This is a genomic window from Streptomyces sp. NPDC102279 (assembly GCF_044766365.1).
In the GTDB taxonomy this organism is placed as follows: domain Bacteria; phylum Actinomycetota; class Actinomycetes; order Streptomycetales; family Streptomycetaceae; genus Streptomyces.
On record NZ_JBIWLU010000001.1, the window covers coordinates 570,709 to 628,379 of the forward strand.

At 72.4% G+C, this 57,671-nt stretch carries 36 protein-coding genes, 1 pseudogene and 1 riboswitch (2 of these 38 only partly in view); of the genes and pseudogenes, 22 read left to right on the plus strand and 15 right to left on the minus strand.

From position 1 onward, the window contains the following. From ACIRQH_RS02460 to ACIRQH_RS02485, 6 genes are all read right to left on the minus strand, one after another. Positions 1–271 carry the 5' end (the start) of a TauD/TfdA dioxygenase family protein gene (locus ACIRQH_RS02460; RefSeq protein WP_388865433.1) on the minus strand. The gene continues 602 nt to the left of window position 1, outside the view, so only the first 271 of its 873 coding nucleotides appear in the window; its start codon is at positions 269–271; the stop codon falls past the left edge of the window. A gap of 82 nt (positions 272–353) precedes the next feature. Further along, a complete protein-coding gene (locus tag ACIRQH_RS02465; protein WP_404223768.1) occupies positions 354–1,052 on the minus strand; it encodes a hypothetical protein in 699 nt (232 codons plus the stop codon). After that, complete coding sequence (locus ACIRQH_RS02470) at positions 997–2,067, minus strand: GSCFA domain-containing protein (RefSeq protein WP_404223770.1); 1,071 nt, start codon at positions 2,065–2,067, stop codon at positions 997–999. Before ACIRQH_RS02470 ends, ACIRQH_RS02465 begins: the two co-directional genes overlap by 56 nt. A 26-nt stretch (positions 2,068–2,093) precedes the next feature. Further along, complete coding sequence (locus tag ACIRQH_RS02475) at positions 2,094–11,576, minus strand: amino acid adenylation domain-containing protein (protein WP_404223772.1); 9,483 nt, start codon at positions 11,574–11,576, stop codon at positions 2,094–2,096. After that, positions 11,573–15,640 (minus strand): amino acid adenylation domain-containing protein, encoded by a 4,068-nt coding sequence (locus ACIRQH_RS02480; RefSeq protein WP_404223774.1) that lies wholly within the window; start codon positions 15,638–15,640, stop codon positions 11,573–11,575. Before ACIRQH_RS02480 ends, ACIRQH_RS02475 begins: the two co-directional genes overlap by 4 nt. 736 nt (positions 15,641–16,376) lie before the next feature. Further along, positions 16,377–19,424: a glycosyl hydrolase gene (locus ACIRQH_RS02485; protein ID WP_404223776.1), complete on the minus strand. Its 3,048-nt coding sequence runs from the start codon at positions 19,422–19,424 to the stop codon at positions 16,377–16,379. 1,022 nt (positions 19,425–20,446) lie between these two features. Here ACIRQH_RS02485 and ACIRQH_RS02490 point away from each other — a divergent pair. From ACIRQH_RS02490 to ACIRQH_RS02515, 6 genes are all read left to right on the plus strand, one after another. Beyond that, positions 20,447–21,736 carry an ABC transporter substrate-binding protein gene (locus ACIRQH_RS02490; protein WP_404223778.1) on the plus strand — a complete coding sequence of 430 codons (1,290 nt, stop codon included), beginning with the start codon at positions 20,447–20,449 and terminating at the stop codon, positions 21,734–21,736. A 52-nt stretch (positions 21,737–21,788) separates the two neighbouring features. Further along, positions 21,789–22,730, plus strand: coding sequence for a sugar ABC transporter permease (locus ACIRQH_RS02495; protein WP_358817473.1), 942 nt, complete (start codon positions 21,789–21,791; stop codon positions 22,728–22,730). 16 nt (positions 22,731–22,746) lie between these two features. Then, positions 22,747–23,574 (plus strand): carbohydrate ABC transporter permease, encoded by an 828-nt coding sequence (locus ACIRQH_RS02500; RefSeq protein WP_355876269.1) that lies wholly within the window; start codon positions 22,747–22,749, stop codon positions 23,572–23,574. Then, the gene (locus tag ACIRQH_RS02505) at positions 23,571–24,617 is read left to right on the plus strand and encodes a LacI family DNA-binding transcriptional regulator (RefSeq protein ID WP_358817474.1); all 1,047 of its coding nucleotides are present in this window, start codon (positions 23,571–23,573) and stop codon (positions 24,615–24,617) included. The genes ACIRQH_RS02500 and ACIRQH_RS02505 overlap by 4 nt, the downstream gene beginning before the upstream one ends. Before the next feature lie 71 nt (positions 24,618–24,688). Next, on the plus strand, positions 24,689–26,623 hold the full coding sequence (locus tag ACIRQH_RS02510; RefSeq protein ID WP_404223782.1) for a cellulase family glycosylhydrolase: 1,935 nt from the start codon (positions 24,689–24,691) through the stop codon (positions 26,621–26,623). After that, complete coding sequence (locus ACIRQH_RS02515; RefSeq protein ID WP_404223784.1) at positions 26,620–29,004, plus strand: glycoside hydrolase family 3 N-terminal domain-containing protein; 2,385 nt, start codon at positions 26,620–26,622, stop codon at positions 29,002–29,004. Before ACIRQH_RS02510 ends, ACIRQH_RS02515 begins: the two co-directional genes overlap by 4 nt. 49 nt (positions 29,005–29,053) lie before the next feature. On the opposite strand, the gene ACIRQH_RS02520 is transcribed toward ACIRQH_RS02515, so the two are convergent. Further along, positions 29,054–31,099 (minus strand): BTAD domain-containing putative transcriptional regulator, encoded by a 2,046-nt coding sequence (locus tag ACIRQH_RS02520; protein ID WP_404223786.1) that lies wholly within the window; start codon positions 31,097–31,099, stop codon positions 29,054–29,056. Positions 31,100–31,317: 218 nt separating this feature from the next. On the opposite strand from ACIRQH_RS02520, the gene ACIRQH_RS02525 reads away from it, so the two are divergent. Next, complete coding sequence (locus tag ACIRQH_RS02525; RefSeq protein WP_388865415.1) at positions 31,318–32,199, plus strand: alpha/beta fold hydrolase; 882 nt, start codon at positions 31,318–31,320, stop codon at positions 32,197–32,199. A 24-nt stretch (positions 32,200–32,223) separates the two neighbouring features. Here the strand turns inward: ACIRQH_RS02525 and ACIRQH_RS02530 are convergent, their stop codons facing one another. Both ACIRQH_RS02530 and ACIRQH_RS02535 read right to left on the minus strand, forming a co-directional pair. Continuing rightward, positions 32,224–32,724: an NUDIX domain-containing protein gene (locus ACIRQH_RS02530; RefSeq protein WP_358817479.1), complete on the minus strand. Its 501-nt coding sequence runs from the start codon at positions 32,722–32,724 to the stop codon at positions 32,224–32,226. Positions 32,725–32,888: 164 nt separating this feature from the next. After that, positions 32,889–33,194, minus strand: a pseudogene (locus ACIRQH_RS02535) (hypothetical protein); the annotation flags it as partial. A 150-nt stretch (positions 33,195–33,344) separates the two neighbouring features. Between ACIRQH_RS02535 and ACIRQH_RS02540 the strand changes: the two are divergent. The 3 genes from ACIRQH_RS02540 to meaB are packed head-to-tail and all read left to right on the plus strand — an operon-like array spanning position 33,345 to position 38,316. Next, the gene (locus ACIRQH_RS02540) at positions 33,345–35,153 is read left to right on the plus strand and encodes a methylmalonyl-CoA mutase family protein (RefSeq protein ID WP_404223789.1); all 1,809 of its coding nucleotides are present in this window, start codon (positions 33,345–33,347) and stop codon (positions 35,151–35,153) included. Next, positions 35,153–37,324: a methylmalonyl-CoA mutase gene (gene scpA, locus ACIRQH_RS02545; RefSeq protein ID WP_388932141.1), complete on the plus strand. Its 2,172-nt coding sequence runs from the start codon at positions 35,153–35,155 to the stop codon at positions 37,322–37,324. Before ACIRQH_RS02540 ends, scpA begins: the two co-directional genes overlap by 1 nt. Further along, the gene (meaB, locus tag ACIRQH_RS02550) at positions 37,321–38,316 is read left to right on the plus strand and encodes a methylmalonyl Co-A mutase-associated GTPase MeaB (RefSeq protein WP_404223791.1); all 996 of its coding nucleotides are present in this window, start codon (positions 37,321–37,323) and stop codon (positions 38,314–38,316) included. The genes scpA and meaB overlap by 4 nt, the downstream gene beginning before the upstream one ends. Positions 38,317–38,362: 46 nt before the next feature. Here the strand turns inward: meaB and ACIRQH_RS02555 are convergent, their stop codons facing one another. The 6 genes from ACIRQH_RS02555 to ACIRQH_RS02580 form a co-directional block, all read right to left on the minus strand. After that, positions 38,363–41,419 (minus strand): PAS domain S-box protein, encoded by a 3,057-nt coding sequence (locus ACIRQH_RS02555; RefSeq protein WP_404223793.1) that lies wholly within the window; start codon positions 41,417–41,419, stop codon positions 38,363–38,365. Between the two features lie 521 nt (positions 41,420–41,940). Then, complete coding sequence (locus tag ACIRQH_RS02560) at positions 41,941–42,699, minus strand: CbtA family protein (protein WP_404223795.1); 759 nt, start codon at positions 42,697–42,699, stop codon at positions 41,941–41,943. A 21-nt stretch (positions 42,700–42,720) separates the two neighbouring features. Beyond that, positions 42,721–42,942: a CbtB-domain containing protein gene (locus ACIRQH_RS02565; RefSeq protein WP_355879669.1), complete on the minus strand. Its 222-nt coding sequence runs from the start codon at positions 42,940–42,942 to the stop codon at positions 42,721–42,723. A 40-nt stretch (positions 42,943–42,982) separates the two neighbouring features. Further along, positions 42,983–43,129, minus strand: a riboswitch (cobalamin riboswitch). 108 nt (positions 43,130–43,237) lie between these two features. Further along, on the minus strand, positions 43,238–44,338 hold the full coding sequence (locus ACIRQH_RS02570) for an enoyl-CoA hydratase/isomerase family protein (protein ID WP_404223798.1): 1,101 nt from the start codon (positions 44,336–44,338) through the stop codon (positions 43,238–43,240). A 352-nt stretch (positions 44,339–44,690) separates the two neighbouring features. Further along, positions 44,691–44,873, minus strand: a complete 183-nt coding sequence (locus ACIRQH_RS02575) for a hypothetical protein (protein WP_404223800.1) — start codon at positions 44,871–44,873, stop codon at positions 44,691–44,693. A gap of 85 nt (positions 44,874–44,958) precedes the next feature. After that, the gene (locus ACIRQH_RS02580; RefSeq protein ID WP_404223803.1) at positions 44,959–45,468 is read right to left on the minus strand and encodes a cupin domain-containing protein; all 510 of its coding nucleotides are present in this window, start codon (positions 45,466–45,468) and stop codon (positions 44,959–44,961) included. A gap of 139 nt (positions 45,469–45,607) precedes the next feature. On the opposite strand from ACIRQH_RS02580, the gene ACIRQH_RS02585 reads away from it, so the two are divergent. The 12 genes from ACIRQH_RS02585 to ACIRQH_RS02640 all read left to right on the plus strand — a co-directional run. After that, positions 45,608–46,042: an Rrf2 family transcriptional regulator gene (locus ACIRQH_RS02585; RefSeq protein ID WP_356435797.1), complete on the plus strand. Its 435-nt coding sequence runs from the start codon at positions 45,608–45,610 to the stop codon at positions 46,040–46,042. Beyond that, entirely contained in the window at positions 46,039–46,977 is a 939-nt protein-coding gene (locus ACIRQH_RS02590) for a DsbA family protein (RefSeq protein ID WP_404223805.1), read from the plus strand. Before ACIRQH_RS02585 ends, ACIRQH_RS02590 begins: the two co-directional genes overlap by 4 nt. A 491-nt stretch (positions 46,978–47,468) precedes the next feature. Then, entirely contained in the window at positions 47,469–49,043 is a 1,575-nt protein-coding gene (locus ACIRQH_RS02595; RefSeq protein WP_404223808.1) for an ABC transporter substrate-binding protein, read from the plus strand. A gap of 31 nt (positions 49,044–49,074) precedes the next feature. Next, positions 49,075–50,103 carry an ABC transporter permease gene (locus tag ACIRQH_RS02600; protein WP_358822507.1) on the plus strand — a complete coding sequence of 343 codons (1,029 nt, stop codon included), beginning with the start codon at positions 49,075–49,077 and terminating at the stop codon, positions 50,101–50,103. Between the two features lie 2 nt (positions 50,104–50,105). Then, positions 50,106–50,996 carry an ABC transporter permease gene (locus ACIRQH_RS02605; protein WP_388865389.1) on the plus strand — a complete coding sequence of 297 codons (891 nt, stop codon included), beginning with the start codon at positions 50,106–50,108 and terminating at the stop codon, positions 50,994–50,996. Then, the gene (locus ACIRQH_RS02610) at positions 50,993–51,886 is read left to right on the plus strand and encodes an ABC transporter ATP-binding protein (protein ID WP_404223811.1); all 894 of its coding nucleotides are present in this window, start codon (positions 50,993–50,995) and stop codon (positions 51,884–51,886) included. The genes ACIRQH_RS02605 and ACIRQH_RS02610 overlap by 4 nt, the downstream gene beginning before the upstream one ends. Beyond that, a complete protein-coding gene (locus ACIRQH_RS02615) occupies positions 51,883–52,767 on the plus strand; it encodes an ABC transporter ATP-binding protein (protein ID WP_404223814.1) in 885 nt (294 codons plus the stop codon). The genes ACIRQH_RS02610 and ACIRQH_RS02615 overlap by 4 nt, the downstream gene beginning before the upstream one ends. Before the next feature lie 35 nt (positions 52,768–52,802). Continuing rightward, positions 52,803–54,143: an NtaA/DmoA family FMN-dependent monooxygenase gene (locus ACIRQH_RS02620; protein WP_404223816.1), complete on the plus strand. Its 1,341-nt coding sequence runs from the start codon at positions 52,803–52,805 to the stop codon at positions 54,141–54,143. A gap of 126 nt (positions 54,144–54,269) precedes the next feature. Next, complete coding sequence (locus ACIRQH_RS02625) at positions 54,270–55,304, plus strand: LLM class flavin-dependent oxidoreductase (protein WP_388865383.1); 1,035 nt, start codon at positions 54,270–54,272, stop codon at positions 55,302–55,304. A 1-nt stretch (position 55,305) separates the two neighbouring features. Further along, entirely contained in the window at positions 55,306–56,082 is a 777-nt protein-coding gene (locus tag ACIRQH_RS02630) for an alpha/beta hydrolase (RefSeq protein WP_404223818.1), read from the plus strand. A 49-nt stretch (positions 56,083–56,131) separates the two neighbouring features. Then, positions 56,132–56,689: an NADPH-dependent FMN reductase gene (gene ssuE / locus ACIRQH_RS02635; RefSeq protein ID WP_358822514.1), complete on the plus strand. Its 558-nt coding sequence runs from the start codon at positions 56,132–56,134 to the stop codon at positions 56,687–56,689. Between the two features lie 436 nt (positions 56,690–57,125). Further along, positions 57,126–57,671, plus strand: the start of a protein-coding gene (locus ACIRQH_RS02640; RefSeq protein ID WP_388932170.1) for a bifunctional o-acetylhomoserine/o-acetylserine sulfhydrylase. It continues 813 nt past the right edge of the window; only the first 546 of its 1,359 coding nucleotides appear in the window; it begins with the start codon at positions 57,126–57,128; the stop codon falls past the right edge of the window.

Sequence of the window (57,671 nt, forward strand, 5' to 3'; positions counted from 1 at the left end):
GAAGCGCGACCGGGTGGAGTTCGCCGAAGAGGGCGGCGAAGCGCTTGTGCTGTTCGGTGGTGAGGTCCTGGTCGCGGAAGACGAGGACGTGATGGTCGAGGAACGCGGAGCGGATCTCCTTCTCCTGCTGCGGCGTGAGTTCCTCGCTCAGGTCGACACCGGACACCTCGGCTCCGATGAGCGGAGTGATCGTGTCGACGGTGATCGTCCCGTAGGGCTCGGCGGGGCGGGTGGTGATCCGCTCGACGGCTTCCAGTGCGTACGGGTCCATGGTGTCCTCGCTGGTGGTAGGGGGTGGGAGGAGAGCGGTGCGCGATGGGGAACAGTGGGGGGGAAAGGAACAGGGAGAGGAGTCACAGGCCCCGGTCGAGCAGTGCGGCGACGATCAGGCGGCCGAAGGCGAGGCTGCCGTGGATGGTGTCGTCGGGTTCGCAGAAGGGGGCGCGTTGCAGGCCGTCGGTGGCGGTGACGTGGGCACGGAGATCGACGGTCTCGATGCCGCGGGCGCGTAGTTCTTCGTGGAGGACGTCCTGTGCCGCGAAGAAGACCTGGGGATCCGCCATGCCGGGGACGCGTTGCGGGGGAAGCAGGGCGAGCGTGCGAGGTCCGAGGGCGGCGGCACGGTCGTAGAACGCCAACGCACCGCCGGCTGTGGCGCGCACGAGGTCGCCGAAGTGCGCGCTCGTGAGGAACCCGGGCGTGTAGGCGCCTCGGGCGTCACGGTGTACGGACCAGTTGGCCGCCGTGGCGACGGTGTGGACGCCCAGGCCGAAGGTGCACACCAGCGGCACGGTGAGCCGTCCGAGTGCCGGGGTGTCGAGCGTGTCGAGGAACCCCCGGTACAGGCGTTCGGCCTCCGGGTCGCGGAAGGTGATGTCGTCCTCGCCCCGCCGGTCGAAGAACGGTCCGAGGAAGTCCCGTCCGGAACCGATCGGGCCGCCGGCGAAGGGCAGGCCGGCCTCGCGCGCCGCCCGGCCGACGGCTCCGGCGTGGGAGTCACCGAGCAGGAGGAACCGCGCCCGGTCCGTAGTAGTCGAGTACGGCGTCGTCACACCATTGCTCCTCTCCACCGTGGCTGGACGGGACCGGGGTGTCGGCGGGGCTGTCACCGGACGGCCGCCCGGCGGTTCCCGCGAAGAAGTGGCGCATCACGAAGGCGACCCCGTCGGGGGTGACCGTGCGCAGGTTGGGCCCGTAGAACATCGCGCGGTAGGGGAATCCGGTGACGATCTCGTACGAGGGGAAGTAGTCGACGTCCTCGTGCTCGTCGGCGAGTTGACCGGCCGCGGACCGCAGGACGGACTTGGAGTGGATGGTGGCGACCAGGGCGTGTCGTCCCGTGGCGGTCGCGGTGAGCGGGACCGGCGACACCGTGAGGAGCGTCCGGAGGCGGGAGTTGACGCTTCGCGCCATGTCCAGCGCGGCTCTCAGGTCGTCGGTCACCTCGGCGACCGTGTGGTTGCGCAGGACGTGCCGGGCGGGGTCGAAGGTCCCGCCGACGGTCCCGGGGCACATCGGCAGGACGGTGTTGTGCCCGGTGTCCCACCAGGCCTCGGTGAGGCCGAGCGTGAAGACGAGGACGCGGGCCCTCGTCAGCGCGGTACGGATCGCGGCGAGGGTCACCGAGCGGCCGGCGAGGGCTTCCTCCGGAGAGGTGAACCCGCCCGGCTGAACTGTCGGACGGTAGGGGTCGATCAGGCCCTTCCCGGACGTCCACCATTCCTCTGGGGGCTTCTCCTCCTCCAGCGCCCAGGCGATCCACTGGCGCAGGGCGGCGGCCGTGTAGATGTTGCCGGTGCGGAAGGAGAACCGGCGGTAGCCCCGTTGCTCGCGCTCGGCCGGAGTCAGTCCGGGAGGCGGGAGTTCGGCGTCGTACCAGTGCATGCCCTCGGCGAGCAGCGCGGGACCGATGTGCCGGGCGAAGCAGGAGCCGGCGGTCACCACCGGATCATCCTGCCCGATGGGGAACTTGGGGCTCCAGAGGTCGGCGATGTCCAGGGGGTCGGGTTCCGCGACGGCGGTTCGCCAGAACGAGCGGGCCGGCAGTCGGATGTACGGGTGTGCCACGGGGTGGGTCTCCTCGGCTGCCGGGGTCACGAACGGGCGGCGGGGGCGCGGTGGTCGGGGACGCCGGGCGTGGGGCCGGGTACCGGAGCGGGAGCGGTGAGATCGCCCGCGATCGCCTCGGCCACCGCCCGCACGTGGGGGTCGGCGACGAGTTCGTAGTGCGTGACGGGGACGTGGTGGGTTCGGAACGCGGCGGGCAGACGGGTCTGCCACTCGGAGGCGGTCGACGGCGCCGCCATCGCCACCGGCAGTTCCCCGGCGGGCTGTTGGGCGAGCCACAGCGAGCCGGGTGTCCTCGTCAGGCGGGGCAGGCGGTGCGCGTGCAGGGCGGCGAGGTTCGCCCGGCAGCACCGGGCGAGCCGTTCGGCGTAGGCCCTGCCCTGCTCGGTGAGGGCGTGGTCGGGGCGGTTGCCGCGGAGTTCGAGGGCGAACACGGCCGCCACCTGTTCCTCGTCGGCCGCCGGATGCGCGGTCGGATCGGGGGACGGTGGATCGAGCAGGTAGAGGGCCTCGACGGCCTCACCGGCGTCCTCCGCGAGAGCCGCCATGGTGAGCGCGGTCCACGCCCCGAACGACCAGCCCGCCAGTCGCAGTCGGTGGCCCGCCGCGGGGAACTCCCGTCGGACGGCGGCGAGGTACTGCCCTGCGCGTTGGGTGAGGGACCACTCGGGCACGTCCGGCATGGACAGTGCCGGGTCGGCGATCAGGCAGACCGTGAGGTGGTCGGGCAGGGCGGAGACGAGGGCACGGTACGCCTGGATGTCACCCCCGACGGGGTGGACGAGGCAGAGCACGTCCGGTCCCGTTCCGTGCTGCCAGACGTCGACAACGACCGCCTGGATACGCGGTGTCGGCCGGTCGGCCGTGAGGTGGCCCAGGATCTCGTTCAGAGTGACCCGGTGTGTGAGCCGGGACAGATCCAGGTCGGTGCCGTAGAGCCGCTTCACCTCGTCCAGGAGTTCCAGCAGGGTCAGGGAGTCGGCGCCGAGGTCGTACAGCGGGGTGGCCGCGTCCAGGGTGTCCAGGCCGAGCAGGGAACGGGTCGCCTCCCGCAGCTCGGCGGCCGGGTCGCCGTCCGGGGACTCGGCTCGGGTGTGGGTGATCGGGGTGCCGGGCTCGGGCCGCGCGTCCGCGACGGTCACGGGGGTGGGGTCGGGCGCGGCCTCGTAGAAGCGGACGGCTTCGGCCATGTCCGTCGTGCAGACGAGGAGTTGGGGGAGCTGTAGCTCCATCGCACGGTCGAACACCTCCGCGCCCTCCCCCGGGGTGAGCGCGACGTCGAGATGCGCGCGGTGGCGTGCGTCCCGCACCCGGGCGGTGTGCGCCATGCCGACCTCACGCCAGGCGTCCCAGGCGACGGCGGTTCGTGCGGTGCCGTCCTCGCCGCTCGCGTGGTGGGCGAAGCCGTCGAGGAGGGCGTTGGCACCGGCGTAGTCGAACTGTCCGATGCCCCCGAACTCGGCTGCCATGGAGGAGCAGTAGACGACGGTGCCGGGCCGGTGCGTGGCGATGAGCCGCTCGGTCAGCAGGGCGCCGCGGAGTTTGGCCGCGATGCCCCCGTGCGCGGCTGACGTGTCCCGGCGCACGAGAAGCGTGCCGTGGGCGGTGCCCGCCGCGTGGATGACGCCGGTCAGCCCGTCGAGGTGGGGGCCGAGTCGGGTGGCGATGTCGTCCAGGGACTCCTGGGCGAGGTCCGCTCGCACACAGGTGACGCGGTCCCGCCAGGCCGCGAGCGGCACGGGCGGCTCGCCGGTGCGCGACAGGAGCACGACGCGCGTGTCCGGTTCCCGCAGGATGCGTGCGGCGAGCGTGGTGCCGATACCCCCGGTGCCCCCGAGGATGAGGTGAGTGCCGGGCTCCGGCCGCGTCGGGGATCCGTGCGCCGGCCGGCCATCGTCGGGCGTCCCGGTCACGGGCCGGCGTGCCGGCTGCCACCAGTGGCCGTCGCGCAGCGCGAGCCGGGGCCCGGTGCCCGTGGGGTCGTCGAGGAGGGCGGTCAGCCGGTCCGCCCAGTGGACGGGCTCGGCGTCCGGCAGGTCCACCCACCGCACGGTCAGGCCGAGTTCCTGGCGGGGCACTTCGCTCGCCGCCGCGGTCAGGGCGAGTTCGGGCCGCGTGACGGGGCCCGTCACGGGCTGGGCGGCGTGGGTCAGCACCCACGGCCGGGGGCGTACGTCAGGGGGGACGCCGGCCAGTGCCGTGCACAGGGCCGCGACGGTGTCCAGGCACGCTCGGACGGCGGCGTCGACGGTGGACTCGTCGACCGGACCGCGCACGGCGAGGGGCAGCGTGTGCAGCCAGTCGGTCTGCTCGCCGGGCCCGAGGTCCAAGTCAGCCAGGATCCGTCCGAGTTGCGCTGCGTCGCAGGGATCGGCACGGTACGTGTCCGGGCCGAGGCGGGCGAAGCCCGGTCCCGCCTCGACGCGTACCACGCGTGCTCCGCCCTGGCCCGGAGCTGCCCAGGCCGTCCACTCCGTCGTCGCGTCACCGACCACGACCACGGTGCGTCCGGCGGCGGGAGCGGGCCCGGTGCGGGCGCGGCGCAGGCGGACCCAGTGGATCTGGTGCAGCCACCGGTCGGCCGGCAGCCGTCGTGGGAACCGCGGCTCCCCGGGGCCGGCGGAGCGACGGAGGTCGTAGTCGGCGAGGTCGAAGGACGGCGGCGGGAAGTCCCAGGGGGCGGGGACGGGGCGCTCCCGCCAGTTCACGGGACGTCCCGCGCGCCAGGCGTGCGCCAGTTCGTCCGGCGCCGCCCGGTGGGCGTCCACGTGCTCGGCCCCGGTCTGTGTGACGGCGACGGGCTCCAGGGTGCGCAGCCAGGCGACGGCCGCGTGCGCGTCGGGGAGCAGGCGGGCCGCTCGGTGGCCGAGCGCGGGGCGTCCGGTGCGCAGATGGCGTACCACCTGTTCGTACCGGTCGGGGTGGGCGGTCAGGTGGTCGGCCGTGCGGCGGGCGTCCGCCCGGAGTGCTGACGCACTGTGCGCGGACAGCGCCAGGAGCGGTACGAACGGATGCCCCTCGGGGGCGTCGGCCGGGACGGGCTCGGCATCCCCGGACGCTGTCCTCGCCACGCCGGATCCGGGTGCAAGGGGCCCCGCGTGAGGCGGAGTTACGGATTCCCGCGCGCCTGCGTCGATCCGGACGAGCTCCGACGCGTCCGTGAGGTCGTCGGTCCCGGACCGGTCGCCCCAGTCCGTGAGACCCCCTGCCTCGACGGGCGTGGGCTCCTCGACGAGGACGTGGGCGTTGGTCCCGCCGATGCCGAAGCTGCTGACGGCGGCGAGGCGCGGCCCGGTCGGCCGCCAGGGCTCCGCGGTCACCGGGACGCGGAAGGCAGCGGCGTCGATCTCGGGGTTGAGCCGGTCGAAGTCGGCAGTCGGGGGGATCGTCGCGTGGTGCACGGCGAGGACCGCCCGGACAAGGCCGGTCACGCCGGCGGCGGCGCCCAGGTGACCGATCTGGCTCTTCACCGACGACACGGCGATCCGGTGGCCCCGCGGCACGTCGTACGCGTCCTGGAGAGCGCCCGCCTCGACGGGGTCACCGAGGCGGGTGCCCGTGCCGTGGGCCTCCACGTAGCCGACGTCAATGCCCCGGCGTCCCGCGCGGCGCAGTGCGGTCCGGACGGCCGCGCGCTGGCCGGCCAGGGACGGCGCGCTGTAACCCAGTTTGTCGGCGCCGTCGTTGTTCACGGCGGAGCCGGTGACGAGGGCGTAGACGGTGTCGCCGTCGCGGCGGGCCAGGCTCAGCGGTTTGAGGACGACGACCGCCGCCCCGCTGCCGCCGACGGTCCCGCCCGCGTCGGCGCTGAAGGCCCGGCAGTGGCCGTCCGGGGAGAAGATGTGCTGGGGACGGTAGGTGTAGCCGTCGGTGAGTTCGGTGTCGACCAGCACTCCGCCGGCGAGCATGGTCTCGGCGTCGCCCTGGCGGAGCAGCTGGGCGGCGAGGTGGACGCCGACCAGGGAGCTGGAGCAGGCCGTCTGCACGCTGAACGCGGGCCCGGTCAGGCCGAGATGGTAGGCGGCCTTGGTCGCGAGGAAGTCCTTCTCGTGGTGCAGGGCGAGCCGGAAGCTGTCGGGGAGGTCGTCGGGCCCGGCTTCGCGGATCAGGCGCTGGAAGTAAGTGTTCTCGCCGCAGGCCGCGATCAGTCCGACCTGTCGCTCGGCCGGGTCGGCGATGCCCGCGTGGGCGAGTGCCTCCACGCAGACCATCAGCATCAGGCGCTGTTGCGGGTCCATCAGACGTGCTTCGTGCGGGCTGATGGTGAACCGTGCGGGGTCGAAGGCCAGCGGCCGGTCGGACTGGCTGCGTGCGCCGACCCGGCCGTCGGGGGCCGCGAAGTGTTCCACGCCGCGTCGGCCGGAGGTGACCAGGTCCCAGAAGGCGGCGAGGTCGGGCGCGCCGGGCAGCCGCACGGCCATGCCGACGACGGCCACGGGCTCCACGGACGGGTCCGTATCGGCGGTCCCGCGGGCGCGCCCGGCTCGTGGTCCGGCGTCGGTGGCGTCCTGGGACGGGGCCTCGGAGCCGGGTGTCGCGGCGGTGACGGGCGGCGGACCGCCGGGAAGGGGTGTTCCGGCCGCGTTCGCGGGCGCGGAGGACGGGGCGGGACGCGTGAGGGCCGCGGCCAGGGACCTGAGGGTGACGTGCTCGAACAGGTCGGCCATGCGGAAGGACGACCCGGCCTCCGTGGTGCAGTGGAGGTGGAACCGCATGAGGTCGAGGCTGGTGGCGCCCGCGTCGAAGTAGTGCTGGTCCGGCGCGGGCCGCTTTCCGGTGACGGTGAAGAACAGCTCGGTGAGCCGCGCCTCCAGGGGCGACAGCGAACCGTCCGGCGCGCCGGTGGCGCCCAGGTCGACTCCGTCGACGGTGAGGGCGGCGGCCCGGTCGAGCTTGCCGCTGGGGGTCCGGGGCAGCGCGGGCAGTCGGCGGACGCGCCCCAACCGGACGTGGGCGGGCAGCAGTTCACCGAGGTGCCGGTCGAGGTCGGCCGGGTCGGGGTCGGGGCCGCGGCACTCCAGGCAGGCGACGAGCCGGCCGTGCTCGGCGACGGCGACCGCGTTCGTGACGTCGGGGTACTGGAGCAACGCGGCCTCGACCTGGCCGAGTTCGAGCCGGTGGCCGCTGAGTTTGATCTGGCTGTCCTCGCGCCCGGCGTAGTGCAGCAGGCCTTGGGCGTCGAAGCGGGCCAGGTCGCCGGTGCGGTAGAGGGTGCCGCCGTCGGGGCCGGTGGTGAAGCGGTCGCGGTCGAGTCCGGGATCGCCGAGGTAGCAGGGAGCGGCCATGGGGCCGCCGACGAGGAGACGGCCCGTGGCGCCGGGCGGGACGGGGTGGTCCTCCGCGTCGACGACGTGCAGTTCGGCGTGGGCGACGGGGCGGCCGATGGCGGGCCTGGACGGCCACGCGGCAGGGTCGCCGCTCAGGCACAGGCCGCTGACCACGTGGGTCTCGGTGGGACCGTAGTGGTTGAACAGGCGGGCGTCGTCGAGCCCGGCGAACCACCGGCGGATGGCGCCGGTGCAGACCAGTTGCTCCCCCGCGGTGACGACCTCGCGCAGCCGAGCGGGGAACCGCCCGCTGCGGACGGCGTGTTCGGCGAGGAGTTGCAGCGCCACGTAGGGCAGGAAGAGGCGCTCCACCCCGTCGGCGTCGAGCCGCTCCAGCAGGGTGGTGAGGTCCTGCCGCCAGGCGGGTTCCACCAGGCGGAGCAGGCCGCCGGTGCAGAGGGTCGTGAAGATCTCCTGGAAGGAGACGTCGAAGGACAGCATGGAGAACTGCTGGGTGACGGCGGGTCCCGCGGGGCCCGCCTCGCGCTGCTGCCAGGCGATGAGGTTGCACAAGGTCCGGTCGGGGACCTGGACGCCCTTGGGGACACCGGTGGAGCCGGAGGTGAACAGGGTGTAGAGCGGCCGTATCGCCGGGCGGGGGGCGGTGTCGGGTCCGGCGGGTGGCAGGTCGGCGAGGACGAGCGGATGCCGGGACAGTCCTTCCGGGGCGACGGCGTCCAAGGCCGGCGCGGTGTCCGGGGCGTGCAGGACACAGAGGGGGCGGGCCTGGCGCAGGACGTGCCGGAGCAGCGCGGGCGGGTAGGCCGGGTCGAGGGGTACGACCGTCAGGTTGAGGCGGGCGCAGGCGAGCAGGGCGACGACATGCTCGGGGGACGGATCCAGGTAGAGGGCGACGCTCGCCGGAGCGGCCGGGTCTTCGGGGAGGGGATGGAGGCGGCCGAGCTCGGCGGCCAACGAGGATGCCCGGGAGTCGAGTTCGGCGTAGGTCAGGGTCGTGGTGCCGTGTGCGAGGGCCGGGCCGTCCGGGGTGTGCCGGACCTGGCGGGCGAAGCCCTCCGCGACGCTGCGGAACTCCGGCGGTAGCGCGCTTCCCCGGGCGGTGGCGGCGGCACCGGTCCGCCAGGGCGCCACGAGGTCGGCCACCGTCCGTTCCGGCCCGTGGGTGAACCCGTCAAGCGCCGTGCGGAACAGCCGGGCCACCGCGTCGACGCGGTCGGCGGGCAGGCGTGCGGGGTCGTACTCCCACAGGGAGTCGAGACCGGAGCCGTCCTCGACGACGGACAGGGTCAGCGCGCACTTGGCGGCGGGTGGTTCGGTCCACCGCGGACGCAGCGTGCAGCCCGGCAGACGCAGTGTGCCGAACTCGGTGTTCTCCAGGACGAAGAGGTAGTCGAAGAGAGGACCGCCCGTTCGGAAGGCGTGGTCCTCCAGGACGTCGGCGAGCGCGATCTCCTGACCGTCGAGGACGGTGGCCGCGCTGGTGGCGTGCTCGTGCAGCTGGGCCCGCAGACCTCGTCGCGGAGCGGTGTGCAGGGGCAGCAGGACGGTGTTGGCGAACATGCCGACGGTGTCCGCGAACTCGGGACGCGGACGGCCCGCGACGGGTGCGGCTACCAGGGGGCGGCTCTGCCCGGTGACGCCGTAGACGGCACAGGCGAAGGCGGAGAGCAGCAGTTGGAACCTGGTCACGCCCTGCTGCGCCGCCCAGTGGTCGAGTCGGGCCGTGTGCGCCGGATCGATGGACGTCCGGGTCAGGCGGGCGGCGCCGACGGCGCCCGCGCCCGGTGCGGGATCGAGCGGCGGTGAGGCTTCGGGGGTGGCGCGGTAGTACTCGGCCAGGCGTGTACGCGTCCGCCGGTAGGCGGGGCTCGTTCGCCAGTCGTGCTGCCAGTCGGCGAAGTCGAGCGTGGTGACGGCGGGTTCGGTGAGGGTGTCCGCCGGCGTGCCGTCGAGGGCGGCCGTGTACGCGGCGGTGAGGTCGCGGAAGAGCAGGTTGAGCGACCAGCCGTCGACGGCGATGTGGTGCAGGTGGAGCAGCAGCGTTCCCCCGTCGGCGTCGGGCAGGAAGCCGGCGCGCAGCATGCGCGGGTCGGCGAGGTCGAAGCCGGGCGCGAAGAACCGTTCTGCGGCCCCTGGTTGTCCCTCCCCGGTGCGTTCCTCGATGGGCTGCCAGGGGTCGTAGGGCTCGGCGGTCTCCTGGACGAGTCCTCGGGGGCCGACGGTCAGGCGGGTACGCAGGGCGGGGTGCCGGGCCACGAGGGCGCGGAGGGCGTGCCGGAGCGCTGCGAGGTCGGGCGCGCCCTGGACGTGGAAGGTGAGCGGGACGTCGTAGGAGCGGTCCTGCGGGTCGCGTTGGCGCAGCACCCACAGTCGCTGCTGTTCGCTGGTCGGGGGTGCACTGCGCACCCCGGGAGTGGTGCGGACCGGAGGGTGGACGCCCACGGGGGCGTCGTCGTGGTGCACGGCCGCGGCGATGGTGGCGAAGTCGGCGCGCAGGAGCAGGTCGTGGGGCAGGTCCGCGCCGTGGCGTTCCAGGAGGGCGAAGCGGAGGCGGAGGGCCGCGAGGGAGTCGCCGCCGCTGGATATCCAGCGGTCCGACGGCATCAGACCCTGTACGCCGAGAATGTCCTCGGCCAGGTCCAACACGGTCCGCTGCTCCGAGGTGCCGGGTGACTCCGTCGGGCGTTCCGCGCGCCAGGGTGTGCCGCGCTCGCGCAGTAGGCGTTCGGCATCCACCTTTCCGTTGGCGTTCAGGGGCAACTCACGCACCCGGTAGGTGTGATGGGGCCGCATGTAGGCCGGGAGGACGGTGTCGAGGTGGCGTTCGTAGGCCCCGTGGGAGAGTTCGCCGTCGGGGACGAGGAAGGCGAGGAGTTCGTTGCGGCCGCTGTCGTCGCGCCGGGTGCACACGTACGCGTGGCGTACGGCGGGATGGGTCATGATGCCGCGCTCGACCTCGCCCGGTTCGATGCGGAAGCCGCGCACCTTGACCTGGCGGTCGGCCCGTCCGACGTACGTCACCAGGCCGTTCCCGTCGACGCGGACGAGGTCGCCGGTGCGGTACCAGCGAGTGCTGTCGCCGGCTGCCGTCAGGGGGGCGAAGCTCCGGTCCGTCTCCTCGGGCAGGTTGCGGTAGCCGAGTGCCAACGCCTGCCCCGCCAAAACGAGTTCGGCGGTCTCGCCGACCGGGGCCGGGGTGCCGTCCGCGGTCACGGTGGCGTACCGGGTGCCGGCCAGGGGTGTGCCGATGGGGACGTCGTCGCCCTCGAAGTCGCGGGGCACGGCGAAGCACAGGGCGAAGGTGGTCGCCTCGGTGGGTCCGTACACGTTGTGCAGGACCGTGCGGGCGTCCGGGTTGGCCCGGTACCAGCCCCGGATGATTCCGGCGTCGACCCGCTCGCCGCCGACCAGGACCTGCCGTGTGCCGGCGAAGCAGCCGGGGACCTGGTCGACGACCGCGTTGAACAGGGCGACGGTGATGAAGACCGTGTCCACCGCGCGGTCGCGGAGGGCCTCGGCGAGTGTGGCCGGGTCGTGGACCACCCCGTCGTCGAGGACGACACAGGTGCCGCCGGAGAGCAGGGGGGTCCACACCTCGAAGCTGATGGCGTCGAAGGCGGGGTTGGCGAGACAGGCGTAGCGGTCGCCGGGGCCGATGCCGATGTAGCCGGGCCGTGCGAGGCGGAGCACGCCCTCGTCGGTGGTTTCGACACCCTTGGGGCGGCCGGTGGTTCCGGAGGTGTAGAAGAGGAAGGCGGTCGGCGCGCCGGTGCCCGTGCTTCGTTCCTCGCCGGTGTCGGCCGGCGGATCGGGTGGCATCGGTCCCGGCGCCACGAGATCGTCGGCGGTGAGTCCGACCAGGTGGTCGGGCACGGTGTGCGGGCTGTCGTCGTGGACGACGGCGACCGCGCACGAGTCGTCGAGGATGTGGCCTCGCCTGTCCGACGGGCTGAGCCGGTCCAGGGGGACGACCGTGCATCCGTGGCGGCGGATGCCCAGCATGGCGCAGACGAGCTGCCACGAGCGGGGCAGGGCGACCGCGACAGCTTCTCCGGCGCGGATGCCCGCGCCGCGCAGCCGGGCGGCGACCCGGTCGGCGATGGCGTCGAGTTCGGCGTAGTCGAGGAGACGGTCGCCGTCCTCGACGGCGGGCGCGGACGGTGTCCGGGCCGCCTGCGCGCGGACGGTGGCGGCGAGGAGGGAGAGGCCTGCCTCGGTCATCGTCGCTCCCCCGTCGCCGCGGGCCGGCGGGGGCCGGCCGGCTCGGAGGGTGAGCCCGCGTGGTGGGCGAGTTCGGCGCCGATGACGTCCGCGACGAGACCCGCCTCGGCCTTCTCCAGCATCTCCCAGTGGTCGCAGGGCACGGGTTCGATCCGGAAGTGCCCCTGGGCGCGCCGTTTCCAGAAGGCCCGGACGTCGGCGTGACGGGGGGTGTCGGTGCCGTCGCCGACGGCCTGGGCCAGGACGAGCCGGGTCGGCGAGGGGTGTGGCAGATGGTCGCGGGCGGTGGCCCGGTTGTGGTTGTAGATGCGGTGGTACCGCTCGACCTGGGCGTCGTCGATTCCGGGGTACATCCCGTTGAACCGGACGAGTTTGTCGCGGAACTCGGCCATGTCGACGTTCTCGATGGCCGCGCGTTCGGCCGGGTCGTCGGTGGCCTGGGTGTCGAGGAGGACGACGCTCGTGTCGGTGCGGCCGGCGCGGGCCAGCAGGCGGCCCATCTCGTGGGCGACGAGGCCTCCGTAGGAGAGGCCTGTCAGGACGAGGGGTCCGTCGTCGTACGGGGCGAGGAGGTCGAGGTAGGCCTCGGCCATGGCCTCGACGCTCGGCAGCAGGTCCTCGCCGGGGTTCACGCCCGGTGACTGGATGCCGTACAGGCCGGCCGTCCCGGGCAGCCGCGCGGCGAGGGTCAGGTAGCAGAAGGCGGTGCCGCCGGCGGGGTGGACGCAGACGACGCGCGGGGTGCCCGCGGCGCCGGGGGTTCCGGGCCGGAACTCGACCAGACTGCCGGGTGCCTCGGGTGCCCGGCCCTCGCGCAGGGTGCCGGCGAGTGCCTCGATGGTGGGCCTAAGCATGATGTCCGCGACCGGAACGCGGATGCCGAACTCCTCGGCGACGGCGTGGGCCATCTTGATGGCCGCCAGCGAGGTTCCCCCGAGTTCGAAGAAGTCGTCCCCGATCCCGATGTCGGGGTGCAGCAGGATGTTCCCCCATATGCGGTACAGGGCGTGTTCGACGTGGTCGCGCGGGCTGGCGGTGTTCACCTGGTCGTTCCGGTGGGCGCGGGCGAGATCGAGCAGGGCGCGGCGGTCGACCTTGCCGCTGTGGTTGAGCGGCAGGTCCGGCAGTTCGAGGACGACCGCGGGGATCATGTGGTCGGGCAGGTGCCGGGCGAGTTCGGTGCGCCAGGGCTGAGCGTCGGCCCTGGCCTCGGGTGTGCGGGCGACGGCGGCGACCAGGCGCGGGCCGCCGGGCGCGTCGCGGTCGGTGAGCACGACGGCCTCACGGACCCCGCTCCGGGCCAGCAGGGCGGCCTCGACCTCGGCGGGTTCGATACGGAAGCCGCGCAACTTCACCTGGTCGTCGGCGCGCCCCACGTAGTGCAGGTCTCCGTCCGGGAGCCGCCGGGCCAGGTCGCCGGTGCGGTAGAGGCGTTCGCCGGGGAGGTACGGGTCGGGAAGGAACCGTTCCTCGGTGAGGTCGGGCCGGTTGAGGTAGCCGCGGGCCAGGCAGGCGCCGCCCAGGTACACCTCGCCGACGGTGCCCGGCGGTACGGGCTGCAGGTGGCCGTCCAGCAGACGGATCCGCGTGTTGGGGAGGGGTCGGCCCAGCGGACTCTGCCGGTCCAGGGGGCGTGGGTCGTAGTGGGCGGTGCTGTACAGGGTCGCCTCGGTGGGCCCGTAGCCGAAGCACACCTTGAGGCCGGGAAGGTGACGGGTGAGCCGGTGGAGTGCGGACTCGGGGAGGGACTCGACTCCGGTGAGCAGGGTGCGCAGCCGCAGGCCGGAGAGGCGTGCGGCGGGGTCCTCGTCGAGCCAGCGCACGTACGCGGGTGGCAGGAAGGCCTGGACGACGCGGTGCTCGCGCAGCCACGCCACGAGAGCCTCGGGGTCGCCGCGGAGTTCCTCGGGGACGATGTGCACGCTGCCGCCCGTGGTGAGCGGCAGCAGCAGTTCGTGCACGGAGGCGTCGAAGCCGATGCTGGACCAGGCGGATCCCGCGTCGCCGGGCCCGGTGCCCATCCGCTCCTGCCAGGTGTCGAAGAGGTTGAGCACACTGCGGTGCTCGACGGCGACACCCTTCGGCCGGCCGGTGGAGCCGGACGTGAAGATGACGTAGGCCAGCATGTCCTGGGCCCGCGGTACGGCCGGCGGCGCATCGGAGGGGACGCCTTGTGTCTCGATGCCGGTCAGGGCCGACCATCCCCGGATCCGGGAGTGTTCGGGGCTGTCGGTCAGGACGAGTGGACAGATGGCGTCCTCGACCATGCCGTCGAGGCGGGCCTGCGGCTGGGCGGGATCGAGCGGTAGGTAGGCGGCGCCCGCCTTGAGGATGCCGAGGATGCCGACGAGGAGGTCGGCCGTGCGTCCGGTGTGCAGTCCGACCACGTCGCCGGGGCCGATGGAGCGCGCCGCGAGCGCGTGGGCCAGCCGGTTCGCCCTGCGGTCGAGCGTCGCGTAGTCCGTCGTTCCCCGGGCACAGACGACGGCCGCTTCGTGCGGCCGGCGGCGGGCCTGCGTCTCGAAGAGGTCGGTGAGAGCAGCGGAGGCGAGGGGGGAGCCGGGTGCGGCCGGGCCGGGGAGCGGGGACGCGGATGGCTCGCCGGCGCCGGTGACGGGACCGGCGGACTCACCCTCGGCGAGAAGCAGGTCGCGGTCCTGCGGGCTCATCAGGTCGAGCCTGCCGATGTCCTGCTCGGGGCGGCGGGCGAGGTCGGTGAGCAGGCGTCGGAGGTGGTCCGCGTAACGCCGGGCGGTGGCCTCGTCGAACAGGGCGGTCGCGAAGTCGAGATGCCCGGTGAGGCCTCCTTCGGACTCGGTGACGGACAGCGCGAGATCGAACTTGGCGGGTGCGTACGGGATGGGCAGCGGCTCGGCGGTGACGCCGTTCAGCCGCAGGAGGTCCGACCGGTCGGGGACCCAGGCCAGCATCGTCTGGAACAGCGGCGCGTGGGCGGCGCTCCGGGGCGGGTTGACGATCTCCACGACCCGCTCGAAGGGCAGCGCCTGATGATCGAGGGCGCCCCGTACGGCGGTCCTGGCGCGGGTCAGCGCCTCGGCGCCGGTCGCTCCACCGGTCAGATCCACCCGCAGGGCGAGGGAGTTGGCGAAGAAGCCGATCAGGGACCGGGCGACGGGATCGCGACGGTTAGCCACCGGGCTGCCGACAACGATGTCGCTCTGTCCGGAGAGCCGCGTCAGCAGGATCGACCAGCCGGTCAGAACGGCGACGAAGAGTGTCGCGCCGTGACTGCGCGCGAGAGCGCGCAGGGCCGTCGTCTCCTCCGGTCCGAGGCTGAACTCGACGCGTCCGCCGACGTGCTGCTGTTCCGCGGGGCGGGGACGGTCGGTGGGCAGTTCCAGCAGGGGTGGCGCGCCGTCCAGGGTCCGCCGCCAGTAGTCCTCCTGGACGCCGAGCGTGCCGTCGGCCACGGAGGTCCGTTCGGCGGCGGCGTGGTCGGCGTACTGGACGGTGAGGGGCGGCAGCGGGTCGTCCCCGTCAGCGGTGAACGCCTCGTACAGGGTGCCGAGTTCTCGCATCATGACGTTCATCGACCAGCCGTCGTAGACGCTGTGATGGAACGTCAGGAGCAGCACGTGGCGGTCGGTGTCCAGCTTCACCAGGCGGCCCCGGCCCAGGGGACCGGCCTCCAGGTCGAAGGGGGCGCATGCCTCGGCCTCGCGCAGGTCGGTCAACGTCTGCCGCGCCCCGGGCTCACCGGTCAGGTCGCCGCGGAGCAGAGCGAAACCCGTGGTGGGCTGCTCGACGCACTGTCGGACCTCGCCGTCGACGGTGACCAGCCGGGTGCGCAGGGCCTCGTGGCGGGCGACCAGGGCATCGAGGGCCCGGCCGAACGCGTCGACGTCCAGGGGTCCTTCGAGCTGGAAGGCGAGCGCCTCGTTGTATGCCTCGTTCGCGCCCGGCAATTGCGCCAAGAACCAGAGTCGCTGCTGGGCGAAGGACGCCTCCCGTATACGGGATCGGGGGTCCTCGGCATTCCCGCGGGAAAGGACGGTATTCCGCAGGGCCGGAGCATGCTGGATTGCGTGGGGGGTTTTCTGCACTGCCGAAACCTGGCCTTCCCATGATGGGGGAACGGGCGGCGTCGTTCGACCGGACGGACGGGATCACCGCTCCGGGAGCCGGAAAGCACGGACGACCGTGATGAGCCGGTGGGAATGGGGGTCGGAAAGGGCGTGGCGAGCGGCGACGGTGCCGTCAGCCGGCTGCTGAAGGGGAGGTGTCACGCCGACTTGGCGGACATAGGGGGCGAAGAGGCACGAACCCGTCCCGGGACCCGCACCGAAGGGTCGGGGTGGCGCGGAAACCCGGATCTACGGCGCGGGTGACCCGGACTCCTGATGGGCGATCAGGAAATACCGTCCCGCGCGATCGGCGCTGCGCACGTTGACTCCCTCGGATTCGCACTGAACAGACGAAATTACATTCCGGCGAGTTCTCGGGGGAACTCCGGAAGCGCACCGTGATCATCGATCAGCCGCTCGATCGATGTCAATGTCCTTCAGGGCAAACCGTCTTGACCGCGCGGCCCCTTCCGGTCCCGCATTCGTGCGCTGACCAGGTGATTCGGAGGGGAATTGATCGCACGTAACGAAGTGCGTGACAGGACAGCGGAGTTGAGGGGGAAACGCCCACTTCCTCAGGATTGCGCAGGGTGCGAGGGGGCCGGGCTCCGAGCCGATGGACGGGCTCTCCCGCTGTGCACGCGAGGGCGGCCGGACGGTCTTCACGGCCGCGTCCAGGGGTACCGCCGGAGCCGGTACCCCTGGACGGATCCCCTCAGGACACGCGTGTCTGCGCGTACGGCGTCAGGCGGACGGGGCCCACCAGTCCGTGGTCCTGGCGGGCCGTGCCGCCGAACACGGTCGGCTGGGCGACCCGGAGGCGGTTGATCAGCGGGGTCGCGACCTCCACCTCGATCACGTTGGCGCCGCTCCGCAGCAGGCCGGGGGCGAGGTCGACGACCGGGTTCAGTCGGCCGACCGGGGGCAGGCGGCGGCCGTTGACGGTCACCCGGCAGGTGTCACTGACCTGGCCGAGTTCCAGCCGGGCGCCATGGGCGGACGTCCAGTCGGCGGGGAGGTCGACGGTGGTGCGGTAGCGGCCGATGCCCGCGCTGTCGGCGAGTTCGGGGATCGCGGACCACGGCAGCAGCGTGTCGAGGGTGACCGAGACGGTGACGTGCTCCGTGCGGGTGGCGCTGCTGCCCGGTCGCCAGTCGTCCACGTCCAGGCGCCAACGCGTCGGGGCGACGGCGGCCGGCACGGACCGGACCGTCGTGGTGACGGGCCGGCCGCGGTCCAGCCGGGTCGTGTAGGTACCGGGCGCGCTCGCCCGGACGGCCAGGCCCGCCGTGGTGTAGAGGGACCTGTCGGCATCGGTCTCGACGACGCTCGGCAGCGAGCCGTGCCGGTCGCCGAAGAGTCCGGTGCGCCCCAGGGCGATGATCGCCGACTCCCCCGGCCGCAGCGTGATGCGGACGGTGAAGTCGTCACCGTCCCGGGTGTACTGCGCGAGCCGGACGGCCTCGCCCGACCACGGGTCGAGCAGGTAGGGAACCGAAGTGCCGGAGCCCGTACGGCGCAGGGTGACCTCGTGGTCGATCGTGGCGACGGGCGGTTTGACGGTCTCGGCGTGCTTGCCGTTGCAGAAGTAGTAGAAGTCCGCCTCGTCGGTGGCCCGGTGGGCGTTGAGGAGGGTGGAGGACGTGGCGTATCGGGCGTCCGCCGTGACGCCTAGGCGGGACAGCGCGTCTCCGACGGCCGCCTTGTCGGTGACGAGCGCGACATTCGACAGGGCGAGCAACCGGCCCAGGACGTCGTGGAGTTCGGTGGTCTCGCCGTCGGCCGGCACTCCGGGTGTCAGACCCTGGTCGAAGGCGCCGAGCAGTACGACGGGCAGTCCGGCGCGCGCCAGCGTCAGGATCTTGCGGGCGTCGTCGACCGACAGGGTGGGCGTGGAGCCGTAGAAGAAGTCGCCCTCGACGAACAGGGCCTTGTAGGCGGGCCCATCGGGTGCGAGGCGGCCCCGCCGGTCGGTGGCGCCGGGCAGATCGAGCAGGGGACCGCTGAGGAACTGGTGGCTCCAGCCGAGCGGGACGCCCGTCGCGGTGAACCAGGAGGCGCCGATGCCGGTGGCGGTGTATCCGGTCTGCCGGAAGATCGCCACGTCCGCGCGCGCCGTGCCGCTCTGCAGCACCCGGTGCAACCGCCCGAGGTAGTCGGCGATGTCAGGGACGTGCTTCCAGGTGGGCTGGCGGGGTCCCCACGACTCGCCGTATCCGGCGGTGCCGTTGTACGGGCTGAAGGCCGCGAAGCCGGGCCACGCCACCTGGGGTGCGGAGGCGTACGAGAAGCCGTGCAGGACCGTCTGGTTGACGCCGGCCGCGTAGGCGCCGCCCATCGTGCGCAGGAACCGGTCCCATGTGGTGCTGTAGGCGGTGCCGTTGTAGGCGCCCGCCTCACAGGACAGGATCGTGTGGCCGGCCATGTCACGGCCTCCCGCGAGACAGCGGTAGTCGTCGAGGTTCTTGAAGCCGAGGGACTCGCCCTCGGGGATGTCGAGCAGGGCCGCCGAGGCGATCGCGTCCGTCTGGAGGCCATACGGCTGTGAGCGCAGGCGCATGCCCAGGGAGTGCGCCCAGTCCCGCAGGGCTCCGAGGTGATGCCGGTTGAAGAGGCCGGAGACCGTCTCCCAGAAGTCGTGCCGGATCTGCCGGGTCAGCTGGGCCTCGAAGGCGAAGACCTGGTTGCTCTTGTCCAGCACCAGCGCCGGCAGGTACGGGAGCAGGGGGCGTCCGGTGTGCTCCTCGAAGGCCTCCGGGAGCCGCGACGTCCAGGTCAGCCCGTCGGTCTCCAACTCCACGGAGTCCTCGAAGAACGCCCCGCCCGCGGCCCGCAGCAGCCGCCGCAGGGAGGAGGTCAGGATCGTGCGGTCCCAGAAGTCGGTCACGGCACCGGTGCCCGCGGCACTGAAGTGGTCGACGACGTACGCCGCCGGTGACGCGTGCGGTCCCGACTCGGGCTGTTGGGCGGAGCCGCGCTGCCAGTACGAGATCAGGATCCAGTCGCCGTCGTCGGGAGCCGTCCAGGACAGGGCGCCGTCGGTGACGAGAGCGCTGAGGTCCCGGACGCTGTCCAGGTCGAGGCCCGTCTCCTTTCGGGTGGAGTTCGCCGCGTCGACACGGGCGGCCTGCACGGCGACGAGCGTCTGTCGGGTGACGCCGGACTCGGGCTCGTGCACGGCGGCGGGAACGGGCCCTTCGTAACGGGTACCGGATGCCAGCGCGAGCCGCCCGTAGGCGAGTTCCTGGGCGGCCACGTCGTCGTCGGGCGTCACACCGGGGACGGCGACGGGCCAACTCGGGCCGAGCGTCAGGTCGATGGTCACCCCGCGCCGGGCGGCCCTGCTCAACGCGGCCTCCACACCGTCCCGCCAGGGTCTGCTGCCCCAGCCGTGGTGTGCGGTGTCCAGCACGGACTTGTCCTTGATGCTGTGGTGGACGGCGGCGATCTCCATGCCGCCGAAGCCCGCGTCGGCGATCTGGTCGATCTCCCGGGCGATCTCGTCCGGGTCCACCAGACCGTCCGGCCACCACCAGCGGAACTTGGGGCGCACCGAGCGCGGCGGATCCGCGAACCAGTCGGCCGACGTTCCCGGCCCCACCCCTGCAGGCCCGGGCGTCGGCGCTCCCTCGGCTCCGCTGCCCGTGGCGGCCGGGGTGGCGGCGGCCACTCCGGGAAGGGCGCTCAGGACCGTCGCCCCGAGCCCGGCCGCCAGTGCCGTGCGCCGGGCGGGTCCGCTTCGTCGCGGCATGCGTTCATCCATGGTGCGCCCCAAGTCCGGGAGGAGTACGAGCAATTGAATCGTTTCAATGCGTATCGACGCCGGAACGCTAAGCCTGCGATTCGGCCAGGGTCAAGAGATCGAGCACGATCACTTCGGGATCGAGGGGGCCGGACAAAAGGGAGTGAGCCGCCCGGCGGACCAGCCCCGGACCGGGGTGGACGCGGTGCCCGCACACCGCGAAACCGTCCCGGAACCACAGCCCAGCCTCAGCGGCCTCTGCAGTCCCGCAGTCCCGCAGTCCCGCAGTCCCGCAGTCCCGCAGTCCCGCAGTCCCGCAGTCCCGCAGTCCCGCAGTCCCGCAGTCCCGCAGTCGACGGAGAGTGGCGGGCCCCAGATCCCGCGGTGCGCCGGGGAGGCACCTCACCCACCTCGGCGCGGGCGGTGCGGGAGTCACCCTCGGGCGGGCCGCCCTGTCCGCGTGCGGGCACCGGCACGTCCGCGAGCCGACGGACTCGGCGGCACGGACAGGCCATGACACGCGACCCGCCGCGCGCAGCGCCCCCTGAGGGGACTCCCGACTCGCCGCACTCACCAGGCATGTCCGCCTCCGCGAGGACCTACCGAAGCCCGTACGCGGGAGCGCTCCCGGCGCATACCCGAATCATCACCGCTCGCGGCGAGTCGACCGGTTTGGGGAGTTGACCCGCAACGTCCGGATACGGGACGAGGAGAGGGCGACCGGTACGCGGTCTCCGTCGATCTCCTTCCGCGGAGGCCCGCGGGCGCACGGTCCGAGCGGTTCGGCCGTGCGATCGCTCGAACACGCGGCCACGGATCCGTGAAGTCCGTCCGCCCGAAACGCATTTGAGAGAGAGCGGGGGCGAGCGGGGCCGAACCGTACCGTCCGCCCTCCCCACGCGAACCGCGCCGGGGCTTCGCCATCGGCCTGTTCGCGTGATCGTCCAACCCTTGACCCCGGCCTGTTCGCCTCCTAAAGTCCTCGCACCTTTCGAGGTACATCGATTAACCAGTCGTTAACCGCTTGGTTGGAGACAACCGCTGTGCGCTCTTCGCTGACCCGGCGCGGCCTTCTCGCCGCCGGCTCCGGCCTGGCTACGGCCGCCGCCCTGCCCGCTCTGTCCGGCTGCTCGTCACTGGCCTCGGCGGACTCCGATCCGGACACCCTCGTCATCCACACGCAGCTCGGCACGACCGCGCCGGGCTCCCCCACCTATCTGTCGGCCCTGGACCGGTTCCGCAAGGAGAATCCCGGTCTGAAGGTCAAGAACCTCGTCAACGGCGACGACCTCGGCCAGGTCTACGAGACCTCGCGGCTGGCCCGCAAAGAGGCCGACGTCGTCATGGTCAACCTCTACGACAAGACGCTGGCCTGGACGGACGTCGACGCGACCGTGGACGTCGCCCCGTACCTGGACTCGTGGGGGCTGCGCGAGCGCGTCCAGCCCGCCGCGCTGTCCGCCTGGACCGACGGCAAGGACCGGCTGCGGGCCTTTCCCTACTTCGCCACGAACTGGCCGGTCGCCTACAACCGTGCGCTGCTGGACCGGGCGGGCGTCGACGAGATACCCACCACGGGCGACCAGCTCGTCGCGGCCGCCCGCAAGCTGCGTGCCAAGGGAATCGCTCCGGTCACCGTCGGCGGCAACGACTGGACCGGGCAGAAACTCCTGGCCCAGATCATCCAGACGTTCCTCTCCCAGGACGAGGCCCGGCACGTCTACACGACCGGCGACTTCTCCGGCCGGGGCGCCCGCGAGGGCATCCAGTACTTCGTGGACCTGCGCGACGCGGGCGTGTTCGCGGACAAGGCCCAGGGGCTGACGTCCGACTCCATGACCACGCAGTACAACACCCGGTCCGCCGCGATCCAGTCGGCGATGTCCTCCGCCCTGGCGAAGGTGCCGGAGGCCGTGGCGCGGCACACCGAGGTGGGCGGCTGGCCCCTGGCCGAGGGGTCGGCCCACGAACGCCCCACCATCATCCGCGCCTTCACCCTCATCGGCTTCTGGATCAGCCCGAACGGCGTCCGCAAGATCGAACACGTGGAGAAGTTCCTGCGGTTCATGTACCGGCGGGACACCGTGACGCGCTTCGTGCGGGAGAGCGGCCGCGACATGGCGCTGCGCACGGACGCCGTCAGCGGTGACTTCCCGCTGGTCGCGGCGGCACAGCGGCTGGGCTCCGAGGTGAGTCAGGTGCTGCTGCCCGACGTGTACGTGCCTCCGGCCGCGGCGCAGCCGCTGATCACCGCGACCAGTACGTCCTTCACGCGCGGCACGAGCGCGGCCCGGGTCCGCGCCACGCTCGAAGCCGCGTACCGGTCCGCATGAGCCGGCCGCCCGCCTCCATCGTTTCCGCCGAGCAGTCCCCGGGAGTCACCGCATGACGACGCTGACGACGACACCGGACGGTACCGCGGCCCGCCGCCCCGCACCGCCCTCCCCTCCTGCCGCGGCCCGCCGCGCCACCCGGCAGGGCGGCACCGTGCTCGCCGTGCCCGCGCTGGTCTGGTACCTCGTGTTCATGGTCGGGCCGATGCTCGCCATCTTCGTGATCGCCGCGCTGCGCTGGCCGGGCATGCTGCAACCGGTGTCCTTCGCCGGGCTGGACAACGTCCGTACGGTGTTCGCCGATCCGGTCTTCTGGGACGCGGTGCGCAACACCGCGGTCCAGCTCGCCGTCGCGCTGCCGGTGATGGTCGTGTGCGCGTACATGCTGGGCTACTACGTGGCGCAGCGGCCGCCGGGGCACCGGGTCATCCGCTATCTGCTGTTCATACCCGGGCTGATCTCGACGCCGGCGAAGGCGATGGTCTTCTACGCGGCCCTGTCGCCGGACGGCTTGGCCAACGGCGCCTTGCAGGGGTTGGGCCTCGGTTCGCTGACCGACGCCTGGCTGGCGTCGCCGTCGACGGCCCTGGGCTGTCTGATCGCCCTGGACATCTGGGGCGGTATCGGTTTCACCGCGGTGCTGTTCGCCGCGCGGCTGAGCAGCGTGCCCGACGAGTTGGGCGAGGCGGCCCAGTTGGACGGGGCGGGTCACTGGCGCACCATGTGGGCGGTCCACTTCCCCGTGATCCGTGACTACGTCGGTGTGGTGACGATGCTCCAGTTCCTGTGGACGCTGTTCGGCTCGGCGCAGCACGTGCTGCTGCTCACGCAGGGCGGCCCGGGGACCTCGTCCACCACCCTGTCGTTCCTCGTCTACCAGAAGGCCTTCATCGCGGCGGACCTCGGCTACAGCCAGACCGTCGGTGTCGTCCTCTTCCTCGCCGGGCTAGTCGGCCTTCTGGCGATCCGCCGCGTCTTCCGCCAGACCTACTGATTCGGAGCAGCACAGAATGAAGCTCGGCAAGCGCTGGCTCCCGGCCCACGTCCTGGTGTGGACGTACGCGGTGCTGCTCGTCATCCCGCTCTACTACTTCCTCGCCTCGGCGTTCAAGACCAACGACGAGATCTTCGCCCACCCCATGGCGCCGCCCACGTCGTTGGGTCTCGGCAACTTCCGCACCGCCTTCGACAGCGCCGACCTGGGTCTGTCGGTCGTCAACTCGGCCGTGGTGACGCTGTTCTCCCTCGCCCTGACCCTGCTGCTCGCCGTGCCGGCCGCGTTCGCGATCGCCCGGTCGACGGGACGATCGGCCGCGGTGATCGAGCGGGTCTTCTCGCTGGGGTTCCTCATCCCCACGTTCGCGGCGCTGTTCCCGACCTTCCTGCTCGCGGCGGCGACCGGGCTGTTCCACACCCGCACGTTCATGGTGCTGTTCCTGCCGGCGACCGCGATGCCGCTGTCGGTGGTGATCCTCGTCCAGTTCATGCGGACGATCCCCCGGGAGATGGAGGAGGCGGCGCGGCTGGACGGGGCGTCGACCTTCGCCGTGCTCCGGCACATCTACACGCCGATGTGTCTGCCCGGTATCGCCACCGTGCTGCTGCTGAACTTCCTGACCTTCTGGAACGAGTACCTGTACTCGCTGGTCATCATCGGCCCCGACCCCTCGCAGCGCACGGTCCAGGTGGCGCTGCCGACTCTGAAGTCGATCACCGGCACGGACTACGGGGTGCTGACGGCGGGCACCGTCCTGACGCTGATCCCGGTCTGGGTCGTCTACACGATCCTCCAGAAGCGCATGCAGCAGGCCCTGGTCAGCGGGGCGGTGAAGATGTGACCGCGTCCACCGAGGAGACCGGACGGCGCCCCACCATCAAGGCGGTCGCGGCGGCGGCCGGTGTGTCGACCGCCGCGGTCTCGCAGGCCTTCAACCACAAGGGCCGCCTCTCGGAGGCGACCCGGCGTCGGATCCTCGACGCCGCGCTGGAGCTGGGCTGGTCGCCCAGCGCCCCCGCCGCCGCCCTGCGCAACGCCCGTACCCGCAGCCTCGCGTTGGTGGTCCGGCGGCCCACCGACGTGCTGGGCGCGGACCCGCACTTCAGCGAGCTGATCACCGGCATAGAGGGCGAACTCGCGCCGCGCGGCTACGGGTTGCTGCTGCACCTGGTCAGCGGCCCGCAGGAGGAGTACGCACTCTACGAGCGGCTCGCCGCCGAGGGCCGGGTGGACGGGGCGGTGCTGACCGACGCGCGCGACGACGACGCACGGCCCGCGCTGCTCGCCCGGCTGAGACTGCCGGCGGTCCTGCTCGGATCACCGGACGGCAGGGCCGTCGTTCCCCGGGTCGGCCTGCTCGACCAGGGGGCGGGCATCGAGGAGGTCGTCGCGCACCTGCTGGGTCTCGGGCACCGGAGTGTCGCGTACGTCGCGGGCCCCGCGGAACTCCAGCACACCAGGCTGCGCAGGGCCGCCTTCGAGACGGCGCTGCGCGCGGCGGGGCTGCGCCCCTTCGCCGTCCTGCACACCGACTTCACCGAGCGGTCGGCGGTCGCGGCGACGCAGGCCCTGCTCGACGCCGGCGGCCGTCCCACCGCCGTCGTCTACGCCAACGACTCCATGGCCGTCTGCGGCATCGGCACCGCGCAGCGCGCCGGGCTGAGCGTCCCGCGCGACCTGTCGGTCGTCGGCTACGACAACCTGCCGCTCGGCAGCTGGCTGCACCCCCGGCTGACCACCGTGGACCAGCGCGTCCAGGAGGTCGGCGCGGCGGCCGCCCGCTTGCTGCTCGCCCTGTGCGGCGAGGAGGTCGAGGACACCCCGCTGACGGGACGCCCCCGCCTGGTGGTCCGCGAGTCCACCGGGCCCGCGCCCGCCGGCTGACAGCACCACCGCGTTCCGCCGCCCGCGGGCGGCGGAGCCGCACCACGCACCCGCAACCATTGAGAAGGACCATGCGACGCCACAGCGCCCAGCTCACCCACGACTCCACCGTCCTGCCCTGGCTCGGCGCCAACTTCTGGTCCCGCACCGGCGGTCCGCTGATGTGGCGGAACTACGACCCGAAGACCGTCCGTGAGGAACTCGGCGTACTCCGCGACCACGGGCTGACGATGACCCGGTCGTTCTTCTACTGGCCGGACTTCCACCCCGAGCCGCACCGGATCGACGACGAACTGTGCGAGCGTTTCGAGGACTTCCTCGACGCCCACCAGGAGGCGGGCATGGGGACCGTGCCCACGTTCATCGTCGGGCACATGTCCGGGGAGAACTGGGACCCGGCCTGGCGGGGCGGCCGCGATCTGTACGAGGACGTCTGGATGGTGGGCCGCCAGGCGTGGTTCGTGTCCCGGATGGCCCGCCGCTTCAAGGACCACCCGGCGGTCACCGGGTGGCTGATCACGAACGAGATGCCCGGCTACGGACGCGTCTACCAGGTGGACCCGCCCTCCTCGGACGTGGTGACGGCGTGGGCGCAGTCCATGTGCAACGCGGTGCGCGCCACGGGCGCCACGCAGCCGGTGTCCCTGGGCGACGGCGCCTGGGGCATCGAGGTGACCGGCCGCGACAACGGCTTCTCGCTGCGGGACACCGCCGAGTACGTCGACTTCGTGGGCCCGCATGTGTACCGCTCGGACACCGACCGGCCGCGCCAGCACTACCGGGCCGCGTTCGAGTGCGAGCTGGCGGCCGTGACCGGACAGCCCGTCGTGCTGGAGGAGTTCGGGCTCTCCACCGACACGGTCTCGGCGCGCAACGCGGGCATCCACTACCGCCAGACCCTGCACAACTCGCTGCTCGGCGGGGCCACCGGCTGGATCGCCTGGAACAACACCGACTACGACGACCTCTGGGACCAGTCCCCCTACGACCACCATCCCTTCGAGATGCACTTCGGCATCACCGACTCCACCGGCGCCCCCAAGGAGCCACTGCGCGAACTCGCCGCCTTCGCCGACGTGTTGCGCGCCGTGGACTTCGCCGGCTGTGCCCGCGTGGACGCGGACACCGCGCTGGTCGTGCCCGCCTTCCTGGAACGCGGATACCCCTACAGCCGGCCCGCCGACCGGCCGCTGATCTTCTCGTCCCTGCACCAGAGTTACGTCACCGCGCGCGCCGCCGACCTGCCCGTGGCGTTCACCCGCGAGGCCGACCACCTGCCCGGGGACGCGGCGCTCTACCTGCTGCCGGCCACCCGCCAGTTCACCACCCGCACCCGCCGGGAACTCGCCCGACGGGCAGCGGCGGGCGCCACCGTGTACCTGTCGTTCTGCTCCGGCGAGCACCCCGCGACCCGCGGCCCCTGGTTCGACGACCTCGACGGACTGTTCGGCGTGGAGCTCCAGTTGTCGTACGGGGTGGCCGAACCGATCCTGGACGACGTGCTGGAGATGACGTTCACCGAGGACTTCGGCGGTCTGCGCGCGGGCGAGGTGCTGAGGCTGCCGGTGGCCGGGAACGAGGACAGCCGCGCCTATCTGCCCGTGGAGCCGCGCGGCGCCCGGGTCGTCGCCGTCGACGCGCACGGCCGTCCCGCCCTGCTGGTGAACGAGACGGGCACGGGCCGTACGGTCCTCGCCACCTATCCGCTGGAGCACATGGCCGCACGCACCGCGCACGCGAACCCGGACGCGACGCACCGGCTGTACGCGGCGCTGGCGGAGGTGGCGGGCGTTCGCCGTCCGGTCACGGTCGCCGATCCGCACGTCGCGGCGGACGTCCTCGCGCACACCGACGGGCGGCGTTTCGTCTGGCTCGTCAGCCAGAGCCCCGAGCCTCTCACCGTGTCCCCTGTCACGGACGGCACGCTGCACGACCTGCGGTCAGGCGCTCCGGTGACGGATGTGACGATCGACGGCTACGGCGTCGCGGTCCTGGAACTGCGATGACCTCTCCCCTGTACCGCGATCCGTTGTACCGCGATCCGTCGGCCCCCGTGGCGGAACGCGTCCGCGATCTGCTGGGCCGGATGACGCTGCCCGAGAAGGTCGGCCAGGTCAACCAGCGCCTGTACGGCTGGCAGGCGTACGAGCGCACCCCGGACGGCCACCGGCTCACGGACACCTTCCGCGACGAGGTGAGCGCCTTCGGTGGGATGGGCGCGCTGTACGGACTCCAGCGTGCCGACCCGTGGTCCGGAGTCGGTTTCGAGGACGGTCTCGACGCGCACGACGGCGCCCGGATGGCCCAGGCGGTGCAGCGGCACGCACGAGAGGACACACGGCTCGGCATTCCGGTGCTGCTGGTCGAGGAGATGCCGCACGGCCATCAGGCCCTCGACGGGACGGTGCTGCCGGTGAACCTGGCGGTGGGCGCCACCTGGGATCCGCCGTTGTACGCGCAGGCGGTGGCCGGCGCCGCGACGGAGCTGCGGGCCCGGGGTGCGCACCTCGCCCTGGTCTCGGCCCTGGATGTGGTACGGGACCCTCGCTGGGGGCGCACCGAGGAGTGCTTCACCGAGGACCCGTACCTCGCGGCGCGGATGACCGAGGCGCTGGTCGAGGGCGCGCGGTCGTCCGGGGTCGGCGTGGTGCTCAAGCACTTCGCGGGGCAGGGCGCGTCGGTGGGCGGGCGCAACAGCGCCGCCACGGAACTGGGGACCCGTGAGCTGCACGAGATCCACCTGGCCGCGGCCCGGGCCGGTGTGTCGGCGGGCGCAGCCGGGGTGATGGCCGCGTACAACGAGTTCGATGGCGTGCCCTGTGTCGCGAACCGGTATCTGCTCACCGAGGTACTGCGTGAGCGCTGGGGGTTCGAGGGCATCGTGATGGCGGACGGCGGCGCGATCGACCGGCTGGTCCGGCTCACCGGAGATCCGGTGGCCGCCGGGGCCCGTGCGCTCGACGCCGGCTGCGATCTGAGCCTGTGGGACGCTTCGTTCGCCCGTCTCGCCGAGGCTGTCGGCCGTGGACTGGTCGCGGAGGAACGGCTCGACGCGGCGGTGACACGCGTGCTGGCGCTGAAGTTCCGGCTCGGCCTGTTCGAGGACGAGCCGGCGGCCTCGGTGGATTCGGGTGGTGTGCCCGCCGGAAACGCGCTCAAGGGGCGCTTTCGCAAGGGGAGTTCGGGCGGACCGGATGACCTGGCCGCCGGTCAGGGGGACGTGGCCGGGCCGGTCGACCTGGCCGGTCTCGGCGAGCGCATCGCCCGTGCTTCGGTCACCCTCCTCGTGCACGAGGGCGATGTCCTGCCCCTCTCCCCCGGCACGAGCCGGATCGCCGTGCTCGGCCCGAACGCCGACGCCGTCGCCCCACTGCTCGGCGACTACACCGCACCGCAGCGGCCGGGCACCGGTGTCTCGATCCTCCAGGGCATCCGCGCGGCGGCCGGGCCGGGCACGGAGGTCACGTACGCCGAGGGGTGCGCCCTGGTGGGGGACGACGTCTCGGAAGTGGCCTCGGCCGCCTCGCTCGCGGCGGCCGCGGAGGTCGCCGTGCTCGTCCTCGGCGGGTCGAGCGCCCGCTCCGGGGACACCGTCTTCGCTTCCAACGGCGCGGCACTCGCCGGGTCGGGGCCGCCCTCCGGCATGACGTGCGGGGAGGGCGTCGACCTCGCGGACCTGTCGCTCCCGGCCGGTCAACGGGCCCTGCTCGACGCCGTGTCCGCGACGGGCACGCCCGTCGTCGTGGTCCTGGTTCAGGGCCGCCCGCACGCGGTCCCCGCTCCCCGGAGCGGCGCGTGGGCCCTGCTGAGCGCCTGGTACCCGGGTCCCCGGGGTGGCCGCGCGGTGGCCGACGTGCTGTTCGGCAACGCCGAGCCCCGGGGCCGGCTGCCGGTGTCGGTGCCGCGTTCCGCCGCGCACCTGCCCGTGTTCTACAACGCCAAGGACCACCGGTACCGCGGTTACGTCGACCAGAGCGCCGAGGCACGGCACGTGTTCGGCCACGGCCTGTCGTACACCACCGTCAAATACGGCATGCCCCGGCTGTCCCGGAACCGGGTCACCGCGGGTGCGCCGCGGCTCGTCTGCCGGGTCACGGTCCGCAACACGGGCGCCCGGACGGCCCACGAGACGGTGCAGCTCTACGTGCGCAGGCTCTCCGGAGGCACGGCATGGCCCAGGATCCGGGAGCTGCGCGGATTCGTGGGGCTCGACATCGCGCCGGGGACCGAGGCGGACGCGGTGTTCGACATCGGCCCCGACACGCTGGCCTCGGTGGGCCGGAACCATGAACGCGTGGTCGAGGCGGGGGCGGTCGCCCTGGAGACGGGGCCCGCCTCGGACCGGACCCAGGGAGCTCGGCTGGAGATCGGTCCCCCTTCGGGGTGACGTGGGACGTTTCCGTCAGGTGCCGGTCGCGCGTGGCCGTGCACCTCGGTCATCGTCGTCCGTCGAGGCCGCGCAGTGCCGAGTCCGCGGCGCGCAGGTGGCGTTCGACCGGGCCGAAGGAGATCAGCCCACTGCCCGCACCCACGTACTCCCCTGCCGCGCGGGCGAGTTCGTCCCTGGCCCGGCGCAGAACGCCCTCGTGTCCGACGGCTGCGGCCGCCCGGGCGAGCAGACACCACAGGGCCTCCTGGAGCAGGTCGTGCGGCGGTCTGGGGGCGGAGGCGAGCGCCCGGCGGGCCTGCTCGGTCTCGCCCTCGCCCGCCAGGAGCAGGGGCCGCACCCACGGTTCGTACGGGCCGGGGCCGGCGGGGTCGAGGGCTCCGGGGCGGGGGAGTTCGTCGCCGCGCATGACCGGCACGAGGCCGACGAGCGCGGGTGCGCCGAGGGCGAGGCCGGGCATGCCGCAGTCCGCGGTGGCCGCGAGCGCCTGCGCGTAGAGGGGCCGGGCCGCCTCCCAGCCGTCGGTCTCGCAGGTGCGCAGGGACCGGTACCAGGAGGTGAACACCCCTGCCAGGGGGCGTTCATGACGGCGGGCCAGGTCGTCGATCGCGTCGGCCTCCTCGTCGGCGGCCGTCAGTCGGCCCAGGGCACCGAGTGCCTGGACGCGTACGAGGCGCCCCAGGATCTCGTGGCTGGGCAGGCCGTGTCCGGCGGCGAGGACGGTCAGTTCGCCGCCGAGGGTCGCGCGCCGTGCGGCCAGGCCGCAGTTGCCGAAGGCCTGCATGAACGCGCCGTTCAGGGCGAAGGCCAGCAGGGCGGGGTCCCCCAGCCCACGGGCCAGCCGGACCGCCTCGTCGGCGGACCGTTCGGCGCGCGTCCGCCAGGGTTCGGCCGTCGGCTCCGTACCGGCGAGCGGGAGCGGTCCGTCGGCGGCCGCGTCTCCGCGCGACTCCACCGCCACGACCGACAGCAGTCGCGCCCGTAGCGCGGGAGAGGCGTCGCGGCCCAGCTCCGCGGCGCTGCGGGCGGCGGCCCGCACCAGCGCGGCGGCGGCTTCCGGGTCGTCCGCGCGGGTCCACACCGCCGGGACGTCGTAGGAGCCGATGACGCGGGCGGCCAGGTCCGCGTCGCCGGTGGCGTCCGCCGCCGCGACGACGGCTGCGCGGTGCTCGCGCGCCTCCTCCAGACCCTCCGCCCCGGTCACGGCCAGCTCGCGCAGCAGCCCGGCGGTGGCGTGCAGCCGCGCCCGCGACCGGGCCGGCACGGACCGCTCCCACGCGGCGGCCGCCCGTCCCCACACCCCGTCGACGATGCCCGAGCCGGCCGGGTCCGCCGTCCGGGCGTCCGGCGCGCCCTTCAGGATCCGCTCCTCCGCCCGGGCCAGGGCCGGGCCGGGATCCATCCCCAGGTCGTCGGCGAGGGTCTGCCGGGCGCGTCGCAGGACGGCCAGCGCGTCGCCGCGCCGCCCGGAGCGGTCGAGGGCGGTGGCCAGCAGGACCCAGCCGTCCTCCCGCCAGGGGTGTGCCGTGACGTGGGACTCCAGGTCCGGCACCGCCTCACGGGCGGCCCCCGTGGCGATCAGCGCGTCGGCCCGCCCCTCGATCGCCCGCAGCCGCAGCGACTCCAGCCTCGCCCGCTCAGGTGCGGCCCAGCGGGCCTGCGGGAAGTCGGCCAGCGCGGGTCCCCGCCACAGGGCGAGCGCCTCGTTCCACACGGCGACCGCGGTGTGCGGGGCGGCGGCGCCTGCCCGCGCCGCCGTTTCCTCGAACCGTCCCGCGTCCACCGCGTCGCGGTTCACGCGCAGCACGTATCCGGGGCCCTGGGTGACGAGCAGGGACGGCGGCCGGCGTGTGGGGCGCCCCGGTTCCAGGGCGCGGCGGAGGGCGGCGACGAAGGTGCGTACGGCTCCGACGGCGCCCTTGGGCGGCTCGTCCTCCCAGAGGTCGGCGACGAGCCGGTCGACCGGTACGACGCGGTTGCGGGCCACCAGGAGCCTGCCCAGCACCTCGCGGTGGCGCGGGGCGCCGAGCGGCATCGCGGCTCCCTCGTCGTCCCAGGCGGCCACCGGGCCCAGCAGTCCGAACTGCACACCCACCGAACGGCCCTTCCGCGAGCCCCGCGACCCCGGGGCCGGGGAACTCGGGAACTCACTCATCGATCGCTGATCCGGCACCCGCAGCCTGGACGACGTCCGGGCGATCCCGGACGGACCGGAACCCGGCGGACCTGTTCCGGGCCGATCGGCGCGGGACGCGTCCGTGCCCGGTCGTCCGGTCCCGGACCTCCACCCTGCCACGAGTACCTGGAGCTGTTGTGACACCCCTGAGCATCCCCGGATTCGCCCAGCACCGCGTGCGGGTCGACGACGGCGTCTGCCTGCACGCGGCGGTCGGCGGCAGCGGGTCGCCGGTCGTGCTGCTCCACGGCTTTCCGCAGACGCACCTGATGTGGCGGCACGTCGCCGCCGACCTCGCCGCCGACCACACGGTCATCTGTCCCGACCTGCGCGGCTACGGCGCCAGTGACAAGCCCGCCGAGACGGGCCCCGAGGTGTACTCCAAGCGCACCATGGCGAGGGACGTCGTCCGCCTCGCGGCGGAGCTCGGCCACGAACGCTTCGCTCTGGCCGGCCACGACCGCGGCGCCCTCGTCGCCTTCCGCGCCGCCCTGGACCATCCGCGGGCGGTGGCGCGCGTCGCGGTCCTGGACGTCTTGCCGACCCTCGACATGTGGGACGCGCTGCACGGCGTGTCCGCCGCGGTCGGTTTCCACCTCTACCTGATGGCTCAGGCGCCCGGCCTGCCCGAGCGGCTGATCGAGGGCGCGCCCGACGCGTTCTTCGGCCACTTCCTCGATGTGTGGGCCAACGACCCAGGTGCGGTCCCCCTCGCCGTCCGTCGCCACTATCTGGACGCCTGCGCCGCGGCGGTGCCGTCGATCGTCGCCGACTACCGCGCCTCCGCCGGTGTCGACGTCGACCACGACAGCATCGACCGGGCCGCGGGGAACCGGCTGGCCATGCCCGTGACCGTGCTCCAGCAGGACTGGGGTGCCGCGCTGGGCTTCCAGGCTGAGCAGCTCTGGAGTGCCTGGGCGCCGGACCTGCGCCACCGCACCGTGGACTGCGGGCACTTCATGGCGGAGGAGGACCCCGAGCTGATCGGCGCCGAGGTCCGCGCGCTCGGCGAGCGCTGACACGGGTTCACGTGGGCGTCGCCCTCAGGCCGTGGTGGGAGGGTCTTCGGGCACGAAGCCCAGGTCGACGGGTGTCGTGGGCGGGCCGTCGCGTCGTACGGCGGCCAGCAGGTCGGGGAGTTGCGGCGGCCACAGCGACTCGGTGGCGGCCGACAGCTCGTCCGGCGACCACCATCGTCCCCAGAGGATCCCGTCGGCGGCGTGCGCCCCGCCGAGTTCACCGGTCAGGTCCCGGCGGGGTCCGTGGGTGAGGAAGATGTGTTCGTGCTGGCGCACGGGGACGTCGATCCTGGTGAAGTCGTGCTCCCACAGGCACAACAGCGTGCCGTCGAGCGGGATGTCGTCCCAGCCCGTCTCCTCGCGCAGCTCGCGTCGCGCGGCCTGGAGCGGTGTCTCGCCGGGGTCCAGTCCGCCTCCGGGGAGCGCCCAGTGGACGCCGACCTCCACGTTGTCGTAGCGGAACATGAACACAGCACCGTCGGGATCCAGCACCACAACTCTGGCCGCCTGCCTGGGAATCCGCATCGCCTCACATTGCCAGACGGCGAGAGCGGTGTCGATCGACGGGGGACAGCACCCTGATCCAACACTTGGGTGAGGCTGGTCAGCAGGCAGAAGGGTGCCGCGTCGATGTACTCCAGTCGGTGGGCCGGGTGGTCGGGGTCGGGTGGCAGATGGGCGGCGCCCGCGCGGAGGACTCCGAGGATCGCGGGCACCATCACGTGGCGAGGCAGAGCGAGGGCCACGACGGCACCTTCGCCGGCGCCGCGCGCGAGCAGCGGGGCCTCGACGCGGGCGGAGGTTCGGCGAAGGTCAGGGATCCGGCGGCGGTGACCAGGGCGGTCCGGTCGGGGTGTGCCGCGGCCGTGGCGGCGAGGAGTGCTGGCACGGCCCGCGTCTCCACCGGGTGGGCGGTGTCGTTCCAGGCGCCGGTGACGGCGGAGCGTTCGTCCTCCGTGAGGAGGTCGATCGACGTGAGCGGCAGGGGCGTCGATGGTCCCGGCCCCCCCGGGCTCCCGGCCCCGATCCGTACCCCTGCGGTGCGCCCTTCGGGATCCCTGAGATCTGGATCACCGAAGCCAAGAGGCCAAGGTCACAGGCGCCGCCTCTGCTGTCGCTCAAGAACTCTGGCCTAGCATCCGAGCATGACAGTCCTGCCCAATGACGGGCTCGCGCTGGCCGCCGAGTTCCCGTCCGCGACCCATGACCAGTGGCAGCTCCTGGTGGAGGGCGTGCTGCGCAAGTCGGGCAAGGAGGTCTCGGGCGCGTCTGCCGAGGACGCGCTGTCGACCTCCTTGGAGGACGGGCTCCGCACCAAGCCCCTGTACACCGCGCGCGACACGGCCCCCGATGCCGGCCTCCCCGGATTCGCCCCGTTCGTGCGGGCGGCGCGCCCCGAGGGCAGCAGCGCCGGCGGCTGGGACGTACGCCAGCGGCACACCGCCGGCGACAACGCGCTGGTGCTCGGTGACCTGGAGAACGGCGTCACCTCGCTGTGGCTGACCGTGGGCGAGGGCGGTATCCCGCTCGGATCGCTCGACAGCGTGCTGGACGGCGTCTACCTCGATCTGGCGCCGGTCGCCCTCGACGCGGGCCGTGACACCGAGGCCGCGGCCGCGGAACTGCTGCGGCTGTACGAAGCGCGCGGTGTCGCACCGGGTGCCGTCCGGGGCAACCTCGGTGCCGACCCGCTCGGCCACGAGGCCCGCACGGGCGCCCCGGCGGACTTCGCCCCGATCGCCTCGCTCGCCCGTCGGTGCGTCGAGGACTACCCCGGACTGCGGGCGCTGACCGTGGACGCGCTGCCGTACCACGAGGCCGGTGGATCGGCCGCGCAGGAGCTGGGCGCCTCTCTTGCGACCGGCGTCGCCTATCTGCGGGAGCTGACCGGGTCCGGGCTGGCCGTCGAGCAGGCCTGCGCGCAGCTGGAGTTCCGCTACGCCGCGACCGCCGACCAGTTCCTGACCATCGCCAAGCTCCGGGCGGCGCGCCGACTGTGGGCGCGGGTCGCCGAGGCGTGCGGGGCGCCGGCCGCGGGCGCTCAGGTGCAGCACGCCGTGACGTCGCCGGTGATGATGTCGCGCCGCGATCCGTGGGTGAACATGCTGCGGACGACCATCGCCACGCTGGCCGCGGGTGTCGGCGGCGCGGACGCCGTCACCGTCCTCCCCTTCGACCACGCCCTCGGCCTGCCCGACGCGTTCGCGCGCCGCATCGCGCGCAACACCTCGACGATCCTCATCGAGGAGTCCCACCTGTCCCGGGTCATCGACCCCGCGGGCGGCTCCTGGTACGTGGAGCGGCTGACCGACGAACTCGCGGGCGCGGCCTGGGAGTTCTTCCGTTCGATCGAGCAGGGCGGCGGCCAGGCGGCCGCGTTGCGCTCGGGCCGGCTCGGTGACGAACTGGCGAAGACCTGGGCGGCGCGCTCGGCGAAGCTCGCCAAGCGGCGCGAACCCATCACCGGCGTCAGCGAGTTCCCGCATCTCGCCGAGCGCCCGGTGCAACGCGAACCGGCCCCCGCCCCGCCGTCCGGCGGCCTGCCCCGGGTCCGGCGCGACGAGGCGTACGAGGCGCTGCGGGCCCGCTCCGACGCGCACCTCGCCGCCACCGGGTCCCGGCCCCGCGTCTACCTGGCCACCATCGGCCCCGCCGCCGCGCACACGGCACGGTCCATGTTCGTGTCGAACCTCTTCCAGGCCGGAGGCATCGAGCCGGTCACCGACGGCGCCTTCGAGGACAGCGGGGCCACCGAGGCCTGCCTCTGCTCCAGTGACGCGCTCTACGAGGAGCAGGCCGCGAGCACCGCCGAGGCCCTCGCGGCGGTGGGAGCCCGGCACGTGTTCCTCGCCGGCCGTCCCGGGCAGTACCCGGGTGTCGACTCCTACGTCTTCGCGGGCTGCGACGCCGTCGCCGTCCTCTCCGCCACGCTCGACCGCATGGGAGTGTCCTGATGGGAATCCCCGACTTCTCCGGGATCGAACTGGGGACACCCGCCGCCGACGGCAGCGCCGAGGAGTGGAGCGCCGCCGCGGCGAAGGCCACGGGCGGCGAGGCGCTCTGGGAGACCCCGGAAGGCATCGCGGTCAAGCCGCTGTACACCGGGCGGGACACCGAGGGACTGGACTTCCTCGACACCTACCCGGGCGTCGCGCCGTACCTGCGCGGCCCGTACCCGACGATGTACGTCAACCAGCCCTGGACGATCCGGCAGTACGCGGGTTTTTCCACGGCCGAGGAGTCGAACGCCTTCTACCGCCGCAATCTGGCGGCCGGTCAGAAGGGCCTGTCGATCGCCTTCGACCTGCCCACACACCGGGGTTACGACAGTGACCATCCGCGGGTGACGGGTGACGTCGGCATGGCGGGCGTGGCCATCGACTCGATCTACGACATGCGGCAGCTCTTCGACGGCATCCCGCTGGACAAGATGACCGTGTCGATGACGATGAACGGCGCCGTGCTGCCCGTCCTCGCGCTGTACATCGTGGCGGCCGAGGAACAGGGCGTGCCGCCCGAGAAGCTGGCCGGGACCATTCAGAACGACATCCTCAAAGAGTTCATGGTCCGCAACACGTATATCTATCCGCCGAAGCCGTCGATGCGGATCATCTCCGACATCTTCGCGTACACCTCGCAGCGGATGCCGCGCTACAACTCCATCTCCATCTCCGGCTACCACATCCAGGAGGCGGGCGCGACGGCCGACCTGGAGCTGGCGTACACGCTCGCGGACGGCGTCGAGTACATCCGGGCGGGCCGGGAGGCCGGCCTGGACGTGGACGCCTTCGCGCCCCGGCTCTCCTTCTTCTGGGCGATCGGCATGAACTTCTTCATGGAGGTCGCCAAGTTGCGGGCGGCCCGCCTGTTGTGGGCCAAGCTGGTCAAGCAGTTCGATCCGCAGAACGCCAAGTCGCTGTCCCTGCGCACCCATTCGCAGACCTCCGGCTGGTCGCTCACCGCGCAGGACGTGTTCAACAACGTCACGCGTACGTGTGTGGAGGCCATGGCCGCCACCCAGGGTCACACCCAGTCGCTGCACACCAACGCCCTCGACGAGGCACTCGCCCTGCCCACCGACTTCTCCGCGCGCATCGCCCGCAACACGCAGCTCCTCCTCCAGCAGGAGTCGGGCACCACCAGGGTCATCGACCCGTGGGGTGGCAGCGCGTACCTGGAGAAGCTGACGAACGACCTCGCCCGCCGGGCCTGGCAGCACATCGAGGAGGTCGAGGCGGCGGGCGGGATGGCGCAGGCCATCGACGCCGGTATCCCCAAGCTCCGGATCGAGGAGGCGGCGGCCCGCACCCAGGCCCGCATCGACTCCGGCCGGCAGCCGGTCATCGGCGTCAACAAGTACCGCGTGGAGACCGACGAGAAGATCGACGTCCTCAAGGTCGACAACTCCTCCGTCCGCACGCAGCAGATCGAGAAGCTGCGCCGGCTGCGGGCCGAGCGCGACGAGCCGGCGTGCCAGGACGCGCTGGACGACCTGACGCGGGCCGCGGCCGGGGAGGGCAACCTGCTGGAGCTGGCCGTGCGCGCGGCGCGTGCGATGGCCACCGTCGGGGAGATCTCCGACGCGCTGGAGAAGGTGTACGGGCGGCACGCGGGCCAGATCCGTACGATCTCCGGGGTGTACCGCAACGAAGCAGGGGAGTCCCCGTCCGTGGACCGCACCCGCACGCTGGTGGACGCGTTCGACGAGGCCGAGGGCCGTCGTCCGCGCATCCTGGTGGCCAAGATGGGCCAGGACGGGCACGACCGCGGCCAGAAGGTCATCGCCACCGCGTTCGCCGACCTCGGCTTCGACGTCGACGTCGGCCCGCTGTTCCAGACGCCGGCCGAGGTGGCGCGCCAGGCGGTGGAGGCGGACGTGCACATCGTGGGCGTCTCGTCACTGGCCGCCGGGCACCTGACGCTCGTTCCGGCGCTGCGCGAGGAGCTGGCGGCGGAGGGCCGCGAGGACATCATGATCGTGGTCGGCGGGGTGATCCCGCCGCAGGACGTTCCGACGCTGCTGGAGATGGGCGCGGCGGCCGTGTTCCCGCCGGGCACGGTGATCCCGGACGCGGCCTACGACCTCGTCCGGCGGCTCGGGACGGACCTCGGGCACGAGCTGTGATCGGACTCGACACCTACGTCAAGGGCGTGCTCGAGGGGAGGCGGGCGCTCGTCGCCCGCGCCATCACCCTCGTGGAGTCCACACGCCCCCAGCACCGGGCGCTGGCACAGGAGTTGCTGACCGAGCTGCTCCCGCACAGCGGCACCGCGCGGCGGATCGGGATCAGCGGGGTCCCGGGTGTCGGCAAGTCGACGTTCATCGACGCGTTCGGCACGATGCTGACCTCGCTGGGGCACCGGGTCGCGGTGCTCGCCGTCGACCCCTCGTCCAGCCGTACCGGCGGATCGATCCTCGGCGACAAGACGCGGATGGAACGGCTGGCCGTGGATCCGGACGCGTTCATCCGCCCCTCCCCCACGGCCGGCACGCTCGGCGGGGTCGCCAAGGCGACCCGGGAGTCGATCGTGGTGATGGAGGCGGCGGGTTACGACATCGTGCTCGTGGAGACGGTCGGGGTCGGCCAGTCGGAGACCGCCGTCGCGAACATGGTCGACTCCTTCCTGCTGCTGACGCTGGCCCGCACCGGGGACCAGCTCCAGGGCATCAAGAAGGGCGTTCTGGAACTGGCCGACGTGATCGCCGTCAACAAGGCGGACGGACCGCACACCCGCGACGCGCAGTCGGCGGCTCGCGAACTGGCCGGTGCGCTGCGGCTGATGCACGGCAGGGACGCGGCCTGGACGCCGCCCGTGCTCAGTTGCAGCGCCCGCGAGGGTGCGGGCCTGGACACCGTCTGGGACCGGCTGGAACAGCACCGTACGCTGCTCGAGTCCTCCGGCCGGCTCGCCGCCAAACGTCGGGACCAGCAGGTCGACTGGACCTGGACGATGGTCCGTGACGAGCTCCTCGGCCGGCTGCACGCCGACCCGGAGGTCCGCGCGCTGGCCCCCGACCTCGAACGGCAGGTGCGCGAGGGGTCGCTGACGGCGACCCTCGCCGCCGAGCGGATCCTCAAGACCTTCCACGGTGAGGACCGCTGGCGGTCCGGGTGACAGGCGCGAGCCTGTCCGCCCCCTCACGGGGCGCGCGCCCTGCGGTTCAGCGAACGCCTCCGCGCCCCTCCCCGGCCGCTCCTGCGGAAGGCTCGGCGGGGGCCGGCGAGCCGCGGACGTGACCGGACGCTTTCACGGTGGACGGCGGCGCGGGGTGGCGAAGCGTGAACCAGATGGTCTTGCCGTGGGTCTCGGACCGGGTCCCCCAGTGGTCGGCGAGCGCGTCGACGAGGAGCAGACCACGGCCGGACTCGTCGTCGTCGGCCGGAGCGCACAGTCTCGGGGGCAGCGCGCCCGCGTCCGTGACCTCGACCGTCAGCTCCCAAGCCGACCGGTGGATGTGCAGGCTGACCGGACTCCGGCCGTGCTGGACGGCGTTGGTGACGAGTTCGGACACGAGGAGGCGGGCGGTCTCGTCGGGGTGGTCCCACTGCCACGCGCGCCAGGTACTGCTGAGGAAGTCGCGCCCGATGGCCGCCGCGCGCACGTCGAGGGGAAGGTCCACGGTGGCGGTCGCGGCGGGCAGCCGCGTGATGAGGAGGGTGACGTCGTCGTCGTGCTCCGCGGGATCGGGGATGAAGGTGTTCACCAGGTGGTCGGCGATGTCCTCGGTGGTGCGGTTGTCGGCGAACCCGGCCTGCAGCTCGGCTTCGAGCGTCTTGAGCCCGGTTTCGAGGTCGTGGTGGTGCGACTCGACGAGCCCGTCCGTGTAGAGGACCAGTGCCGAGCCGGCCGGCACCTCGACCGTGGTCTGCCGATGCGGGACGCCGCCGACACCGAGGGGAACGCTGATCGGCGCCTGGACCTGGTGCACCTGTGTGTCGGGAGTGACCAGGAGAAGGGGGAGATGGCCTGCCGAGCAGAGCGTGATCTCGTTGCGCACCAGGTCGATGACGAGATAGCAGCACGTCACGATCTGGTCGGCCAGGTCCTGCACGACGGTGTCCAGCGCCTGCATCACCTCCTCCGGCGACAGCCGGGCCTTGGCGAGGGCGTGCGCCGCCGGCCGCAACTGGCCCATGACCGCCGCCGCTTCGAGACCGCGGCCCATGACGTCGCCGACGAGGATGCCCACCCTTCCCGCGGCCAGCGGAATCAGGTCGAACCAGTCGCCGCCCATACCCGCTCCCTGCACCGAGGGGAGGTAGCGAACGGCCGTGGGAATCGCCGGTAGTTGGGGCGGCAGGGTCATCAGACCCCGTTGGAGCGTCGACGCGATCGTGCGCTGCCGCTCGTACTGCTGACGGCGGCGCGCCTCCTGCCGCTTGCGGTCGCTGATGTCCCGGATACTGGCCGATGTGCCCATCACGGTGCCCGTGTGGTCCACGGTCGGCCAGACGGTGAGTTCCACGTCGATCAGCCGGCCGTCCTTGGTCCGGCGCACACTCTCGAAGTGGTCGACCCTCTCGCCGTCACGCAGCCGCGCCAGAAGCTGGGCGGTCTCGTCCTCCCGGCCGACGGGCAGCAGGATGTCCGCACTCCGGCCGATCGCCTCGTCCGGTCGGTAGCCGAAGATGCGCTGGGCCGCGGCGTTCCAGAAGGTGAAGGTCCGGTCGGAGGCCACCGACACCATGGCGTCCTCGCAGGACTCCACCATGGCGGCGAGTTCGATCAGCTGACTCTCCGCGCGGCGACGGGCCGTGACGTCGCGGATGGAGGCGATCACCACCACACCCTCTTCGGTCCGGAGCGGGTTCAGCGCCGTCTCCACGGGGAATTCCTCACCGTTCTTGCGCCGTCCGTGAAGTCTCGGTCCTCCGCACAGGGGCGAGGCGACGGGCGAGTCGGCGAAGGCCCTCCGGTGGGCGACGTGTGCGCGATGCCGGTGCTCGGGCACGAGCAACTCGACGGTGCGGCCGAGCAGTTCCTCGCGGGTGTAGCCGAACATCGCCTCGGTCTGGGCGTTCACCAGCACGATGTCGCCGGACCGGTCGACGATGACGACGGCGTCGGGTGTGGCTTCCAGCAGGGCTCGGAATCGCTGCTGCAGGCGTTCCTTCTCCCGCTGTGCGTCGGCCCGCTCGGTGATGTCGGTGGAGACGCCTCCCACCGCGTAGGTCTCGCCCGCTTCGTCGGCCACCGGGAAGAGACTGGTCAGAAAGCGGCGGGCGGTCCCGTCCGCCGACGTCCAGGTGGATTCGAACTGAATGGCCCGGCGGGACGCACCGGTCAACTGGTCCCTGTGGCCCACGGGGCCGGGCAGGGGATCGGCGTCCGCCGCGTCCGCCGTCGGGACGGGTCCGCTGCCGAAGACCCGTTCGAACTGGCTGTTGACGGCCAGATAGCGTCCGCGGAGATCGCGGAGGAACACGATCGCGGGGGTGTGGTCCATGACGGTGCGCAACTGCGCGTAGGCCCTTACGGCCCGCTCGGCGCGGGATCGGCCCTGCTCCAGCCGATCCGCCGTGGCCAGTGCCAGAAAGGCCAGGGTCCCGGTGACGACGATGTTCCCGGTGACCAGCAGGGTGAAGCCCAGCCGTGTGCCGTACCAGCCGAGATCGTGACCCCTCAGACCCAGCCAGCCGAGCGCCGGCGGCACCATCAAGGTGACCACCAGCATGCGTTGCCCCAACATCGCCGTCGTGCTGCGCTGCGTGACCAGCCGGGCCGGCCCGCCCTCGGGCAGCGCCAGGAAGCTGCCGATGCCGAGCAGCGTCAACCCGATCGCGGTGGGCAGCGCCATCCCCGTGTACTGGCCGAAGCGCTCCAGCTCGGACACCTCGTTGACGAAACCGTAGAGGCGCAGCAGGCCGACGAGCGCCACCACGAGCGAGACGACCTGCGCGATGCCGGACGCCCGACGACGGCTCGTGAGGAGAACCAGCTGAGCCAGCGACTCCAGGGCGATCCCCACAGCGGTGTTGAGGGCCATCCGCCCGGGGGGCACCACGACGGGCGCACCGCCCCGGTCGAGGAACAGTAGTTGGTCGACCCCGAGATCGAGGTTCAGGCCGTATTCCAGAAGCGTCGTTCCCGCGACGGCGGCGGCCGTCGCGGCGCAGACTCCGACGGCGGCGCGCACCCGGCGTCCCGGGTGTGGGTGAGCCAGTCCGAGGAGGCCGAGGGACAGCAGCAGCAGGGACACCGCGCTGTTGGGTTTCATGACCGCCTGTTGTGAGACGAAGCTCTTGAAGGCCCCCACCTCGAACATCCAGCCGGCAAGTCCCAGAATCGATACGGCAAGAGCGCCGACTGCCGCCGCCACGGCAGTTCTTCGAGCAACAGCCACCGCGGGTGACGCGGGTCCGGCCCAACGCGCCTGCGGACGGTCACCGATCCGCCTTCCAGAACTTTCCAATGCGCCGTTCTCCTGGCCGGTCGTTGCGGGACGCCGCCCCCGGCGTCCCTCGCAGGCCCACCCGGCTCGCGGCCGCTCCTTCCGACGGCACACGTACGGGTCACGGGCCGACAAGCCATCGGCCGAGCCAGGGAGACACGCTAGCCAGCATTGACGGCCTTCACCTGGGAAGATGCCTAATTCCACTCAATAGGAACCAGTGGTCCACTTTTGACCGATAAGGATCGCCCCGCGTCGACCGGATGCGAGGGACGAACGAAGCCCCGCGCAACGCGAAGGGGCTCCCACACACGGGTGTGTGGGAGCCCCTTCGCGTTGCCGGGGTCTCAGCTCGCGGCCGGGACCGACCGCCCCGAACCGACGGCTGCGGGTTTCGGGTTCAGCAGGCGCTCGGCCAACTCACCGAAGACCAGGCCGAATCCGCCCCACAGAGCGGTCTGGATGGCCAGGGCCGAGAGCCGGAACCGCCACAACAGGGTGGCCGGGAAATCGTTGGGGACCTCGTTGATCACGGGCAGGAACTCGTAGGCCAGGCCGATCACGACGGCGAAGGCGGCCACCGCGACGACGGTCGCGTACCAGGTGCCGGTCCTCGGAGCGAGCCGTTTGCCGAGGATGGTGGCGGCGACGGCCAGCAGCACGCTGAGGACCATCATCAGGAAGTACAGGGTCGTCCGCTTGCCGATGGTGTCGGGGTCGCCGACCGACGGCGGGTTGGCCGGGTACTTCAGGAAGGGCACGACGTAGACGGCCAGCAGTGCGCTGCCCGACAGCAGGAGAGCGGTCGCGCGTGCTCCGAACCGGCCCACGCGGCCGAGGGCGAAGCAGTAGGCGAGCGCGGCGATGCCGCCGAAGGCGATGCCGTAGAGCAGGACACCGGTGGCCAGGCCGGCGGTGGACTGCAGGCTGCGGGAGACGAGTTCGACCTCGTGCTCGTGGGCGTGTGCGTGCGCCTCCTCGAAGCCGATGGCGCTGTCGACGCTCGGTTCACCGAGGAAGTAGGCGACCACCAGCGCGAGCACGCCGGCCGCGAGGCCGGCGAGCATGCCGCGCACGAGCAGGTTTCTTACCGTTGCGGAGTTCATGAGTGTGCTCTGTCCCTCGCGTCAGTGGCAGGGGAAGCCGAGCAGGTGGCGGGCGTCGTGCACCCACTCGTGGACGTTCTCGCCCGAGACGACGGCGGTGGCGCCCTGTTCAGCGCCGACGAAGTAGAGCAGGACCAGCATCAGGATGCCGAAGAAGACCGCCCAGGGAGCAATCGCCTTCAGCGGCAACTTGGCGGGTACTACGGGGGTGGTGGCTGTCGGCTGGGCGACGGTCTGCGCCATGGCAGGACCTCCTCGGGAGTTCGCGTCCCATCTCGGTGGTGCACTGGATGACGCCTACGGGTCTGACTTGCGAGGCGTCCAGCGTGCTGGAGCGTCTCGTTCACAGTGGCGCGACCGTGCCGGATTTCCCACCGGCTTCCGTCCTGACGTCATCGATATCTGACCGACCGTACCGCGTGGCGAGTACATGGCCAAGACCGCCCCACCTGGCGTGATCTTCCTCTCGCACCAGGTGGCCGGTCGGCGGGGGCGGTGGGTGAACGGCTCACCCGGCCCCGGCGTTCGGCTGAAGCCGTCACGCGCCCGCTCCGCCCGCCTCCGTGGCGATACCGGTTACCACGAGCCCGAGTTCGCGTTCGCCGAGCGGGGCGAAGAAGCGCTCGACGTCCGCGTCGGTCACCTCGGCGAGGGTGGCCGGGGTCCAGCGCGGGTCGCGGTCCTTGTCGATGATCTGTGCCCGGACGCCCTCCACCAGGTCGGGAGCGGTCAGGAACGCGCACGAGACGCGGTACTCCTGGTTCAGGACGTTTTCCAGTGGGCCCGATCGACGGACCCGGCGCAGCGAGGCCAGGGTGACTTTCAGCGCGGTGGGCGATCGACTGAGCAGTGTCTCCGCCGCCTCCTTGGCCGCGGGATCCCCGAAGGCGTCCAGCCGCCGGAGGATCTCCTCCACGGTGTCGGCCGGGTAGCAGGTGTCGATCCACTCGCGGCAGTCCGTCAGCGGGGCGTGGGGCGGCTGCCGCGTGTGACGGGCCAGGACCTCCCGTACGGGCCGGTCCGCCAGCTCGGCGAGGAACGCGGGGAGGGCGGCCGACGGGACGAAGTGGTCGGCGAGGCCGCACAGCAGGGCGTCGCCGGCGGTGACCGACGTGCCGGTCAGGGCGAGATGGGTGCCCAGCTCGCCCGGGGCGTGGGCGAGCAGGTGGGTGCCTCCGACGTCGGGGACGAAGCCGATACCGGTCTCCGGCATGGCGATCCGCGAGCGCTCGGTGACGATCCGGACGCTGCCGTGCGCGGAGACGCCGACGCCGCCGCCCATGACGATGCCGTCCATCACGGCCACGTACGGCTTGGGGAAGCGGGCGATGCGGGCGTTGAGGTGGTACTCGTCGCGCCAGAACGCGGCGGACGCGGTGCCGTCCCCGTCGCGTGCGTCGTCGTGGACGACGCGGATGTCCCCGCCCGCGCACAGGCCCCGGTCTCCGGCGCCGGTGATGACGACGGTCTCGACCGACGGATCGTGCTCCCAGGCGGTGAGGGCCCTGTCGACGAGGTGCACCATCTCGTGGTTCAGGGCGTTCAGGGCCCTCGGCCGGTTGAGGATGATGTGGGCGGCCCGTCCCTCGGTGCGCACCAGGACGGAGGGTTCGGCGGCGTGTTCCTCGGTGCCGTTCATCGGAGAACCTCCGTCGGGCCGTGGGCCACGATGTCGTGCATGATCTCGTTCGTTCCTTCCGGGGCCGGGTGGAAAGCGCAGCTCGGTGACGATCTTCTCAGCGCCCGCGACGGCCGGGTGAGTCGGTTCCTTCGAGCGGGTGCGGGGCGTCATCGGAGACCGGGTACCCCGGTCGCTCACGCAGGCGGCGGACACCCGGCGGGCGACGGCCGGACGCCCGGTGTTCAGCGTGCCTGCGCCGTCCGCAGGTCGATGCCGCGGGCGGAATCTGAACGGCCGTTGCGGCAGGACTCGGTGAGGACGTAGGCGGGTTGCCGAGCTTCTTCAAGGCGCCGGGGTGAAGCCGTCGTCCTCACGGAAGCCCTAGTTCCAGCCGGCGAACACGAGGTCGGCGCGGGCGGCGAGGACGCTTTTCCTTGGTAAGCCGGTCCTCGGAAAGCTGGTCCTGGGAAAGCCACTTCACCTTCTCGTAGCCCTCCTTGCGGGGCACACCGGTCAGGTCGCCCTCGTCGTCAGGCATGGCGAACCCGGCCATGCGGTGGCGCTTCAGCGCCGTCGGCACCGGACCGGGCCGCGCAGGGGCGCGCGGACGAACGGTCCGGTACGGCGGACGCCTCCTGTCAGGCCTCTTCCTCGGTGCGCAGCACGTACAGCTCCGGCAGGTTGACCACGATCGCCTCCTGCGTGCTGCGGGCGATGACGACGACGGCCTCGTCCGCCGGGTCCGGGTTCTCCTCGCGGTGCGGCACGAACGGGGGCACGAAGATGTAGTCACCGGGCGAGGTGCGCAGCCGGATCTCCTCGGGCTGCGGGCCCGCGTCGTCGAGGAACACGAACTCCGGGTGTCCGCTCACGACGTAGATGGCCGTCTCGGAGGCGCCGTGGTGATGGTCGGAGGACGAAGTCGCGGGGGCGACGTGGGTCTGGCCCATCCACAGCTTCTCGGATCCCACCGTGGTGCCGCTGACGGCCGCGAAGCGGCGCATGCCGCCGCTCTGCGCCGTGTCGCCGTCGAGCGCGTCGGCGCGGATGTGGTGCAGGCGGGTGCGCAGGGGGGACGGCGACGGCCCCGCACGATCCGTGAGATGGGGGTGGAAACCTTCACCGGGGGTCGTCAGCGGCTGGCTCATGTGGGGCGACGCTAGAGCCGTCCGGAAAAGGATGTCAAGAGGTGTCCATTGTCCTTCACCTGCGGCAATGTTCCCGCAATGTAGGTGTGGAAGCGGTGGAAGCGCCCGCGCCGGGCGCCCTGTCGGGCATCATGGCCGCATGCATATCTCCGCGAAGGCGGACTACGCCACCCGGGCGCTGCTGGAGCTCGCCCGCGAACCCGCCAGACCGCTCACCTGCGAGGCCATCGCCTCCTCGCAGCAGATCCCGTTCCGGTTCCTGAAGTCCGTCGTCGGCGAGCTGCGCAGGGCGGGGCTGGTGCGCAGTCAGCGTGGCTGCGAGGGCGGCTACTGGCTCGGCCGGCCGGCCGGCGAAGTCACCCTGCTGGACGTCGTACGCGCCGTGGACGGCGAGCTGATCACCCTGCGGGGCGAGCCGCTGGCCGGACTGGACTACCCCGGTCCCGCCGCCGGGCTGCCCGGCGTGTGGCGGCAGATCGAGGCGGACGCCGCGGCGGTGCTCGGCGGGACGACCCTGTCCGCGCTGCTGCCCGCCCGGCCGGCCGAACGACTCAGCCACAAGGGAGCCGCGTGACGGCCGCGCCCGCCGCCGGGGCGGAGGCCGTCCGGCACCCCGGGGTCGAGGTCGTCGAGTACACGGACCCGCTGTGTCCGTGGGCCTGGGGTTCGGAGCCGGTGTTCCGCCGGCTGCGCGCCGGGCTCGCGGGCCACGTCCGCTGGCGCCGCGTGTACTGCCTGCTCTTCGACCACGACGACGACGCGGCGCCCGATCCGGCGGCGGAGACCGCCTGGTACGCGCGGTACGTCGAGGAGGTCGGCGCGCACACGGGAGCCCCCGGGCCCGCTCGGCTGAGCCGGGTCGCGGCGAGTTCATGGCCGTCCTCGCTGGTCGCCAAGGCCGCCGAGCGACAAGGCACCGAGGTGGCCGACCGGGTGCTGCGGCGGCTGCGGGAGAGCGTCTTCGTCCTCGGCGAACCGGCGGACACCGCGCCGCTCGCGCTGTCGGCGGTACGAGGCGTGCCGGGCCTGGACCAGGAGCGGCTGGCCGCCGACGCCGCCTCGGCCGAGGTGCTGGACGCGGTGCGCGCCGACCACGCCGAGGCACGCCGTCCGGTGCGCGAGGCGCTGTCCGTGCCCGGCGGATCGCCGCACCCCGGCGCCGCGAAGGAGACCGCGGACGGGGGTCACCGGTATGCGCTGCCGACCCTGCTGATCCGCACCCCGGCGGCGTTCCGCGTCGTACCGGGCTGGCGGCCGTACGAGCAATACGCCGCCGCCGTCCACGAGTTGAGCCCGGAATCGTCGACGGACTCCGTACCGCGGACTCCCGAGGAGGCGCTCGCCCGGTACCGGAGTCTGACCGGCCCGGAGGGCAACCTGCTGGCCGACGGGCCGTGGCCCCCGGCTCAGGCGGTCCGCGTGGAGACCGGCAACGGCCCCCTGTGGCTGCATCCGGACGAGGCCGCGGTGCACCCCGCCCTCGGTGCGGGCCCTCCCTCGGCGCCCTGACAGGCTTCTGATCAGCGGTCAGAGGCCGTCCCGCCCAATGAGACACCAATTGGTGTCCATTGACAGCCGCCGAGCGCGGCCCCCAGGATGTGCCCATGCTCACGACGCATCCCGGCGTGGAGTGCCGCTACGTGGACCTGCGGCGCACCTGCAGCGCTCTCTGTCGCTGACCGCCCGCCCACCGCGGCCCCCAGGCGCCTGACGCCGCTCTTCTCGGCACCGGCACCGGTCTCCCACCGGCTCGCCGCCCGATGGCCGTCATCGCGCGCCGTCCCCGCAGCGCCTCGTCGTTCTCCCTCCCCCGGCCTTCCGGCCGCCCCTTTCGCGATCCGCCGACGCCTCACGCCCTGAGCGCGGCATGCCTCCGTGCGCACCGAAGCCGCACCGGCATGCCCGTCCGGGCTGCGCGGTGTCAGCGAGGGGGCGCGCCGTCCTCGCTCCCGCTCCGGCGCCCCGGCGCCGGCGGGAGCCCACGCAGAAAGAAAAAACAGATGTCCGGACGACTCACGCCCAAAAGCCCCGCACCAGGCCTGCGCTCCGCCCGGCGGCCCGGCCGGCTCCGTGCCGCGGCCCTGGGGACCGCCCTCACCTCCGTGCTCGTCCCCGCACTCAGCGCCTGCGGCGGTGAGGCCGCATCGGCCGGCGGCGGCGCGGCCGCGCTGAAGTGGACCTCCTCCTACTTCCCCACCCACTGGGACCCGGTCGTCGGCGGCAGCGGCGCCCAGTTCCGCGAACTCGCCCTCGTGTACGCCTCGTTGACCCGCACGGACAAGAACGGAAAGGCCGTCCCGGATCTTGCCAAGAGCTGGGAGTACAACGCCGAGGGTGACGTGATCACCTTCCACCTGCGCCCCGGGCTGAAGTTCAGCGACGGTACGCCGGTCGACGGTTCCGCGGTGAAGGCGGCGATCGAACGCGCCAAGAAGCAGAAGAACTCCGCCCTCTTCGGCGACCTGACCTCCATCAAGTCCGTGGAGGCCAAGGGACTGGACGCGGTGATCCGGCTCAGCCAGGTGGACTACCAGATACCCCAACTGCTCGGCGAGCGCGTCCTGCAGATCGCCAGCCCCAAGGCGTCCGCCTCGCCCGGCAAACTGGACCAGAACCCCGTCGGCGCGGGTCCGTTCATCGTCACCCAGCTCGTGCCGGGCACCAAGGCGGTCCTGAAGAAGAACCCCGACTACTGGGACGCCAAGAACATCCACATCGACAACGTCGAGCTGACCTCAGCGCCCGACGCCTCCACCGTCGTGTCCGGACTCCAGACCGGCGTCTACAACTTCGCCGACATCGCGCCCAGTCAAGCCGACGCGGCCAAGAAGGCCGGCCTCGACGTGTTCGTGCAGCCCGGCTTCAACGCGTCCAACATCAGCCTCAACGTGAACAAGGCCCCGTTCGACAACGACAAGGTCGTCGACGCGGTGCGGTACGCGGTCAACCGTCAGGAGTTCGTCGACAAGTTGACGTTCGGCTACGGCTCGGTGACCAACCAGCCCTTCCCCAAGGGGTACGTGGCCTTCGACCCCCAGTCGGAGAACGCCTACGCGTACGACCCCGCGAAGTCGAAGAAGCTCCTGGCCGAGGCCGGTTACAAGGCCGGGGACATCAAACTGAAGCTGGTCATCCCGGCGGAGGACCCGCAGGCCGAGATCGTCCAGGCGCAGTTGGCGAAGGTCGGCATCAAGATCACCATCAAGATCGACAAGAACTGGGCCACCCCGTTCTTCGCGAAGGACCTGACGTTCTCGCTGTACGGAACGACGGGGCGTGACTCCGCCGCGCAGACCCTCACCGCGCACTTCGGCCCGGACGGCCCGCTCAACCTCAGCACCCCCTACGAGCCCGCCGGGTTCGAGGCCGCCATCGCCAAGGTGCGGCAGACGCCGCTCGATTCGCCCGACTACACGAAGGTCCTCCAGGGGGCGACCCGGGCGGGGCTCAAGAGCAAGGCGCTCGTCTTCACGTACTCCTCGCCCAACCTCGTCGCCAAGAGCAAGTCCATCTCGGGGCTGCCGAAGAACCCGGCCCACATCGACTGGACCGGCGTGACCATCTCCGGCAACTGACCCTCCGTCCATCACAGAGAGGAGGCACCCCATGACGACGACGGAGGCACCGGCCCCGCCCGACGTCCGTCTTCCCGCCGCCGCGGCCAGGACACGGCACACCCTGTTCCGTGTCCTGGCCACCCTCGCCCGGTCGATCGCGATCTTCGTGCCCGTCTTCCTCGTCGCGACGTTCGTGACGTTCGCGCTGCGGTCGCTGAGCGGGCTCAGTCCGGCGCGCATCCAGCTCGGCGAGGAGGCGACGCCCGAGGCGGTGGCCCGGGTCGAGGCCCAGTGGGGCCTCGACCGGCCGTTCCTGGTCCAGTACGCGGACTGGTTCGGCGGCGTCCTGCACGGACAGCTCGGAACGAGCTGGACCAACGGCGCCGACATCTCGACCCTCATCGGACTCGGCCTGGGCGTGAGCCTGTCGGTGGCGACCTTCGCCCTGCTCATCGGCGTGGTCGCCGGCTTCGCCCTCGGCACACTCGCGGCGCTGCGCCGCACCACCTGGGTCGACCGGGCGATCACCGGGTTCGTCACGGTCATCTCGGTGATGCCGGCCTTCGTCGTCGGGATCGTGCTGGTCGCGGTCTTCGCGGTGGGACTGCACCTGCTCCCGTCCGCCGGATACGTGCCGGCGGAGCAGGCGTTCGGGCCGTGGCTCGCCCACATCACCCTGCCGGCGATCGCGCTCAGCTTCGACGTCGTCGCCGACGTCGCCCGCCAGTTGCGCACCAGCCTCATCGCCGCCTACCGCGAGAACTACGTGACAGGCGCGGTGGTCCGCGGGCTGAGTCCCCGCAGGATCTTCTTCGGCCATGTACTGCGCAACGGTCTCGGGCCGGCGCTCGCCACGCTCGGCCTGAAGTTCCCCGCCCTCGTCGGTGCCTCCGTCGTGACGGAGTGGATCTTCGGGCTGCAGGGCTTCGGACGGTTCGCCAACGACTCCGCGCAGGCCGGCGACGTACCGGCCGTACAGGGCGTCCTCGTGGTGTCGATCGTCCTGGTCGTCGTCTTCAACCTCATCGTCAACCTGGTGCTGGCGCGCGTCACGCCGGCCTCGCAGCGGGGGGTGTGACCATGGTGCGCCGCGTCCTCGCCCTCGCCTCCGGCCGGATCGCCGTGGCCGTTCTCGTCGCGGTCGCCCTGCTGGCTCTGCTCGGGCCGCTGATGGCCCCGCAGAACCCCCTGGCGACCAGCGACCACACGCTCGCCGCCGCCTCCGGTGCCCACTGGCTGGGGACCGACTACCTCGGCCGTGACGTGCTCAGCCGGCTCCTCGACGGCTCACGCGTCAGCGTCCTCGGAGCCCTGGAGGTCGCCCTCACGGCACTCGCCATCGGCGCAGTCCCGGGCATCCTCTCGGTCTACCTCGGCCGGGCCTTCGAATGGATCACCCTCCGGCTCGCCGACACCCTCGTCGCCCTGCCCTTCCTCCTGTTCGCCGTCGCCGTGATCGCGCTGCTCGGCAACGGCCTCACCCAGGCGATGCTGGTCACGGGCGCGCTGGTGTCCCCGCTGTTCTACCGTGTGGCCCGCGCCGCGACCCTGTCCGTCGCCCGTTCCCCGTACGTCGAGGCGGCGCTCGTCTCCGGTGCCTCCGTCGGCTGGGTCGTGCGCCGTCACGTCTGGGCCAAGGTCCTGCCGCCCATCGCGGTCGCCCTCGCCCAGACCATCGGGGTCGGGTTCGTCATCGTGTCGAGCCTGACCTTCCTCGGCATCGGCGTCCAGCCGCCCGCGCCCACCTGGGGCGGGCTGCTCGCCTCGGACCTCGGCTACCTCAGTCACCAGCCGTGGGCGCCGGTCGTACCGGCCCTGCTGATCATGGTCACCGTCTGGGCCTGCAACCTTCTCGCCGACGCGATCCGCGATGTCTCCGGCGAAGCGGGCCGCGCGCTGGTCAACAACCGCAAGGTCCGCGCGAACCGCCGCCGCGAGGCCGAACCCGCCCCCGTAGGAGGTGTGCGATGACCGCCCTGTCCGAGAAGCTTCTGCCCGAGGCCGAGGAGATCGCCGGCCCCGGTCCGGGCCACCCGGCCGACCGGCCCGCTCCCGTACTGTCCGTGCGCGACGTCCGCATCGGCGACCTGGCCGGCGACCGGGAGATCGTGCACGGCGTGAGCTTCACGCTCACCCCGGGCAGGGCCGTCGGCATCGTCGGCGAGTCCGGCAGCGGAAAGACCCTCACCTGCCGTGCCGCGCTGGGCATCCTGCCCACCCACTTCGAGATCACCGGCGGGTCGGTGGAGATCGACGGTGACGACATCGCCGGTCTCTCCCCGGCCCGGTGGACGGAACTGCGCGGTGCGACGATCAGCGCGGTCTTCCAGGACCCCGCGTCGTACCTCAACCCGTCGATCCGGGTGGGCGCGCAGATCGCCGAGGTCATCCGGGTCAAGACCGGGCTGAAGCGGCGGGCCGCGCACCGCCGGGCCGTGGAGCTGCTGCGCGCGGTCCACCTGCGCGACCCGGAGCTGGTCCACGGCCAGTACCCGCACGAGTTGTCCGGCGGCATGCTCCAGCGGGTCCTCATCGCGGCGGCGATCGCCGCGGGACCGAGGATCCTCATCGCCGACGAGGCGACCACCGCGCTCGACGTGACCGTCCAGGCCGAGATCCTCGACCTGCTGGCCGACCTGCGCGAACGGACCGGACTGGCACTCGTCGTGGTCTCCCACGACCTCGCCGTGGTGGCCCAGTTGTGCGACGAGGTCCTCGTCATGCGCCAGGGCGAGGTGGTCGAGCAGGGGCCCACCCACGAGGTGCTCCACCACCCGCGGCACGCCTACACCCGGCTGCTGATCGCCGAACACGAGCAGTACGGCCTCGACACGTTCCTCGCGCCCGGGGAGGACGCATGAGCACCTCCGACGCCGTCACCGCCGAGCCGTCCGTCGCGACCGCCGCCTCCGGGGGGACCACGGACCCCGTCCTCTCGGTCAGGGACCTGGAGGTCCACTACGGGCTGCGCAGGCGGCGCCGCCGCGCCCTGCACGGCGTCACCCTCGACGTCACACCGGGTGAGACCGTCGGCGTCATCGGAGAGACGGGCTCGGGCAAGTCCACCCTGGCGCGGGCGGTGCTGGGCCTGGTGCGCGCCTCCGGCGGGTCCGTCGTCGTCGACGGCGAGGACGTCACCTCCCACAGCCCCCGCCAGTGGCGCGCCCTGCGCCGCCGCGGTGTCGTCCAGTACGTCTTCCAGGACCCCCTCCGCAGCCTCGACCCGGATCTCACGGTCGAGACCTCGCTCGCCGAGCCGCTGCTCGTCGCGGGCGTGTCCCGCGACGAGGCCGCGCGCCGGGTGCGCGCGTTCCTCTCGCGGGTCCGCCTCTCCGAGGACCTGCTCGACCGGCTGCCCGGTGAGCTGTCCGGCGGCCAGCGCCAACGCGTGGCGGTGGCGCGGGCGTTGGTCACCGAGCCGCGGCTCGTCATCCTCGACGAGCCGGTCAGCGCGCTGGACTCCGCGAACCGCGTCCAGATCCTGCAGATCCTCAAGGAACTCCGCGACGACGGGGTGGCCCTCGTCTTCATCTCCCACGACCTCGGCTCCGTCGCCGGCATCGCCGACCGCGTCGCCGTGCTGTACCAGGGCGAACTGGTCGAGGTCGGCCCTGTCCGCGACGTCATCACCCGGCCCCGGCACCCCTACACGCGCCTGCTCGTCCGCTCCGCGCCCACCCTGCACTCCGCGCCGGCCGACCGGGCCGAACGCGAAGCCCTGCGCGCCCTCCTGCACTCCTGATCCGCCACCGACCCGACAGACAGGAACCCGACACCATGCCCCGCACGATCCATCTCGCCCTGCACCCCTACGGCGTCGGCGGCCCCGGCCAGCACGGCCTGTGGAAGGACCCGCGCGTCGCGAAGAACTCCAGCATCGACATCGACTACTACATCCGGCTGGCGAAGGCGGCCGAACACGCCCTCTTCGACGCCCTGTTCATCGTCGACAGCCAGTTCATCAACTCCACCTACCCGGCGCACTACCTCAACCGTCTGGAGCCGCTGACCCTGTTGTCCGCGGTGGCCACCCACACCCGGCACATCGGCCTGGTGGGCACGGCGAGTTCGACGTACAACTCGCCGTTCAACCTGGCCCGCCGGTTCGCCTCCCTCGACCACATCAGCGGCGGCCGGGCCGGCTGGAACGTCGTCACGAGTTTCGACACCGGCACGTCCCGGAACTTCGGGCTCGACGAACACCTCGACTACAGCACGCGTTACGGCCGCGCCCTGGAGTTCGTGCGCGTCGCCCGGGGACTGTGGGACTCCTACGAGGAGGACGCGTTCCCCGCGGACGTGGACCAGGGCGTCTTCCTCGACCCGGCCAAGCTGCACGCGCTCGACCACGTGGGCGAGCACTTCAAAGTGGCCGGCCCGCTGAACCTCTCCCGCTCCCCGCAGGGCCAGCCCGTCATCTTCCAGGCCGGCGTCTCCGAGGAGGGCCGCGACCTCGCCGCGCAGGTCGCCGAGGGCATCTACGCACCGGGCGGCACTCTCCAGCAGGCACAGGATTACTACGCGGACATCAAGAAGCGCACCGCTTCCTACGGCCGCGACCCCGAGCACATCAAGATCTTCATCCACGGAGGTCCGGTCGTCGCCGCCACGGACGAGGCCGCCCGGCGGCGGGAGCGGGAGATCTTCGAGGAGGACAACGACTTCGGGCGCAACCTCGCCCTGCTCGGCCGCTCCTTCGGCGCCTACGACTTCAGCGTGCACGACCTGGACGCGCCGTTCCCCGACGTCGCCCACCTCGCCGAGAAGGGCGGTCGCACAGGAGCGGCCAAGCTCATCGAGCGGGCCCACGTACAGAACCTGACGCTGCGCCAGGTAGCCGAGTCGGTCAACCAGTTCCGCACCTCACCCTTCGTCGGGGCGCCGCAGACCGTCGCCGACACCATCGAGGAGTGGTTCGACGCCGGCACCTTCGACGGCATCAACCTCGCCTTCCGCACCGAGGAGGACCTGAACCTCTTCGTCGACGGAGTCGTCCCGATCCTCCAGAAGCGCGGACTTTTCCGCACCGAGTACGCGGCCGACACCCTGCGCGGCAACCTCGGCCTGCCCGTCCCGGCCAACCGCAACACGCGCGAGCCGCAGCTCGTGAGCGACTAGCGGCCGGCGGCTGTCGTCCCGCGGCACCTTCTCCGGCTCCTCCGCCTTCTCCACTTGCGGTCCCGTCGGCCGGCCGGCTCTCCCCGCCACCGGCCGACGGCGCCCGACACCGAAAGGCATCACCTCATGACGAGCGAGCGACCACGCTTCCGGCTCGGCTTCCTCACCCATGTCCAGGGACGCGACCAGGACATCGCCCGCACCTACCGCAACGCCCAGGAACTCTTCGTCGTGGCGGACGAGCTGGGTTTCGACGTCGGCTGGGTCGCCCAGCACCACGTCGCCCTCGGAGGCGGCGGACTGTCCTCGCCCTGGACCTTCCTCGCGCACGCCGCCGCGCGCACCACCCGGATCCGCCTCGGCACCGCCATCACCGTGCTCCCGCTGGAGGATCCCGTCCGACTCGCCGAGGACGTCGCCACCGTCGACGCGCTGAGCGGCGGCCGTGTCGAGATCGGCGTCGGCAGCGGGACGAGCGGCCTGGAGTACGCCGCCTTCGGCAAGGACGTCAGCCGCAAGCGGGAACTGACCAGCGAGAACCTCGACGTCCTGCGCCAGGCCCTGTCCCGGGCCGACGTGGGAACGCCCGGCTTCCACATCCAGCCGCGGCCCGGCGACTTCACCGACCGCGTGTGGCAGGGCGTGTTCAGCGCCCAGGGCGCGGAGTACGCCGCGAGCCGCGGCTCCCACCTCCTGCTCAACCGGGCCGCCTACGGATACGACGCCCCCACCGACGAGGTGCAGCGCCCCTGGGCCGACGCCTACCTCGCCGCCTGGGACCGGCCGCACCGGCCGCGCATCGGCCTGTCCCGCTTCGTCTTCCCGGCCAAGGACCGGCGCACGGCGCTCCGCGCGATCGGCGACGACGTCCACCGGGCGGCGCTGCGCATGGCGGAGAGCGGCGCATTCCCCAAGGGCCTCGACGCGGACGAGGCGCTGCGCCGCTTCCACACGTTCTACGGCCATCCCGACGAGATCGTCGAGAGCCTGCGCCAGGAGAAGGTCCTGCCCGTGGCGACCGACCTGATCACCCAGTTCAACCCCGCAGTGCCCGACCACGACGCCGCCGTACGCGCCCTCGAACTCATCGCGACCGAGGTGGCGCCCGCCCTCGGCTGGCAGCCCGCGCGCACCGCCGAACCCGCATCCGCAGGAGTGTGAGATGACCCAGTACAGCGACCACCACGGCCCCGAAGGCCTGCTGATCCGCGGCACGATCATCGTGGTGCCCGGCCGCGGTGAGACCCGGCACACCTACACGCGCTTCGCCCGGCGGCTCGCCTCCGACGCCTACCGCGTCCGGGTGATCGACGCGCCGGTCCTCGACGCCGAGGACCCGGACGGCTCCCTGACCGGCCTCGCCGAGCGGCTCACGGACGCGATCGGTGGCACCGCCTCCGAGGACGGCGTGGCCCTGCCGGTCGTGCTCGTCGGGGCGGACACCGGGGCCGCCGCGCTCGCCGCGCTGCTCGGCCGGACCGGGACGGTGCCGGCCCCGGAGCCGGACGCGCTGGTCCTCGCCGGGCTCCCCGGCCCGTCCACCGGGTCCGCCGCCGGGGTCGGCAGCTGGGACGACGAGCTCGACGTCCGCACCTCGTGCCCGACCCACCGGGGGACGCTGACCCAGGACGCCGGCGTACGGCGCGGGTCGCTGGGCGACGCGGTTCCGGACTCCGTGCTCGCCGCCGCCCACGAGAGCACGACCGGTGTGCCCACCCTGCTTCTCGCCGGCGACGCCGACCCGCTGGCCGACCACGAGGCGCTCGCCCGTGCCGTGAAGTCACTGCCCCGAGCCCGCCTCTCGGTCGTCCACGGAGCACACCACGACGTCCTCAACGACCTCCAGCACCGTTCGGTCGCCGCCGAGGTCGTCACGTTCCTCGAAGCGCTGCGCAACGACCTGCGGCCGCCGGTCACCGTGCGGTCGAGCGCCTGGTGACGTTCCGCCGCCCCCCGACGCATCCGAACCCCGACCTGGAAGGTCCGCCATGGCTGTGATTCTGTCCGTCTCCGGAAGCCCCTCCCCCACGTCCCGCACCACACGCCTGCTGCGTCACCTCGACGAACGGCTCCGCCTCCAGGGCCACGAGGTGATCCCGCTGGAGGTGCGGACCCTGCCCGCCCAGGCGCTGCTCGGCGCCGACTTCCGGCACCCGGCGATCGTCGAGGCGACGGCGCAGTTCGAGCGCGCGGACGGCGTGGTCATCGGAACACCCGTCTACAAGGCCGCCTACTCGGGACTGCTGAAGTCGCTCCTCGACCTGCTTCCGCAGTACGCGCTGACCGGCAAGACGGTGCTGCCCCTGGCCACCGGAGGCAGCACCGCCCATGTCCTCGCCATCGACTACGCGTTGCGTCCGGTGCTGAGTTCCATGGGCGCGTCGCACATCGTTCCCGGCTGGTTCACCCTCGACAAGGACATCGTCGTCGGCGAGGACGGCGCACCGGCCGTCGCACTCGCCGCGGCCCAGGCCCTGGAACAGGTCACGGACCACTTCTCCGCCGCGCTGGGAGGACGGACGACGGTACTGGCGTCGACCGGCTGACGGCGGTCGCGTCCGGCGCGCCGCCCGGACCGCGGCGACGGGCGGTGTCGCAACCGGCCTCCCCGGCGCCTGGTCCGGCCGGTGCGCGAAGTCGCCAACTCCCCGCGCGGCGACCGGGCTTCGCCCGGGCCGCCGGGGTGTCGAGCTGCTGGTGCGCCCTGACCATCTGCGGTTGTCTGGCTGCATGACCGTGCTCGTGACCCGTCGCCACGTCGACTACGTGCGTGTCACCACCACGGCTTGTCGCACCGTGAGCTGACCCTCCGCTCCGCGCCCGATCGCCTTCTCCGCCCCTTTCTCAGCAGCGCACTTCACCTTGCCCGCGTACCCGTCGGGGCAGCGCGAGCGGAGGCGCGGTGCGTCCGCCCGCACCTCCGCTCGCGCACACCCGCGCAGGCGTGCGTCTGCGTACCCGCACACCGCACAAGGGAGAACCATGAGCCAGCCCATCGACTCCGTGACCGCGGGGCACACCCCTGACGAAGAGCCCGGACCCGACACCTCCGCCTGGTCGTTCGAGACCAAGCAGATCCACGCCGGTGCGGCGCCCGATCCGACGACGGGGGCGCGGGCGGTGCCGATCTACCAGACCAGCTCGTTCGTCTTCCGCGACACCCAGCACGCGGCGGACCTGTTCTCGCTGGCCGAGCCGGGCAACATCTACACCCGCATCCACAACCCCACGCAGGACGTCTTCGAGCAGCGCGTCGCGGCGCTGGAGGGCGGGGTCGCGGCCGTGGCCCTCGCGTCCGGGCAGGCGGCGGAGACCCTGGCCATCCTGACGCTGGCGTCCGCCGGGGATCACATCGTCTCCAGCTCGTCCTTGTACGGCGGCACGTACAACCTGTTCCGTCACACGCTCCCCCGGTTCGGCATCGAGGTGTCGTTCGTCGACGACCCGGACGACGCGCAGGCCTGGCGTGCCGCGATCAGGCCGAACACCAAGGCCCTGTTCGCGGAGACGCTCGGCAATCCGCGCGGC

Bases quoted from the DNA above. Each gene is read 5' to 3' on its own strand.
- ACIRQH_RS02475 (WP_404223772.1), bottom strand. From the start codon at position 11,576: ATGACCGAGGCAGGCCTCTCCCTCCTCGCCGCCACCGTCCGCGCGCAG.
- ACIRQH_RS02485 (WP_404223776.1), bottom strand. From the start codon at position 19,424: ATGGATGAACGCATGCCGCGACGAAGCGGACCCGCCCGGCGCACGGCA.
- ACIRQH_RS02495 (WP_358817473.1), top strand. From the start codon at position 21,789: ATGACGACGCTGACGACGACACCGGACGGTACCGCGGCCCGCCGCCCC.
- ACIRQH_RS02500 (WP_355876269.1), top strand. From the start codon at position 22,747: ATGAAGCTCGGCAAGCGCTGGCTCCCGGCCCACGTCCTGGTGTGGACG.
- ACIRQH_RS02510 (WP_404223782.1), top strand. From the start codon at position 24,689: ATGCGACGCCACAGCGCCCAGCTCACCCACGACTCCACCGTCCTGCCC.
- ACIRQH_RS02515 (WP_404223784.1), top strand. From the start codon at position 26,620: ATGACCTCTCCCCTGTACCGCGATCCGTTGTACCGCGATCCGTCGGCC.
- ACIRQH_RS02530 (WP_358817479.1), bottom strand. From the start codon at position 32,724: ATGCGGATTCCCAGGCAGGCGGCCAGAGTTGTGGTGCTGGATCCCGAC.
- ACIRQH_RS02540 (WP_404223789.1), top strand. From the start codon at position 33,345: ATGACAGTCCTGCCCAATGACGGGCTCGCGCTGGCCGCCGAGTTCCCG.
- scpA (WP_388932141.1), top strand. From the start codon at position 35,153: ATGGGAATCCCCGACTTCTCCGGGATCGAACTGGGGACACCCGCCGCC.
- ACIRQH_RS02555 (WP_404223793.1), bottom strand. From the start codon at position 41,419: ATGAAACCCAACAGCGCGGTGTCCCTGCTGCTGCTGTCCCTCGGCCTC.
- ACIRQH_RS02560 (WP_404223795.1), bottom strand. From the start codon at position 42,699: ATGAACTCCGCAACGGTAAGAAACCTGCTCGTGCGCGGCATGCTCGCC.
- ACIRQH_RS02565 (WP_355879669.1), bottom strand. From the start codon at position 42,942: ATGGCGCAGACCGTCGCCCAGCCGACAGCCACCACCCCCGTAGTACCC.
- ACIRQH_RS02570 (WP_404223798.1), bottom strand. From the start codon at position 44,338: ATGAACGGCACCGAGGAACACGCCGCCGAACCCTCCGTCCTGGTGCGC.
- ACIRQH_RS02575 (WP_404223800.1), bottom strand. From the start codon at position 44,873: ATGGCCGGGTTCGCCATGCCTGACGACGAGGGCGACCTGACCGGTGTG.
- ACIRQH_RS02580 (WP_404223803.1), bottom strand. From the start codon at position 45,468: ATGAGCCAGCCGCTGACGACCCCCGGTGAAGGTTTCCACCCCCATCTC.
- ACIRQH_RS02585 (WP_356435797.1), top strand. From the start codon at position 45,608: ATGCATATCTCCGCGAAGGCGGACTACGCCACCCGGGCGCTGCTGGAG.
- ACIRQH_RS02595 (WP_404223808.1), top strand. From the start codon at position 47,469: ATGTCCGGACGACTCACGCCCAAAAGCCCCGCACCAGGCCTGCGCTCC.
- ACIRQH_RS02600 (WP_358822507.1), top strand. From the start codon at position 49,075: ATGACGACGACGGAGGCACCGGCCCCGCCCGACGTCCGTCTTCCCGCC.
- ACIRQH_RS02605 (WP_388865389.1), top strand. From the start codon at position 50,106: ATGGTGCGCCGCGTCCTCGCCCTCGCCTCCGGCCGGATCGCCGTGGCC.
- ACIRQH_RS02610 (WP_404223811.1), top strand. From the start codon at position 50,993: ATGACCGCCCTGTCCGAGAAGCTTCTGCCCGAGGCCGAGGAGATCGCC.
- ACIRQH_RS02615 (WP_404223814.1), top strand. From the start codon at position 51,883: ATGAGCACCTCCGACGCCGTCACCGCCGAGCCGTCCGTCGCGACCGCC.
- ACIRQH_RS02620 (WP_404223816.1), top strand. From the start codon at position 52,803: ATGCCCCGCACGATCCATCTCGCCCTGCACCCCTACGGCGTCGGCGGC.
- ACIRQH_RS02625 (WP_388865383.1), top strand. From the start codon at position 54,270: ATGACGAGCGAGCGACCACGCTTCCGGCTCGGCTTCCTCACCCATGTC.
- ACIRQH_RS02630 (WP_404223818.1), top strand. From the start codon at position 55,306: ATGACCCAGTACAGCGACCACCACGGCCCCGAAGGCCTGCTGATCCGC.
- ssuE (WP_358822514.1), top strand. From the start codon at position 56,132: ATGGCTGTGATTCTGTCCGTCTCCGGAAGCCCCTCCCCCACGTCCCGC.